The organism is Pseudomonas parakoreensis, assembly GCF_021602155.1.
Lineage (GTDB): Bacteria > Pseudomonadota > Gammaproteobacteria > Pseudomonadales > Pseudomonadaceae > Aquipseudomonas > Aquipseudomonas parakoreensis.
In genome coordinates, this window is the sequence record NZ_BQHY01000014.1 from 56,753 (window position 1) to 114,423 (window position 57,671).

Sequence of the window (57,671 nt, forward strand, 5' to 3'; positions counted from 1 at the left end):
CGCTGTCGCCGAGGGCGCGGGACAGATACACCGCCGTGTTCAAGGTATCGCCGCCGAAGCTTTGCTGCAGGCTGCCGTCGGCGCGGTGCTGGAGTTCGATCATGCATTCGCCGATCAGGGCGATGCGCGGGGTGTTCGGGCCCAGGGGGCTGAGGGTGGTCATCGGGTGGCGTCTCTGCTGATTCGGTGGTGTTTGATCTGGCCTCTTCGCTGGCAAGCCAGCTCCCACACAATCTTCACAACTCATGAGATTCCTGTGGGAGCTGGCTTGCCAGCGAATCGCCGCAACGCGGTCTCAAGCCTTAGAAACAAGTCTCCATGTTCTCGACCACCGCCAACTGCTCATCCACCAACAACCCCACCCGCCACTTGTCGAAGGTCAGACACGGGTGCGAGGTGCCGAAGGAAATGATATCGCCGACCCGCAACTCAACCCCCGGCGCCACACTCATGAACGCATGCTGGTCCATCACCGCCGTCACCTTGCACGCGCCGACATCGTCGCCGACCGCCGGCACAACGCCGGCCTTGTAACGCAGCAACGGCACCGGCAAACCGGCATCGAATGCCACGTCGCGCTTGCCGAGGGCGATCACCGCAAAACCCGGTTCCGGCAGCGATTGCACGTGGGCCCAGACTTCCAGCGCCGGACGCAGGCCTTCGTGCAGATCACTGCGACGATCCAGCACGCAGCATTGCGCATCCTTGTAGATGCCATGGTCATGGGCGACATAACTGCCCGGGCGCAGCACGCTGAGGAAGCGTCCGCTCGCATTCTGCGTCTCAAACGACTCGGCGATCAGGTCGTACCACGCCGAACCCGAGGCAGTGATGATCGGCTTGGCAATGGCAAACGCGCCGCTGTCCTGCAACTGCACCGCCAGCCGCACCAGCGACGCAGCAAATTCACGAATACCGCTGACCGCGTGATCACCGTGGATCACCCCTTCGTAACCTTCGATGCCGGTCAGGGCCAGCGCCGATTGCGCGTTGATAGCCTGGGCCAGTGCGATGACTTCCTGCTCGCTGCGGCAACCGCAACGGCCACCGACCACGCCGTACTCGATCATCACGTTCAACTTCACGCCGCGCGAAGCGAAGTAGGCGCCCAGATCGGCGACGTTGTCCGGGTGATCGACCATGCAGTAGAAATCGAAATCCGGGTCTGCCAGCAGATCGGCAATCAGCGCCATGTTCGGCGTGCCGACCAGTTGGTTGGCCATCAACACCCGCCGTACGCCGTGGGCATACGCCGCGCGGGTCTGCGTGGCGCTGGCGAGGGTGATGCCCCACGCGCCGGCGTCGAGCTGACGCTGGAACAGCGCCGGGGTCATGCTGGTTTTGCCGTGGGGCGCGAGTTCGGCGCCGCTGTCGCTGACGAACGTCTGCATCCAGCGAATGTTGTGCTCCAGCGCCTCGCGGTGCAGCACCAGCGCCGGCAGGCTGACGTCACGCACAAGGTGCGCGCCAATGGCAGCGGCGCCCTTTTCCACAGCGGTATTGATGGCAGTCGTCATGGTCAAACTCCTCGCATTCAGTCGCGGTCGCAGGCCGCCGCGGTTATTCGTTGATACGCCGGGCGAGGCTGTTGGCGCTCTCGATCAGCACCCGGCGATAGTCGTCGTAATTGTTTTTCGCATCGGCCCGTGGGGCGACGATGCACAGGGTGCAGATGGCCACGCCACTGGGGTCTTTGACCGGCGCAGCGAAGCAATGGGTGAAGGTGTCGGCCACGCTGTCGAAGGAGAAGAAACCGTCGATCCCGGCCTGCCGAATTTCCGCCAGAAAGCGCTCCAGCGGCAGTCGTTCGCCGTCGGGCAGGATGTAGTCGTCTTCGTCGATCAGGTCGATGATCTGCTGGTCGCTCAAATGCGCCAGCAGCAGGCGTCCGGATGCAGTCCACGGGATCGGCGCGTTTTCGCCGATGTCGGACGAAATGCGGAAATGCCGCTCGCCCTCCTTCATCAACGCCACCGTGTATTTGCGCCCGTTGAGCAGGCACATCTGCGCGGTTTCCCGGGTCTGGCTGACGATGTCCTGCAAGGCATGATCGGCCTCGCGACTGAGGTCGAAATGGCGCAGGTGCGCCTGCCCGAGGAAGTACAACTGACGACCGAGATAGACGTGCCCGTCCTTGCCCACCGGCTCCAGAATCCGTCGCTCCAGCAACGACGCCACCAGTTCGTAGACCGTGGATTTCGGGCTGCCGATACCGTTGGCGATGTCATTCGGACGCAGCGGCTGGCCGATCTCCTTGAGGAAATCGAGGATATCGAACGCCCGGTCCAGACCACGGGCCCGGCGTTTGATGGTGTCTTCGGTCATGTCAGTACTCACTCAAAATGCCTCTGTAGGAGCTGCCGCAGGCTGCGATCTTTTGATCTTGCCTTCGTGGCGCATCCAAAATTGCCAAAAGATCGCAGCCTTCGGCAGCTCCTACAAGAGCCGACGACAATCAGGCCTTTTTCTTGTACGCGATGCAATCGATCTCGACCTTGCAATCGACCATCATGCTCGCCTGCACACAGGCCCGCGCCGGGGCATGTTCAGGCTTGAAGTACTCGCCGAAAACCTTGTTGAAACTGCTGAAATCCCGGGGATCGTCCAGCCACACTCCGACCCGCACCACATCCTCCAGGCCATAACCGGCCTCTTCGAGAATCGCGATCAGGTTCTTCATGGTCTGGTGGGTCTGCTCGACGATGCCGCCAACGATGATCTCGCCATCCACTGCCGGCACCTGGCCGGACACGTGCAGCCAGCCGTCCGCTTCAACGGCGCGTGCGAAAGGACGTGGCTGACCGCCAGCGGCCGTGCTGCCGGTGCCGTATCGAGTAATGCTCATGGGTACTTCTCCTGATTACAAAGCAAAAATTAGAACCGCGTGCTCTTGAGAAACTCAGCCAGACGCGGCGATTGCGGGTGTTCGAACAGCTCCTTGGGAGGCCCCTGCTCTTCGATCCGCCCCTGATTCATGAAAACAATCTTGTCCGAGACCTCGAAGGCGAAACGCATTTCGTGGGTCACCAGCAGCATGGTCATGCCGTCTTCGGCCAGTCCCTTGATCACGTTCAACACTTCACCGACCAGCTCCGGATCGAGGGCCGAGGTGACTTCGTCGAACAGCATCAGGCTCGGGTTCATCGCAATCGCCCGGGCAATCGCCACGCGCTGTTGCTGACCGCCGGACAACTGCCCGGGAAAGTGATTGCGCCGCTCCAGCAGGCCGACTCGCTCCAGCCATTTCTCGGCCAGCGCGACGGCTTGGTCCTTGTGCATTTTTTTCACCTTGAGCAGACCGAGGGTGACGTTCTGCAAGGCTGTCAGATGCGGGAACAGATTGAATTGCTGGAAGGCCATGCCGGTCATGGCGCGATGGCGGGCAATGACTTTTTCCGCGTGGCGCACACGTTTACCGCCGACCTCGTCATAGCCGATGGACTCGCCGTCGAGCAGGATCTGCCCGCCCTGGAACTCTTCGAGCATGTTCACGCAGCGCAGCAAGGTGGTCTTGCCCGAACCGCTGGAGCCGATCAGCGTCACGACGTTGCCACGCTGCATGCTCAGATCGACGCCCTTGAGCACTTCGACTGCGCCGTACTGCTTGTGCAGGCCACGGATATCCAGCAGTGGCTGGCCATTTGAAACGTTGGAAACTTGAGCTTGAGTCATGGCAGGGCCACCCGCTTTTCAATGTGCCGGCCGAGTAATTCGATGCCGTAGTTGATGACGAAGAACAGAAAACCGGCGAACAGGTAGAACTCCAGAGTCATGAAGGTCCGGGCGATGATCTGTTGGGTGCTGAGCAGCAGTTCGGCGACGCCGATCACCGAGAGCAAGGTCGACGCCTTGACGATTTCGGTGGACGAGTTGACCCAGGTCGGCAGGATCTGCCGCAGCGCTTGTGGCAGCAACACATAACCGAGGGACTGATAGAACGTCAGGCCAATCGCCTTGCTCGCTTCCATCTGCCCACGCGGCAAGGCCTGCAAGGCACCGCGCACGATCTCGGCAACGTGCGAGCCGCAAAACAGCGTGAGGCCCAGCGCACCGGCCTGAAACGCGCTGATCTGCCAACCGAGCGCCGGCGCCATGTAGAAGCAGGCCAGCACCAACACAAACACCGGCGTACCGCGAATCAGGTCAACGTAAAAACGAAACGGCGCGCGCATCCAGAACTTGCCGTAAGTCAGCACCAGACCGGCGACGACGCCGAGCAGCGTGCCGAACAGAATCGCCAGCGCGGACACCTGCACACTGGTCAGAAACCCTTGCAACAAGGTCTCGCGAGCGACCCACAACTCATGCAACCAACTGGGAGATTCGTACATCGCAGCCTCCTATCGGCGGATTGCCAGACGCTGCTCCAGGTAACGCAGCAGCATGGCAATGAGGTAACAGGCCGCGACATACAACGCCGTGGTCACCAGCCAGGTTTCAATCACCCGGTAGCTTTCGACGTTGATCTTGCGCGCGTAGTAGGTCAGCTCCGGCACTGCAATCGCGGCGGCCAGCGAGGTGTCCTTGAACAGCGAAATGAAGTTGTTCGACAGCGCCGGCAACACGTTGCGCAGCATGACCGGCACGGTCACGTAGGCCTTGACCTGCCATTCACCGAGTCCGATCGCCAGCCCCGCTTCACGCTGGCCTTTGGGGATGCTCAGCAAGCCGCCACGGAACACCTCGGTCAGATAGGCACCGGCATACAGCGACAACGTGATGATGAACGACGGGATCTTGTCCAGACGGATCCCCAGGCTCGGCAAGGCGAAGTAGATCAACAGAATCAACACCAGGATCGGCGTATTCCGCACCACCGTGACGTACACCGAGGCCAGCACCCGCAAGGCGCGATGCTTCGAGAGCAAGGCAAACGCCATCAGCAGGCCGATCACGCAGCCGATGGCAATCGACACCAACGCCAGTTCAAGACCCAGACCGAGCCCCGCCAACAAGGTGTCGAAATCGCGCCACACGGCAGCAAAGTTCAACTGATAGTTCATGGTCAGCAGTACCTTGAGCGGGGCGATTTGTATCGCCCCACTCTCACGGGATCATTTGAATTCGACAGGGAAACCGATCGCCGGCGACGGCAGATCGACACCGAACCATTGCTTGAAGGATGCCGCGTATGTCGGGAACTCAACGCCGGTCATGGCTTCATGCAGCGTGGTGTTGACGAAGTTCAGCCAGTCCTGATCGCCGCGCTTGACCGCGCAGGCGTAGGTCTGCGGGCTCCACGCGTAGGTCGGGCTGCGGTAGCGGCCAGGGTTCTGCACCATCAGGTATTTGACCGACGACTGATCGGTAGCGGCGGCATCGGCGCGGCCGGAGTTCACCGCCTGATACATCAGATCAACGCTGTCGTACTGATCGACCTTGGCCTTGGGCAGCGCCTGGTGCACCAGTTCTTCGGCGTAGACGTTTTGCAGCACGGCCACCGTAACGCTGTCACCGGCAGCCTGCAGGTCTTCGATTTCCTTGTACTTGCTGTTGGCCGGCAGCAGCAGGCCGACGCCTTCGCGGTAGTACGGCAAAGTGAACGCCACTTGCTGCGCACGGCTGGCGGTGACGGTGATGAACTGGCAGCTCATGTCGACCTTGTCGGTCAGCAGGTTGGGAATCCGCGCATCGGACGACTGCACGACGAACTCGACCTTGTTCGGGTCATTGAACAAACCCTTGGCCACCATCCTGGCGATGTCGATATCAAAGCCCTGCAACTTGCCGTCCGCACCCTGAAAGTGCCACGGCGCATTGGTGCTGCCGGTGCCGACAATCAGCTTGCCCCGGGCCAGAACACTGTCGAGTTTGCTGTCGGCTGCCTGGGCCATGCCCATGACAGCGGACGAAGCCGCAAGAACAAAAACACACGCTTTGAACAACGAAGGACGGCGATGCATGGCAAGCACTCCAGGATGATGTTTATTCCGCTATACCGGAATACGGTTTGTTACTACGGAATAGACAGCAGAAAGTGTGCCACAGGATTCAAAGGGAATCTGCGCTGAGTTGAAATGTTTTTGGAATCAACAGGATGCGGGAAATGCGAGGAATGGTGTTACATGAAGGTACTGATGGGCTGCGCTACTTTAGGCTACAAATCGCGAGTAGTTGGTTCCCAGATGGGAGCATCGACGACTATTTCGGTGCAAATGTGTTTGGCGTTTGAACGCGCCCTCTCTCCTTATCTATTGGCTAGCGGCTTTGTCGTAAACCTCTCCCCGCTCTCTTCTCCCTACCGCAATCACGGTAACAACCAAAACCTCGTTCTTTACGCGATAGACCAGCCTGTACCCAGCACTGCGAAGCTTGATTTTGTAAGCGTTTCCCAACCCTCGAAGTCGATCGGCAGGAACGTGAGGGTTGACCAGACGTGTAGCGAGCTTTCTTTTGAACTGATCTGTAATGCTGAATCAAGCTTTTTCCATTCTCTCCACGCTTTCTCGGAAAACTCCAGCTCATAGGTCATCTATAGAGAGCTTAATGGTTGGGTCGTTTTCTCGCTCCTTGCATAGTGCGATCAGTTCCAGGTCCTCAAGACGATTCATCATCGCCTCATACTCCTTCGCGGGCACACAATAAAACGCCGGCGCATTTCGATTGAGGATTGCAACAGACTGGCCGCCACCGGCGGCCACGGTACCCATGGGATTTCTTTTCAATTCAGAAATACTCGCAACGATATTGGAAAGAACTACGTGAGTCATGATGGTGCTCCCTGGAGTGCTGTTAATGGTGCTAGCACTCCAAGACGGCTTCGACGGCTATCGCTTATTCCCACCGTCTCTTTTATTGGGTGAAAAAAGGTATCACGTCCCGACAATCCACATTTCTGGGCTTCGTGTCGGGCCGGTCCTTCATAAAAGTGGGAAAAATCTCGCGAATCCACAGGCCACCTGTAATTTCTGACAGTAGACCTGTTCTTCACCCTTCTTTAACGTCATCGAACCTTCGAGGTCGTTGAAAAGGAGTTCTCAATGAGCGCTGCCAATACCATTTCCAATCTGGCCCCGGTTTATCGCAAAGCCCTGAAAACCTGGCGCCCGGTGATCCTGTACTTCGCCAATGAACACTGTCCTGCCTGCGAATGGGCCGGGCCGGTGTTTCGAGAAATTGCCGAGCCATATCGGCTGCGAGCGAATATCTACATGCTCAATACCCGTGAGTCGCCGCGCCATCCGCTGGTCACCGGTACACCGACGGTGCTGTTCTACAAGAACGGCAAGTTGCTGAAGAAGCTCAAGGGCATCGGCACAGAGGAAACACTGGCGGCGGACTTTGCCCGGCATATTGGCAGGACTAGGGCACCGGTGGTGCAGCAGAAACCACGACATGACCTGCCGTGGTTGCGCCGCACATTGAGCAGGCTCTGCACAATCACGCGTGCGCATCGGCGGGTGATTTGAGGCAGTGCATTTGCCGTAATCGTTACGGCGTCTGACACATCGCTTTCGCGGGCAAGCCCGCTCCCACAGGGGTCAACGTTGTTCACACATTCCGTGTACGACGCGTGCACTGTGGGAGCGGGCTTGCCCGCGAAGGGGCCGGCACCGTCAGCGCAAGGCTGCTGCCTTACGCAGAATCGCGCACCAGCAACACCTGCGTCACCCGTCGTTCCTCAACGGCTTTGACGGTCATCTGCCAGCCTTCGTACTGCAGGCGATCGCCGATCATCGGCAGGCGATCCAGCAGACTCATCACCAGCCCGGCCAACGTCTGATAATCCTCGGTTGGCTGCGCACCAAATCCGGTACGTTCACGCACACGCGTCAGATTCAGAGCGCCGTTGACCATGAACCCGCCCTGCTCTTCGATCACGTCCGGGCCTTCGATTTCGCTGGCATCGGGCAGTTCGCCGGCAATCGATTCGAGGATGTCGGTCATGGTCAGCACGCCGACGAAGTCGCCAAACTCGTTGACCACAAAAGCAATGTGGGTCGACGCTGCACGCATCTGCTCCAGCGCATTGAGGATCGAATAGCTGTCGAGCAGGTTGATGGTCTTGCGTGCCAGATGTTCCAGGTTCGGCTCAATGCCGCTCAGGTACTCCTTGAGCAATTCCTTCTTGTGCACGAAGCCCAACGGTTCATCCACGGCACCGTTGCGGATCAGCGGCAGACGCGAATAGGACGAGTGCATCAGTTTTGTCCGGATCGTTTCGGCGTCGTCGGCCAGATCGATGGTGTCAACGTCGGCGCGCACGGTCATCAGGTTGCGAATCGGGCGTTCGGCCAGTTGCAGCACGCCACTGATCATCACCCGCTCGCGCCGGTCGAACAGTTCTGCACTCGGGGCTTCGCCGTCATCCAGCAGATCGGAGATTTTCTCGCCGACCTCCTCCACTTCCAGCTTGCGTCCGCCCAGCAAGCGCATCACCGCGTGTGCCGTGCGCTCACGTAGGGGGCGCAGGCCTTGCATCGAACGTTTGCGTCGGGCCCGGGCGATCTGGTTGAACACCTCGATCAGGATCGAGAAGCCGATGGCCGCGTACAGATAGCCTTTCGGGATGTGGAAGCCCAGGCCTTCGGCCGTCAGGGCGAAACCGATCATCATCAGGAAGCCCAGACACAGCATGATCACCGTCGGGTGCGCATTGACGAAGCGGGTCAGCGGCTTGCTGGCCACAATCATCAGGCCGATGGAAATGATCACCGCGATCATCATCACCGCCAACTCGTCGACCATGCCGACGGCGGTGATCACCGCGTCCAGCGAAAACACCGCATCGAGCACCACGATCTGCGCCACGATCGGCCAGAACAGCGCGTAAGCGGCGTTGGTCGAGCGCTGGCCGACGTGGCCTTCAAGCCGTTCGTGCAGCTCCATCGTCGCCTTGAACAGCAGGAACACACCACCAAACAGCATGATCAGGTCACGGCCGGAGAAGCTCTTGCCGAACACTTCGAACAACGGCTGCGTGAGGGTCACCAGCCAGGAAATGCTCGCCAACAGGCCCAGACGCATGATCAGCGCCAGCGACAGGCCGATGATCCGCGCACGATCGCGCTGATGTGGCGGCAGTTTGTCCGCCAGAATCGCGATGAACACCAGGTTGTCGATACCCAGCACCAGTTCCAGCACGATCAGAGTCAACAAGCCTAACCAGGCCGTGGGATCCGCTAACCATTCCATAAAATGTCTCGATCTCTCTTCAGTAAATTCAGGCTGCCGGGCACGGCAAAGTGCAACGCGAAGGCTCTGAGGCTGCGTTGTCAACGATAGTCGGGAGGCGGAAAACCGGATGCTGCGAGTGCGTCAAGACCGCGCCATGGCGCGAGGAGAAGGTACGACTGGGAGGCTCCAAGAGGGTGTTCATGCAAATCCTGAATGAAAAATGGCCTTGGAGCGTACAGGCTCAAGGCACATTTTCTACAGCGGCAAATCATTTCAAAATCTGTATCAACGACCACTGCCTCCCTGTAGGAGCTGCCGCAGGCTGCGATCTTTTGATCTTGACCTTAAAAAACAAAGTCAAAAGATCGCAGCCTTCGGCAGCTCCTACAGTTGGCTGTCATCGTCCGGCAAAGCGCAACCGCGACAACTGGCGCAAATCCCCCTCCACGTAGTAATCGTTGGTCCAGCTGTCATCCACCGCCAACGGACTCACCTGCTTCAGCTCGAGTTTTTTCGCGAAATAGCGGAAGCGGTAATGCTCATAAAACCGCAGCAATTCCAGACCGTAACGATCAGCCAGATCGGTGTCGCCGCGAATGATCAGGAAGTTCTCGTCATTGCCGTGACTGGCCGAAGTGCTGAGGTTGTGGCTGCCGCTGATAATCGTCGGCCTGTCGCTGGTGAAGTCGACGATCACCGCTTTGGTGTGCACCAACAGGTTGCCCTTCTGACCTTTCATGTTTTCTTTCAGCCAGCCTTCCAGCCCGGTGTTGAGCAAGGCGGTGGCGGCGAATTCGGCGCTGCGGTCGGCATGAAACCCGGTGATGCGGCTCGCGGTGTTTTGCAGGCCGTAACGCAGGATGTCGTCATGGGGCTTGCCAAGCAACGCATTGAGGATCGCGTCCGGCAAGGTGAATGCCGTGACAAACAGCACGTCCTTGCTGGCGGCCTCGATGATCTCGACAAACTCACGCAAATCGCCGCCACCGCTGCGTGGCGAGAACCCGGCGAACAGCGGCTGCGTCGGATCCATCGGGTTGTGCTCGGTGATCCAGTTGCGCGTCGCAGCAACGTCGGCGGGGTTGGCCCAGACCTCTTCGAACGTTTGCAAATAGCGCGTGGCAATGGTCACGTCATCAAGCGTATGCACCACATTGGCCTGGCGATACACGCCATTGGCGGTGAAATTGGTGCTGCCGCACAGCACCGCCTTCGGTTGACGCTGACCGACGCCATCGACCCGGCTGAGGACGATGAATTTGTCGTGGAAAATGTTGTGAGTGACCCGGCCACGCTTGTTCGCCGCTGGTAATTGGGCAAGGTTCGCTTCATTCAGGGTTGTATCGGGATCATCAGGCTGGGCGTGGTACAGCACGCGCACTTGCACCCCTCGCGCGAATGCCGCGTTCACGGCATCAATGATCGCCTGCAACTGATACTCGTAGATCGCAATGTCCAACGCCCACTGCGCGTCCACAGCCTGCTCGATGAAGCTCAGCAATCGCTCCAGCAGTCCGTTCTCCAGCCACAGGCGCGCCGCGTCGGGCCAGGCTTCGATGGGCAGGTTCTTGTTGGCGCTGATCTGTGCGTCGAGGTCGGGAAATTTGCGCTGAAACGCCTGACTGGCAGCCACGGCGCGATTGAAGATCACGCTCTGATTGGCCGGGTGGCCGTCGTCACTGGTGATGCTCAGCGCGAGCGATTCGCCCAGTAGCGGCGCGTCCGCCGTGCCGTAGGCCAGGTGTACGCGATAGTGCAGGGTCGTGCCCGGGTTGACGGCGTAATCGGCCCAGCGGAATTTCTGCAGCGGTGCCTTATCGCTGGGCGTGGCGTGATATTGCGGGAACGTGTGAACCTTGCCGGGAAACGTCAGGCTGTTGAACAGGAACAACCACGGTTTGTCGCCCTGCTGCTTTTCGATGGCAAACCCGAGCAAGCCTTTACGGCGGGGTTCGGCCAAGTCCATGGCGAGCAGCACGCCGTTGGTGCCGGCGTAGGCCTTGACGCGAAAATCGTCCTGAGGATTGGCGACCAGTACCCGCATGATTCACTCCTTGTGATTGGGCTGGGTGGAGCATAGAGCAGCGCTGCGGTTTTTGGTGATCCCGCATGGTCCGATGCGATACCTTCGCGAGCAGGCTCGCTCCCACAGAGCAAGCGGTGTTCACCAACCTTGCTCGCGAAGAGGCCCGCTCAGACTTCACACATCATCGATATGCCGATATTCCGCATTCAGCACCGCCGCCAATTCCCGCGCCCGCGCCAGACGGATCGGCCCCCGCTCGATGTCGATCAGCAACCCCGGACACTCCAGCGGCAGCAGCGGCGGCAAGGTTTTCAAACGTCCGTCCGTGACCAGCAACAAGCGCTGCTGCTCGGCCGGAAAGCGCTTTTGTCGCTGCATCAGCCATTGCTGCGCCTGCGTCAACGCCGCCACCAATGGCGTGCCGCCGCCCGCGCCCAGTGTCTCCAGCCAGGTGCGCAAGCCACTTGAAGCCTTCAATCCTTGCACCTGCCATTGCGGCGCGCTGCCACTGGCGGTCAGCAAGGCCAGTCGCGCCCTTTGTCGATACGCATCATCAAACAATTGCGCGAGCAAACCCTTGGCATCGCTCAGTGCCTGATGCCGACGCGTCGAAGCCGACGCATCGACGATCACCAGCCATAACTCATGGGGGGCACGAGTGCGCAGCTGAAACTGCAAGTCCTCACGGGTTTGCGGCCGACCGTTTAGCAGCGTCCCTGGCCAGTTCACCAGACCGCTGCGCGCAGCGTGGCGCTTGCCCTGGCGTCCGTAGTCGAGTCGTCCGGCGCGGGGACTGGCATTCGCCCCCGCGTCGGATCGGGGACGAATGCCGGTTACTTTTTTGGCCAGCTCGGCACTTCGCGGCGTGCGCCAGTCGCCAGCGCCGGAGCAGGCATGTCGCCCCACTGCCCCTGCCCATCGCTTGGTTCGGCCTGGGTGCTGGTCTGGTTCTGCGCAGGTGATTGAGGGCTGGGCGAAGTGGAACCACGACGGCGATGGCGCAGGGCGAATTCCGCCACCGCATCGATGTCTTGCTCGGCAATGGCTTCGGCACCGCGCCATGCCGCGTGGGCTCGGGCCGCACGCAGCCAGACCAGATCGGCCCGCAAGCCATCGACGCCGGCGGCAAAGCAGCGCTCGGTGATGCTCGCCAAAGCCTCGTCGTCCAGCGCAATGCGCGCCAAGGCGATGCGCGCCTGTTCGCAGCGTTCGCGCAGCGCTTGCTGCTCGGCTTCCCACTGCGCACAGAACGCCTGCGGGTCGCTGTCGAAATCCAGTCGGCGACGGATGATCTGCCCGCGTTCGGTCGGCGCGGTGTGGCCGCTGAGGGCGACGTTCAGGCCAAAACGATCCAGCAGCTGCGGGCGCAATTCGCCCTCTTCCGGGTTCATTGTGCCGATCAACACAAACCGTGCCGAATGCCGATGCGAGATGCCATCACGCTCGACCAGGTTGGTACCGCTGGCCGCCACATCCAGCAGCAGATCCACAAGATGATCGGGCAACAGATTCACTTCATCGACGTACAGCACACCGCCGTCGGCCTTGGCCAGCACGCCGGGAGAAAACTGCGCACGACCTTCACTCAGCGCGGCATCCAGATCGAGGGTGCCGACCAGACGTTCTTCGGTGGCGCCCAGTGGCAAGGTGACGAACTGACCGCTGGCCAGCAGATCGGCGAGGCCACGGGCCAGAGTCGATTTAGCCATTCCGCGTGGGCCTTCGATCAGCACGCCACCGATTTTCGGGTCGATGGCGGTGAGGTACAGCGCGAGTTTCAAGTCATCAGCGCCGACCACGGCGGAGAGCGGGAAATGCGGGATGTCGGTCATCTTCAATACTCGGTCATGGTCGGTGATCTTTCGAAAATCGCTGGGAGCCACGTTGATCCCTGGGGGAGCGAGCCTGCTCGCGCCCACAGGGGATTGCGGTGCATCAGGTGTCTTCTTCTATATCCAGCAGCAGGTTTTCCAGTGCTTCTTTATACACGCCGGGTTCCTGCCACATCCCGCGTTGCTGCGCTTCCAGCATGCGTTCGGTCATGTCGCGCAGGGCATGCGGATTGTGTTCACGAACAAAATCCCGGGTCGTCGGGTCGAGCAAATAGGCGTCGGCCAGCAACGCATATTGATGATCGTCGATCAGTTGCGTGGTGGCGTCGAAGGCGAACAGGTTATCGACTGTCGCCGCCAGTTCAAACGCGCCTTTATAGCCGTGACGTTTGACCCCGTCGATCCACTTCGGATTGGCCGCCCGCGAGCGGATCACCCGATTGAGTTCTTCTTTCAGGGTGCGGATTCTCGGCAGATCCGGCTGACTGTGATCGCCGTGATAACTCGCCGCTGCTTCCCCGCGCAGGGTTTCCACCGCCGCGAGCATGCCGCCCTGAAACTGGTAATAGTCGTTGGAATCGAGCAAGTCGTGCTCGCGATTGTCCTGATTCTGCAACACCGCCTGCACCTGGCTCAGGCGCTGGACGAACTGTTCGCGGGCGGCGGTGCCCTCATCCGCCCCGCCATAGGCGTAGGCGCCCCAGTTCAGGTAGACCTCGGCCAGATCCTCGCGACTCTGCCACAGGCGACCGTCGATGGCACCCTGCACGCCCGCGCCATAGGCACCGGGTTTGGCGCCGAAAATCCGCCAGCCGGCCTGACGTCGCGCCGCGTCGGCATCCAGCCCCGATTGCAACAGCGCCTCGCGCTCGGCACGCACCTTCGCCGCCAGCGGGTTGAGGTCATCCGGTTCGTCCAGCGCTGCCACCGCTTGCACGGCGGCGTCGAACAGACGAATCAGGTTGGCAAAAGCATCGCGGAAAAAGCCCGAGACCCGCAGCGTGACGTCGACCCGTGGCCGGTCAAGCAGGCTCAGCGGCAGAATCTCGAAATCATCGACGCGCTGACTGCCGGTGGCCCACACCGGGCGCACGCCCATCAGCGCCATGGCCTGGGCGATGTCATCACCGCCGGTGCGCATGGTCGCAGTGCCCCACACCGACAGGCCGAGCTGACGCAGGTGATCGCCGTGATCCTGCAAATGCCGCTCGAGAATCAACGTCGCGGACTGGAAGCCGATGCGCCACGCGGTGGTGGTCGGCAGGTTGCGCACGTCCACCGAGTAGAAGTTGCGCCCGGTGGGCAGCACGTCGAGACGGCCACGGCTGGGCGCGCCACTTGGGCCGGCGGGGACGAAGCGGCCGTTGAGGGCGTCGAGCAGACCGCGCATTTCGGCGGGGCCGCAGGCGTCGAGGCGTGGGGCGATGACTTCGCGCAGGTTTTCAATGATCGCCCTCACTTCAGCCCAACACGCCCCTTGTGGGAGCGAGCTTGCTCGCGAAAGCGTCGTGTCAATCGACATTGATGTACCTGACCCACCGCTTTCGCGAGCAAGCTCGCTCCCACAGGGGATTTGTAGTGCTTGGGCGATCAGTTGAGTAGCGAACAGTTCGAGGCGTTCGCGGGTATCGCCGGCGCTGCGCCAGATCTCGTCGCTGACGCTTTGCAGCTCCGCAGGGCACGGGCCGTTCCATGGATCGGCAAGGGCGCAATCCAGCGGATCAAAGCTCAATTCAAACGCCTTGGCCAACGCCCGCAGCAGACTCGACTGTGCGCCTTTGCCGTCGCCACGCGGAATGCGCAGCAAAGCCAGCAAGGTATCGATGCGCAAACGTCCGGTCGGCGATTCGCCAAAGATGTGCAGGCCATCGCGAATCTGCGATTCCTTCAGATCACACAGGTAGGTGTCCAGCCGCGGCAGCCAGATCGCGGCGTCGGCATCACTGTCCAGGCCCGCGTCGAGTTGCAGTTCGCGGTCGATCTGCGTCTCGCGCACCAGTTGCAGAATGTCGCGTTGCAGCTCTCGCGCACGACGCGGATCGAGCAGTTGCGCCTCGTAATATTCGTCGGCCAACAGTTCCAGATTGCGCAACGGGCCGTAGGTTTCGGCGCGGGTCAGCGGCGGCATCAGGTGGTCGATGATCACCGCTTGCGTGCGCCGTTTGGCCTGGGCGCCCTCGCCCGGGTCGTTGACGATAAACGGATAGATGTTCGGCAGCGGCCCGAGCAGCGCGTCCGGCCAGCAATTCTGCGAAAGCCCCACGCCCTTGCCCGGCAGCCATTCGAGGTTGCCGTGCTTGCCGACGTGAATCACCGCGTGCGCACCGTAGGTGTTGCGCAGCCAGAAATAGAACGCCAGATAGCCGTGCGGCGGCACCAGATCCGGGTCGTGATACACCGCACTCGGATCGACCTGATAACCGCGCGCCGGCTGAATGCCGACGAAGGTCAGGCCGAAGCGCAGACCGGCGATCATCATTCGCCCGTCGCGGCACATCGGGTCGTTTTGCGGCGTGCCCCAGCGTTCCAGCACTGCCGCGCGATTGGCCTCGGGCAACGCATTGAACATCGCCAGGTAGGCGTCCATCGCCAGACTTTGCTGACACGGACGCAGGTCGATGCTGTCGAGGTCGTTGCTGACCCCGCCGAGCAATTGCTGGATCATCGCGGTGCCGCTGTCCGGCAACTCCGCGGTCAACGGAAAGCCGTCGGTCTGCAACGCGCGCAGGATATTCAACGCCGCCGCTGGCGTGTCGAGGCCGACGCCATTGCCGATGCGACCGTCGCGGGTCGGGTAGTTGGCGAGAATCAGTGCGATGCGTTTTTCAGCGTTCGGCAGCCGCGCCAGATCGCTCCAGCGCCGGGCCAGTTCAGCGACGAAATCCATGCGCTCGGGTTGCGCCCGGTAGCAGACCACGTCGGACTGACTGCGCTCGCTGCGCCAGGCCAGATCCTTGAAGCTGACCGGCCGGCTGATGATGCGCCCGTCGAGTTCCGGCAAGGCAATGTGCATCGCCAGATCTCGTGGTCCCAGACCCTGCTCGCTGTCGCGCCAGCCCGGCTCGTTGTCCTGGGCGCAGATCGCCTGAATCACCGGAATATTGCGCCGGAACGGCCGCAGGTGCGGCGCTTCCGGGCTGGATTGCGCGAAGCCGGTGGTGTTGAGGATCACCGCAGCTTCGACCTCATCCAGCCAGTCCTCGACCACTGACAGACAGCCGGGTTCTTTCAGGCTGGCGACGGCGATCGGCAACGGATTGAGCCCCGCCGCCTGCAAGCGCTGGCAGAACACATCAATGAACGCGGTGTTCGCCGCTTGCAAATGCGAGCGATAAAACAACACCGCCGCGACCGGTTGACCGGGCAGCCAATCGGCTTGCCAGTCGCTCAGTGCGGCGGTGTTTTTCTGTGGGTGGTAAATCGCCGTGCGCGGCAACGCTTGCGGCTCGCCCCAGGCGTAGTCGCGCGCCAGCCAGCGGTTGGCCAGGCAATGGAAGAAGCCCAGCGCATTGCCCATGCCGCCCTGACGCAAAAACTGCCAGAGACGGTCGCGATCTTCGGCGGGTACGGTGCTCAGGTCACTGAGTTCCGGGTCGGGACGGTCATCCCCCGGTACCAGAATCACCTGCACGCCGCGCTCGGACAATTCCACCAGACGCTCGACGCCATAACGCCAGTAGGCGATGCCGCCATGCAGCGAAATCAGGATGACCTTGGCGTGCCGCAGCACCTCATCGACATACAGATCGACCGAGGCGTGATTCTGCACCTGCATCGGATTGGCCAGGCGCAGGCTCGGGTAATCCTCGGGCAGTTGCTGCGCCGCTTCGGCGAGCAGCGCCAGGCTGGAGTCGCCGCTGCACAGGATCACCAGCTCGGCGGGGGTTTGTCCAAGGTCGGCAATGTTGTCATCCGACACGAAACCGCCGGGCTGGGTCCTGAGCAGGTGCATGGCTTAAACGCTGAGCGCGGCGCGCAGTTGCGCTTCGAGTTGCGCAGCGTCGAGTTCCTGACCGATCAACACCAGACGAGTGACGCGCGCTTCGTCAGCGCCCCACTGGCGGTCGAAGTGCTTGTCGAAACGCGTGCCCACGCCTTGAATCAACAGGCGCATCGGCTTGTTCGGAATCGCCGCGAAGCCCTTCACACGCAGGATGCCGTGCTGCACAACCAGTTGCGTCAGCGCGTCGAGCAGCAGGCTTTCGTCGGCTCGCGGCAGTTCGATGGAGATCGAATCGAAGGCGTCGTGATCGTGGTCATCGTGGTCGTCATCACCGTCGTGGTGGTGATCGTGATGGCTGTGACGGCTGTCGATGTGTTCTTCGGATCCGGCACCGAGACCAATCAACACGTCCAGCGGCAGGCGACCGTTGCTGGCTTCGATGATTTTTACTGCTGGCGGCAGTTCTTCAGCGACTTCAGCGCGCACGCGAGCGAGGTCTTCCTGGCTGGTCTGGTCGGCCTTGTTGAGGATCACCAGATCGGCGCTGGCCAGTTGGTCGGCGAACAATTCATGCAGCGGCGATTCGTGATCCAGGTTCGGATCGAGTTTGCGCTGGGCATCGACCTGATCCGGGAACGCAGCAAAGGTCCCGGCGGCCACGGCCGGGCTGTCGACCACGGTGATCACCGCGTCAACGGTGCAGGCGCTGCGGATTTCCGGCCACTGGAAAGCCTGGACCAAGGGTTTTGGCAGGGCCAGACCGGACGTCTCGATCAGAATGTGATCGAGATCACCGCGACGGGCGACCAGTTCGCGCATCACCGGGAAGAACTCTTCCTGCACCGTGCAGCACAGGCAGCCGTTGGCCAGTTCGTAGACGCGGCCGGTGGCTTCTTCTTCGGTGCAGCCGATGGTGCATTGCTTGAGGATCTCACCGTCGATACCCAGCTCGCCGAACTCGTTGACGATCACCGCGATACGGCGGCCCTGAGCGTTGTCGAGCATATGGCGCAGCAAGGTGGTTTTGCCCGAGCCGAGGAAACCGGTGACGATGGTGACGGGGAGTTTGGCCAGTGTTTTCATCGGATGCCCTTTGGCAAGGTGGCGGGCATGCGGGACGAGATCCGCTGCGGGCGTGCGCGCGGAAGAATTCGCCACCGGATCACCCCGCCCGGTTGTAGTGAGAAATCTGTCACGAGGCAGGTCTCCTGGCTGACGGTGTTCAGGCCATGGGCCTGGCATTCGCTGCGCCTTCCCGCGGGCTCAGTGGATTGAGCTGGCAGTGGCGTGGCAACGAACTTCACCGTTCACAGTTGCGGGGGCAGCCGCGGCTTCGACCGCGTTCCCTTCTTAGCTTCGGCGTGGGCCGAAGAACCTCGAAGGTGCAAGGCTACGCATGGGTTGAGGATGGGTCAATGTTTGGATTGGGGGCATATCCGTTGCTGCGGGGGTTGCTGATTACGGTTTCGCCGTTGCGGCGGGTCACTTTTGCCAGACCTCGGGTTACGGGGTCTGGTTTTTTTTGGATTGGGGGCATATCCGTTTCTGCGGGTGTCGCCGCTGGCGGTTTCGCTCTTACAGCGAGTCACCTTTTCCAAACGCCGAAAAGGTAACCCAAAAGGCTTTGCCCCGGCGTACGGCACTTCGCTGAGGCTCAGTGTTCCCTCGCTACGGTGTCCATCCGGGGGCATCGCCTACGGTTTGCTTCGCTGCACCTCCTCTCGATGCATGCGGCTTCGCCGCATGGCGCTACGCGCCTACCCCCCGGATGGACACCTTCGCTCGGCCTGCCGAAGGGGCTGAAGGTCAAAAGCCACATCGAAAGCCAGAGCCAAAGCCAAAGCCAAAGCCAAAGCAGATCAAAAGACCGCAGCCTTCGGCAGCTCCTACAGGGGATTGGGTGTATTCAGATAGAAATTGGTCGGCTGTCAGGCCGCCATCGCCAGCAGGCTGGCTCCCACAACTTTATTCGTGCACACCCCCTGCGGCGAAGCCGCCCCACTCAACACGATGAGCGTTAGCTCGAGTACCGCTCTTGATCTGAGGGCCCGTCGGCAGGCTGAGTGGAGGGATTTATCCGGGGGTGGGAGCGCAGCGACCGTTTGGCGCAGCCAAACACAGCGAGAGGAGGTGCAGCGAAGCAAACCGTAGGCGCTGCCCCCCGGATGAATCCCGCAGCGAAGGAACCCGAGCCTAAGCGAGGGCCGAACGTCAGGGCATAGACCTTTTGGTTACTTTTGGGGCGTTTGCCAAAAGTAACCCGCCGTAAGGGCGGAACCCTAAGAGGCCATTACCGCAGCAACGGATATGCCCCCAATCCCAATTGACTCAAATCCTCCCCTCATGCTCTCCTACACAACTTGTTACGGGTGCCCTTCACAGGGTGAAACGGGAAACCGGTGAATCATGTGCTTTACTCAAAGCCATGTCAGTCCGGTGCTGCCCCCGCAACGGTAAGCGAGCGAAGCGTCGAATCCACTGTGCCATTGCGGCATGGGAAGGTGACGCTTGCAGGTCGGCCTGACGCCAACCCCTCGTGAGCCCGGAGACCGGCCCGCAACACACAGCGCGCATTTTGCGTCGCTGAACATAACAAACCCGCGGTGGGCGGGCGCTGTTCGAACCTCTGCGTGCCCGACTCGCAGGGGTTTTCATGCGCTCTATATCACCCGCTGACACTCCAGAGGGAAGCGCCATGTCGATCATCAGCAGCACCGCCAGCAACACCGACAACATCTCCAGCACCGCCACCTTGAGCCAACGCCTGACCGCCGCCATTTTCGCGTCGATCCTGGGCGCCAGCCTCGTTTACTTCGCCGGTTTCTCGCACATCGAAGCGGTGCACAACGCCGCTCACGATACCCGCCACAGCGCCGCGTTCCCGTGCCACTGAGACCAGCCGACATGATCAAGCGTATCGCGCAAACTGCAGGCTTCACCGGCCTGCTGGCCGCCCTGTTGCTGACGTTGCTGCAAAGCTTCTGGGTCTCGCCACTGATTCTGCAGGCTGAAACCTTCGAAAAATCCGAACCGGTGGCCGTTCACGAACACGCCGCCGGTACGGCCGCACACACTCACGACGCTGAAGCCTGGGAGCCGGAAGACGGCTGGCAGCGTGTGGTCTCGACCTCCGGCGGCAATCTGGTGGTGGCGGTCGGTTTCGCCCTGATGCTCGCCGGCCTGTACACCCTGCGTGCACCGACCAAAACTTCGCAGGGCCTGCTCTGGGGCCTGGCCGGTTACGCGACCTTCGTCCTCGCGCCGACCCTCGGCCTGCCGCCTGAACTGCCGGGCACCGCTGCCGCCGATCTGGCGTCGCGGCAAACGTGGTGGATCGGCACCGCCGCTTCCACTGCAGTCGGCCTGGCCCTCATCGTGTTCAGCCGTCACTGGCTGATGAAGCTGCTGGGCGTGGCGATCCTCGCCGTGCCGCATGTGATCGGCGCGCCGCAACCGGAAGTGCATTCGATGCTCGCCCCGGAAGCCTTGGAAGCCCAGTTCAAAATCGCTTCGCAGCTGACCAACGTGGCGTTCTGGCTGGCCTTGGGCCTGATCAGCGCCTGGTTGTTCCGCCGCAAAAGCGCTGGTCAATACCACGCATGACCGATGACCGCGCAGCGCCGACCCTGGTGGTCGGCCTGGGCTGCCAGCGCGGCTGCCCGGCCAGCACGCTGCGCGCGTTACTCGATCAGGCGTTGCAGGCGCATCGTATAGAACTCGAGGCGGTCAAGGCCCTGGCCAGCATCGACCTGAAACGCGATGAACCCGGTCTGCAGGAACTGGCCAGCCAACTGGCGCTGCCGCTGTTGTATTTCAGCAGCGAAGAATTGGCCATTTACCAACAGCGACTGAGCCATCACTCGCAGATTGCCTATGAGCGCACCGGTTGCTACGGTGTGGCGGAAAGTGCCGCCCTGGCCCTGGCCGAGCAGTTGATTCAGGCACCGGCAAAGCTGCTGATTTCCCGGCAGAAATACGCTCAGGCGACACTGGCATTGGCCGGCGCTGCGTAAATTCCCGATAATCCCCCTGTTTGATCATGAGCAATCTTCATCTGAAGCGTTGCCCTGCCCCGTTTTTCACAGGATGTCTTCATGACCGTCTACTTCATCGGCGCCGGCCCCGGCGACCCGGAATTGATCACCGTCAAAGGCCAGCGACTGATTCGCAGTTGCCCGGTAATCATTTACGCAGGCTCGCTGGTGCCGGCCGCCGTGCTCGCGGGACATCAGGCGGAAACGGTGGTCAACAGCGCCGAATTGCATCTGGAGCAGATCATTGAACTGATCACAACCGCCCACGGCAAGGGCCAGGACGTGGCGCGGGTGCACTCGGGTGATCCGAGCCTGTACGGTGCGATTGGCGAGCAGATTCGTTATCTGCGCGAGTTGAATATTCCGTTCGAAATCATCCCCGGCGTCACCGCCACCGCCGCCTGTGCAGCCTTGCTTGGCGCCGAGCTGACGCTGCCGGATGTGTCACAGAGCGTGATTCTGACCCGCTATGCGGACAAGACCGCGATGCCCGCCGGCGAGGAACTCGGCGATCTGGCACAACATGGCGCGACCATGGCGATTCACCTGGGGGTCAATCATCTGCAGAAAATCATCACTGAACTGCTGCCGCATTACGGCGCGGATTGCCCGATTGCAGTGATTCACCGGGCGACGTGGCCGGATCAGGACTGGGTGGTGGGGACGCTGGAGGACATTGCGGCGAAGGTTGCGGCCAAGGGGTTTCGGCGTACGGCGTTGATTCTGGTGGGTCGGGTGCTGGGCAGTGAGGTGTTCAGCGAGTCATCGCTGTATCGCGCGGGGCATGCACATCTCTACAGACCCTGAGTCAGATGAGTTTTGTGGCTGGATAAAAAACCTGTGGTGAGGGGATTTATCCCCGATGAACTGCGCAGCAGTTCCATTTCTTGGGCTGCTTCGCACCCCATCGGGGATAAATCCCCTCGCTACAAAAGGACATAAAAAAACGGCGCTCACGGGGCGCCGTTTTTCATGTTCGCAGTGAACACCTTACTCAGTAGTAGGCGTTTTCTTTCTGCGTGTGGTCGGTCACGTCGCGCACACCTTTGAGCTCTGGAATACGCTCAAGCAAGGTGCGCTCGATGCCTTCCTTCAGGGTCACGTCGGCCTGGCCGCAGCCCTGGCAGCCGCCGCCGAACTGCAGCACGGCAATGCCGTCCTCGACCACATCGATCAGGCTGACCTGACCGCCGTGGCTGGCCAGCCCCGGGTTGATTTCGGTTTGCAGGTAATAGTTGATGCGCTCGTTGACCGGGCTGTCGGCGTTGACCATCGGGACTTTGGCGTTTGGCGCCTTGATGGTCAGCTGGCCGCCCATGCGGTCGGTGGCGTAGTCGACGACGGCATCGTCGAGAAACGCTTCGCTGAACGAGTCGATATAGGCGGTGAAGCTTTTCAGCCCCAGCGCGGTATCTTCAGGTTTTTCTTCGCCCGGCTTGCAATAGGCAATGCAGGTTTCGGCGTACTGGGTGCCAGGCTGGGTGATGAAGACGCGGATGCCGATACCCGGGGTGTTCTGCTTGGAGAGCAGATCGGCCAGGTAATCGTGGGCGGCGTCGGTAATGGTAATAGCGGTCATGGAAACTCCTCGCAGGCTTGGGCGCAGTTTACGCCAATCATTGCGCCGGACAAAGTCCTAGTATTTTTGTCGGGAAAGATTTTCGACCGGTACGCGTAGCGGTTCGCCATCGATCCGTGCTTTAAGCCACCGATAGCTGCGTTTTTCTACCCATTCGTAGCTCAACCATGACCCCACAGCGATGGCCACCGCGCAGACGATGAACATCAGATACGGGTTGACCCCGTAACGCCGCGCGATAAAACCGCCAACCGACAGCACCAGCACATGCATCAGATACACCGAATAGGAACAGTCGCCGAGCCATTTCATCACACGGTTGTGCTCGACGTAGCGCTCCAGTGCCATGCACGCCATCACCAGCACCGCGCTCGGAATCCCCCAGCTCAACAACCTTGGCGCCGGCGTCAGGTGGTAGACCGCTGTCAACGCGGCCCCCATCGCCAACAGCGGCAGCCATAAACCTGCACCGATCCAGCCCCGGCGATAGAGCACGCCAATGCCGATCCCCAGCAAAAATTCGTAGACGATGTCCGAACGGTAAAACTCGTTGATCCAGCCAAACGCCTGACAGACCGAAAACAGCAACGCGCCAACCACCAGCAAGCGCACCTGCCAGCGGAACACCAGCGCACAGGCGAACAACACATAGAAAAGCATTTCGTAATTGAGCGTCCAGCCGACATTCAGCGTCGGATAGATCCCATAGCCACCGGGGTTTTGCGCAGGAATGAATAACAGCGACGCGAGGAAATGCGCCCAATCCACCGTCTGATCCGGCAACAGCGGTCGGGCGAACACCACCAGCAACGCCATCAGCAGCGTGTACAGCCAGTATGCCGGGACGATGCGCGACAGCCGATACAGCAGAAACCGCGCCGGAGGCAACGACTTGCTTTCGGTAGACAAGAAAATCACCAGCCCGCTGATGACGAAGAAGACATCGACACCGACTGCGCCTTTATCAATGAAGAACTGCCCGACCGGGCCGCGCGCCTTGAAGTCGAAGAAAATCTGCATGAAGTGGTGGCAGACCACGGTCCACGCGGCAAGCGCCCGCAGGGCCTGCACTGAAATCAACATGATCGGCTCCCGTGCACAATTCCTGAATCACCTCCGGCCCCCTGTAGGAGCTGCGGCACGCTGCGATCTTTTGATCTTTGTTGTTAAAGAATCAAAAGATCGCAGCCTCGTTGCACTCGGCAGCTCCTACAGGGGCTTTGCGGTGTTGCTTGGAGTTGGGACAGCAGGTCGATCTCAACGATCAAAGATTCTCGTAGCGGTTCATGTCCAGCACGCCCTCTTCCACCGGTTCGGTTTCGTGGATGTACTGGCTCAGGTCGTGAAAATAGAACCAGAATTGCGGATGACTGCGACGGATCCCCCAACGTTCGACGATTTTCTCGAAGCGATCGGCATCCTTGACGCTTTCCATGGCATCGACAAACTCCGGTACTTGCCCGGCCGGAATGTTGAACATGAAATTCGGGTAACTGCTGAGCACGCCTGGATAAATGGTCAAGGTGTCGAGTCCCGGCTGATAGCGCAGGGATTCGCCCAACAGAAACGCCACGTTGCTGTGCGCACGGTTGCGCAGCAGGCTGTAGACCTCGCGTTTGCCGCTGCGGGTTTCGATGCGCAGCAGGGTGGCTTCCGGCAATTGGTCGATGACCTTGAGACCGCCGGCCGGTCGTGACGTCAGGCGGCTCAGCGCCTGTTCGGCGTTCTGCAGCGCCGGATCAATGTTCGGCCGCGAGCAGTAGGCGCCGTCACAGCGGTTGATCGGATCCGGCCGCGCATTGAGGTCGCCGTAGCGTGCCAGCAGTTGCATGGCGAAGTCGTATTTCGGGTCCTTCGGATCGAGTTTCAGCCCGGTCGGTTTGTCGTCGTCAATGGCTTCGTAGTCGAGCCACATCTTGAACTGGCCGCTGCTCTGATACCAATCGTCGAGGTAGTCCTCACGGGAGTCGGCCGGCATCAGACGCAGGAAGTTCTGTTCGGCGCCGTTGCGGATCAGGTCGAAATACAGACGGGTCTGCGCCTGATGGGAGACGTTGCCGAACACATCGAAGTTGACCGCCAACTGGTAATACGTGCGCTCCAGCAGCGGATAGTCGAACAGCCACATCGTTTGCGGCACTTCGCCGATCAGGCCTTTGGTCACCGAAGCGCTGTCGAAGTGGCGGAAAATGCTCAGCAGCGCGTTGTCGTTGCCCGCCCACAGGGTCGACCAGCTCGGCGGCGGTTGGTCAGCGTAGCTGTCGCGGCGCAGGGCTTCGTATTCGTTGCGCTTGTTGCGGTAGTTATGCCAAAGGCTCAAAACACTGCCAACGTCGTCGTTCTGCCCCGGCATTGCCAGCAACGGCGTGGCCTGGCCGCGATAGTTGGGGTCGGTGATGTACAGATCGTGTTCCGGCGCCTGGAACAGCGCCCAGAAGTTATCGCGGATCACATCGGTTGCAATCTGCCCACGGCACACCGGCCCGCGAATGAAGGTGCGGACGAAGTATTCGGCATTGTCGAGCATGAACTGGTAGCGCGCCTGCGCCGGAATCGCTTCGAACGTGGCGAACGGGTTGGCCCGGCTCTGCGGCCCGTACCCCGGTAACGCGTTGACTTGCCAGTTGCCGCTGTAGAACAGGCTCTTGACCCGCGCCATCTTCGCCGGGCTCAGCGGATAAGTGATGTGGGTCTTGTGCACGATCACCCCTTGCACCGGCCACAGGCGGTAATACACCTGAGTGCCCGGGTCGTCATTCGGGCGTCGGGTGGCGATCAGGTCGATCGGCTGCCCGGTCGGCGTGCGCGACCGCACCCACTGGAAGTAGTGCCCCGGCTCGCCGTCCTTGAAATAGATATGCGCCAGGAACCAGTGTTCGAACAACCAGCGCCCGACCAGACTCTGCCGCGCACCCGGCGTGTTGAGCAGGTTTTCCCACTGCACAATTTGCAGCGCTTCTTTGGCGCTCGGGGCCAAACCTTGTTCGTCGATCGGCGCACCGGACGCCAGCCAGCGTTGCAGGGTCTGGTATTGCTGATCGGTGAGGCCGGTCACCGCCAGCGGCATGCCTTCTTTCGGATGGGCGCCGGCATAGCCTTCAAACTCGGCGGGCATCGCACACAGGTTTTCCCGTTGCAGGCCGAGGACGATCTCTTCCGGCAGCCTGGCATTCGGTGTCAGCGGGGTTTTGTGGCCCAGCTCCAGCATGCGCGCCATCAGCGCCGCCTGACTGCCCTGAGCGTCGAGTACCGAATAGAAACCCTTCTGCTGCCACGCACGTTTGCCGAAAGCGTCGTAGAACAGTCGCGTGGTCGGCGCAGCCTGAGTGCGCTCGCCGTCGTAGACCGGCATCTTGCTCGCGCCACGGCCAGCGCCTTCACCGCTGCCCAGGTTGAGCTGGCACGGCGAGTCGTAGCACGCATGGCAGGCCACGCATTTCTCGGTGAAGATCGGCTGGATGTCTCGGGTGTACGAAATAGCAGCAGAGATCGCGGGTTCCTGCGCCACGGCGCCCCAGCTTAAAAACAGCAAGAAAATGCTGATGACGCGGTACGACATGCCCTTGATCCCGATCCAGAAAAAAACGTCCGCGATTCTACAGTATGACGCCCGTACCAACATGAGCGATATTCATGCAAAAGCGGCACATGCTCCAAAAGCGCACAGGTTTGCTATGATCCCGGCCCTTCGTCATGGTCTTTTCGAGTAGTCCCAATGTCTGATCGCAGCGTCCGCCTTCAAGCTCTCAAGCAAGCCCTCAAAGAGCGCATCCTGATACTCGATGGCGGCATGGGCACGATGATCCAGAGCTACAAGCTCGAGGAGCAGGATTATCGCGGCAAACGCTTCGCCGACTGGCCGAGCGACGTCAAGGGCAACAACGACCTGTTGGTGATCACCCGTCCGGACGTGATCGGCGGCATCGAAAAGGCTTATCTGGATGCCGGCGCCGACATTCTGGAAACCAACACTTTCAACGCCACGCGCATTTCCATGGCTGACTACGGCATGGAAGAACTGGCGTACGAATTAAACGTAGAAGGCGCGCGTCTGGCGCGCAAGGTGGCCGACGCCAAGACCGCCGAGAACCCGGACAAGCCACGCTTCGTTGCTGGCGTACTCGGCCCGACCAGCCGTACCTGCTCGCTGTCGCCTGACGTGAACAACCCAGGCTACCGCAACGTCACCTTCGATGAATTGGTGGAAAACTACACCGAAGCCACCAAAGGCCTGATCGAGGGCGGCGTCGACCTGATCCTGATCGAAACCATCTTCGACACGCTCAACGCCAAAGCCGCGATCTTCGCCGTACAAGGCGTCTTCGAAGAACTGCACATTGAACTGCCGATCATGATTTCCGGGACCATCACCGATGCGTCCGGCCGCACCCTCTCGGGCCAGACCACCGAAGCGTTCTGGAACTCGGTGGCCCACGCCAAGCCAATCTCGGTCGGCCTCAACTGCGCCCTCGGCGCCAGCGAACTGCGTCCGTATCTGGAAGAGCTGTCGAACAAGGCCAGCACTCACGTGTCGGCGCACCCGAACGCCGGTTTGCCGAACGAATTCGGCGAGTACGACGAATTGCCGGTGGACACCGCCAAGGTCATCGAAGAATTCGCCCAAAGCGGTTTCCTCAACATCGTCGGCGGTTGCTGCGGCACCACTCCGGGCCACATCGAAGCCATCGCCAAAGCTGTCGCCGGTTACGCGCCGCGGCAGATTCCGGATATTCCCAAGGCCTGCCGCCTGTCGGGCCTGGAGCCGTTCACCATCGATCGCAGCTCGCTGTTCGTCAACGTTGGCGAGCGGACCAACATCACCGGCTCCGCGAAGTTCGCCCGCCTGATCCGTGAAGACAACTACACCGAAGCCCTGGAAGTCGCCCTGCAGCAGGTCGAGGCCGGCGCCCAGGTGATCGACATCAACATGGACGAAGGCATGCTCGATTCGAAGAAGGCCATGGTGACCTTCCTCAATCTGATCGCCGGCGAGCCGGACATCTCTCGCGTGCCGATCATGATCGACTCGTCGAAATGGGAAGTGATCGAAGCCGGCCTCAAGTGCATCCAGGGCAAGGGCATCGTCAACTCGATCAGCATGAAAGAAGGCGTCGAGCAGTTCATCCATCACGCCAAGCTGTGCAAACGCTACGGCGCGGCAGTGGTGGTCATGGCCTTCGACGAAGCCGGCCAGGCCGACACCGAGGCGCGCAAGAAAGAGATCTGCAAACGCTCCTACGACATTCTGGTCAACGAAGTCGGCTTCCCGCCGGAAGACATCATCTTCGACCCGAACATCTTCGCCGTGGCCACCGGCATCGAAGAACACAACAATTACGCTGTGGACTTCATCAATGCCTGTGCCTACATCCGCGACGAGCTGCCGTATGCGCTGAGCTCCGGTGGCGTGTCCAACGTGTCGTTCTCGTTCCGCGGCAACAACCCGGTGCGTGAGGCGATCCACTCGGTGTTTCTGCTGTATGCGATCCGCGCCGGCCTGACCATGGGTATCGTCAACGCCGGTCAGCTGGAGATCTACGACCAGATCCCGCAGGAACTGCGCGACGCCGTCGAAGACGTGATCCTCAACCGCACGCCGGAAGGCACCGACGCCCTTCTCGCCATCGCCGACAAGTACAAGGGCGACGGCAGCGTCAAGGAAGCCGAGACCGAAGAGTGGCGCAGCTGGGACGTCAACAAGCGTCTGGAGCATGCGCTGGTCAAGGGCATCACCACGCACATCGTCGAAGACACCGAAGAGTCGCGCCAGTCATTTGCCCGCCCGATCGAAGTCATCGAAGGCCCGCTGATGTCCGGCATGAACATCGTTGGCGACCTGTTCGGCGCCGGCAAAATGTTCCTGCCGCAGGTGGTCAAATCCGCCCGCGTGATGAAGCAAGCCGTGGCGCATCTGATCCCGTTCATCGAACTGGAAAAAGGCGACAAGCCGGAAGCCAAGGGCAAGATCCTGATGGCCACGGTAAAAGGCGACGTGCACGACATCGGCAAGAACATCGTGGGTGTGGTGCTGGGCTGTAACGGCTACGACATCGTCGACCTCGGCGTGATGGTCCCGGCGGAGAAAATCCTTCAGGTCGCCAAGGAAGAAAAGTGCGACATCATTGGCCTGTCCGGCCTGATCACGCCGTCGCTGGACGAGATGGTTCACGTTGCCCGGGAAATGCAGCGTCAGGATTTCCACCTGCCGCTGATGATCGGTGGCGCGACCACCTCCAAGGCGCACACCGCCGTGAAGATCGAGCCGAAGTACAGCAACGATGCGGTGGTCTACGTGACCGACGCCTCGCGTGCGGTCGGCGTCGCGACACAGTTGCTGTCCAAGGAACTCAAGGCCGGATTCGTCGAGAAGACCCGCGCCGATTACGTCGACGTGCGTGAGCGCACCGCCAACCGCAGCGCCCGTACCGAGCGCCTGAGCTACGCGGCGGCGATCGCCAAGAAGCCGCAGTTCGACTGGGCCAGCTACACGCCGGTCAAACCGACCTTCACCGGCACCCGCGTGCTGGACAACATCGACCTCAACGTGCTGGCCGATTACATCGACTGGACGCCGTTCTTCATCTCCTGGGACCTGGCCGGCAAGTTTCCGCGCATCCTCGAAGACGAAGTGGTCGGTGAAGCCGCCACCGCGCTGTACAAGGACGCCCGCGAGATGCTGACCAAGCTGATCGACGAGAAGCTGATCAGCGCCCGTGCGGTGTTCGGTTTCTGGCCGGCCAATCAGGTACACGACGACGATATCGAGCTGTACGGCGATGACGGCAAGCCCATGGCGCGCCTGCATCATCTGCGTCAGCAGATCATCAAGACCGACGGCAAGCCGAACTTCTCGCTGGCCGACTTCGTCGCGCCGAAAGACAGCGAAGTGACCGATTACGTCGGGGGGTTCATCACCACCGCCGGCATCGGCGCCGAAGAAGTGGCCAAGGCTTATCAGGACGCTGGCGACGACTACAACTCGATCATGGTCAAAGCCCTCGCCGACCGTCTGGCGGAAGCTTGCGCCGAATGGCTGCACCAGCAAGTGCGTAAAGAACACTGGGGTTATGCCAAGGACGAAGTGCTGGACAACGAAGCGCTGATCAAAGAGCAGTACTCCGGTATCCGTCCGGCACCGGGTTACCCGGCCTGCCCGGATCACACCGAGAAGGCCACGCTGTTCACCCTGCTCGATCCTGAGGCCAGCGAAATGCGCGCGGGCCGCAGCGGCGTGTTCCTCACCGAACACTATGCGATGTTCCCCGCAGCAGCCGTCAGCGGCTGGTACTTCGCGCACCCGCAGGCGCAATACTTCGCGGTGGGCAAGGTCGACAAGGATCAGGTGCAGAGCTACACCTCGCGCAAAGGTCAGGAACTGAGCGTGACCGAGCGCTGGCTGGCGCCGAACCTCGGTTACGACGAATAAGCGCGACGGTCACTCCACGGATCAGCCGGGGAGTGACCGTTCACCAGGTTTACGCGCCTGACGATTGCCCGGAGGAGCCGGGCATTGGTGCCTTGTCGGCAGACAAACCGATCCGTTCAATCGCCTGTCGCGTCAATTCGATGAGCCTGGCATTGCGCGCCGCCGCCTGATCGAACAGCCGGCTCAGATAAAGCGGGTCGTCAACACTCAAACCGTCGTCCTCGCCCTCCTCCATCAACTGCCCTTCATCCATTTGCCTGAACGCTTCGGGCTGCTGCTCCTTGAGGTAATCCAGCCAGTAATCGCGCTGGATCAGGTCCTCCAGAAACCGGTCGGAGTGCTCCGCGTCAACCACCTCGGCCCGCGCATCGAACAACTGCTGAGGCGTTACACCGGAGGCAAATTTCATGTTTTTCGGCTGCCCGGGCAATTCCAGTCCATCCTCCCAGCCACCGGTCAGACCGATCCGGTAGCCGAGGCGGACTTCGGCTTCGTCAAAACCACTGCGCGCAGCCGCCGCTTTCGCCAGTTCATCGACCTTGTCCAGCCGGAACAGTTGCCGCGACAACGACAACAAGGCCTCGCCGCGAATTCCCGGGCGACCGGCCGGCAAATCGAGCAAGGCGTTGTAGGTAAAGACCTTGCTCTCCAGGCCACTGAACGTGAGGATTCGCCCGTCCACGCACGTTCCATGAGTGGCCGAGCCGGCGAAAATCACCTCGCGCAGTTCACTGTCGGCGGCGGCAGCCTCCATGACCCTCCAGACCCGTCGGGTCAGGTCGGCATTGGCCACGCGAAACTCCTGGGTGTCCTGTAATCGGTCAAGCAAATGGAAGAATGCCCCACTGTCCGGTTCCGCAGCCAGTTGATCCCAGAGCCGGTCTCGGGCGGACGCCTGCTCCGGCGGCAGATTCGCCAGCCACGGCGCTTTCTGCTGCGCATGGGCCTGTTCGTCCGGAAGCGATTCGTCCGACTCGATGCTCTCCGTGGAGCTGAGCCCGCCGGCAACATCGTCAGCCATTTCCTCCAGATCGGAACTCGAGAAACCGAGCACCCGCTGGCGGTTACCCGCCGTCTGATAAGCCCTGAGCCTTTCGAGGGACTCCTGCGACAGGTTGTAGTTGTCAGTCAGGTCGGTGCCGTCCATCAGCTCATCGTGCTGACCGTCCAGCGCCTCTTCGGGGATGGCGGTGATGTCGTTACGACTGAGGTTCAGTGTCTGCAGGTGCCGTGCATCCAGCGCACCGGCCGGCCATTCGGCCAGATTGTTGTTGCGCAGATCCAGATTTTGCAAATGCTCGAAATAGCTGACGTCGAACGCATCAAGGTAGTTGTAGCTCAGGTCCAGAGCTTGCAGATGTTCCAGACCGGACAGCGCGGCATACAGGTCCTCGCTGCCGCTGAAGTGGTTGCTGGAAAGCTCGAGTCGCTCCAGCTGCGGCATTTGCCGGACGCCATCAGGCAGCGCTGTGAGTGCATTGCCATTAAGGGTCAGATGACGCAGGTGGGTGAACGACTTGAGAAACCCGTCGCTGCCTTCGGCCGTTACCCGAGTGCCTGTCAGGTCCAGGCTGCCGACATGCCCGAAATCCTCGGGCAGCGCTGGCAGATCGCCCAATTGCAGGCCGTTGAGATCCAGAACCGCATCGCCCCCGGCAACCGCTAACCTGGCACGCCAGCAGGTGAGGATGCGCCACGCCGCGAGGCTGCGCGACTGCGAGGAGATGACCCAGTCGGCTCCACGGGTTTCGCGGGTATACAGCCAGCCGTTGAGTCGGCGAACGAGGGTTTCAAACGTCTGACTCCAGCCCGTGATCCGCTCGGCGATCTGCACATCAGTGGCGCCATCGCTACGCAGCGCCTCGATCACTTGCATGGCTTGTTTATCGCTAAAGGCCGGCTGCATCCGCTGCAGATTCTGGCGCATGCGTGCCAGATCGGTACTGACAGGTGCCGGCGTCAACGGCAGCAACTGGCGGGCCACGGTCAAACCGTTCTCCGCTGGGGGAAACGTCGCCGGCACCGGCTCCCGGGCAAACGCATCCAGCGCGCCGGCCGGCAGACCCAGGTCGTGCTCGAGCCGCAGTTGCGCCGAACGCAGTTGCGCCGACGCCGCTGCGGTCAGGGGCGCACCGGTCAGGTTGGTGTTGAGCAGTGAGGTGCTCTCAAGCACGGCGGGCGGCAGCGTGCTGATACGGGTATCGCGCAAGTCCAGCCACGACAGTTGCGGCAAGCCTTCTGCGCCTGCCGGCCAGTGTTGCAGGTGCGTGCGCTGCAGGTCGAGCGCCTTCAAACGCTGCAGGCTGCCCACGTTCAACTCGTTCAGCGGATTGTTCCGCAGATTGAGCTGTTCAAGCGCAGGCAATTCACTCAATCCGCTCTGCAGGCTTGAACCATCGGTCAACAGATTGTCGGCGAGGTCCAGGTGCATCAGGCGCGAAAGGCGCTGCGACTCGATCGGCCATTCGTGCAAGGCATTGTTACTCAGATCAAGGGTGCGGACTTCGCTGAATGCGCTGATGAAACCGCGCATCTGCGCGCCGGCAACCCGCTGGCCATTGAGCAACAGCGTGCGTACATGCGCAAAGGCGTCTGCCGGTAACACCGGAAGTTCGCTGAGCCTCAACCCCGACAAATCCACGGTCGAGGCGCTGATCGTTGCGCCATAGCGCTTGAACAATCCGTTACGCCAACTGGCTTTGAGAACATGGGCCAGGTTTGATCGCGCGATCAGTTCGGACAGCGATTCTGCCGATACCACCAGACGCTGCTGCCACTGATTGAGTTCACGTTCCAGCGCCGCATATTGATCACTCAAGGCATTGATGGCGGTGAAACGCTGCTGCTCATCGGGCCATTGCTCGAAGAAACGATGGAATATCCCCTCGGTGGATTGATGCACGCCCTCGCCCAGGCGCCGCAACTCGCCGCGACAATAATCCCTGACCATCGTTTCTCGATCGATCAGGTGCTCCGGCAGGGTTTTGACGTATTCGTACACGCCCGCGAAGTTTTCCCGGGAGAATCTTGACCAGTCCAGCGACAGCCCCGACCAGAGTTTTTCGTGCCCCTGCAGCAGCTCGGCGGGCACGGTGCTGATGCTCGTGTCCCTGAGGTTCAGGCGCTCCAGAGCCGGTAGCTCCAACACACCCGCAGGCCAGTCGAACAATGAATAGGCGACGATGTCCAGGCTGCGCAAATTGCGCATGCCGCTGACGTCGAACGCCAGCGACTGATAACTCGAGGTGCTGACACTCAATGCTTCAAGTCGGGTCAACTGAGCCAGGCGTGCCGGCATGTCGGCGGCATAGGGCATCGCGCCATACAGCGTCAGGTCAGTCAGCTCCGGCATGTTCTGCAGCACCGCCGGCACGTTGGTAAACGTTTCTGCGGTGGCGTTGATGCGCAGCGCCTTGAGCCTGGGGAAATGGCTCAACAGTTCATCGCCGTTGGCATCGGTGATGCAACGCCCTCTGATGCGCAGGTCGCGCACATGCGAGAAATCTGCCGGCAGCTCCGGCAACGGCTCGTCGCACGTCAGATCGAGGCGTGCGGCACTTGCCTGACTGTCGGCCAGCGGCGCATGGCGCCAGCTCTGCTTGAGGCTGCGCACGACGCTGGATTTGCCGCCGATCATCGATTGCAGCGTCGGCTCCGGGGAAGGCACACCTTCCCATTGCGCCAGTGTCGATTCGAGCGCCTGCCATTCACGCAGGCGCCGTTGCAACATCTCGTAGATCTGCGCGTCAGTTCGCCCGGCGGCCAATTGCTTGAGGATGAACCCGCCCGCCTGTTGATCGGTGAGCGCCGGATACACGTCCTGCACGCGCGTCACCAGCAGCGGGTTCACGCCTTCGCCGCGACCGCTGGCGTAATAACCCAGGCCATGCTGGCGTACCCGCACCGGCGCCTTGAAGCGCTGCTTGTGGCCATGGCGCCTGCTCGCCAGCCGAGCCAGTTCGGTGCGATGGCGGGCCACATACTCGATCACTGCCCGGCGCAGTCCGGCACTACGCGAAACCTCGGCAAAACCCAGAGCCTGTCGCGTCTGATCGGGCAACGCATGGAGGATCGAGGCAAAAAAGTTGTCCCCGCGCCGTGGGACGCCGTTGAGCGCTTCCCCGTGCGCGCTGTACGCCTGATAGACCGGCCCGCGCTTGACCAGGTAGTGAGTCTGACCGGCGCTTTCGCCGCCAAGGCTGTCGATCAACGGCACGTCGACACTGCCTTCGCGTACTTCCAGACGCACTTCGTCCGACCAGCCCGGCAGCCGCTCCAGGGCGCGCAAGGCCAGCCATTGGCTGTCGCCGCCGGCCGAATTTTCCATGTGCAGACCGGCAATCGCATGGTTGAAACGCCGCAGCCGGGCATATTCACGGGAGATCTCCAGCAGCCGCAAGGGTACCCGCCCACCGTTCTGCAGACGCGTCAGTTCCTCGGCGTTCGCCTCGAGCAATACACGGATTGCCGCCGAACTGCCCAGCCCCGGCGTGGCGGCCTGTAGCCTGGCGATTCGCGGGTCGTTCAGCGCGGGTTCGTCATACAGCCTGTCGAACATTGCCGGCTGCCGGGTTCGCAGGTAATCGGCGATCTGTTTGCGCAACTCCAGCGGCCGGGATTCGATGACCCGCGCCGGCTCGGCACCCAGCAGCCAAACGGTTTGCGGCTCATCCAGCGTTGCCAGAATGCGCGCAGGCAGTTGGCCGTCGAGCACGTCGGCGCGGGTGATCCGGATCGGCGCACGCGTCGGGCCCTCGATTGCACCTGACGGCGCGCCGAACAGACGGCTGGGGCCGGACAACCGCGGTCCGTCGAAGACTTCCAGCATCTGCCCGCTCGGCCAGCGCGGCATTTGCGTAAGCATGGGCAGCGTCAGCAGGTACGAATCGTCAAGCCTGGCTCCTCGTTCGACTTGGTCGATCAAGCGCCCGACCTGCTGATTCGCCTCATATAAGCGCAGCGTGTCGGCCAGGGCCAGTGGCGCCGGCTGGTGATCGAGGTGCATCTGCCGCAGGGCATCATCGCTGACACCACTGAGGTCGGCGATTTCGAGCAATTGCTCATCCGAAAATGCGTCAGTCGAGTGACCGATGCGCCGCAGCAGGGTCAGTCGATCCCAGTGCAGCGGCCGCTCGAGGGTGTGGCGCCAGGCGCCCAGTCGATTGTGCTCGAGGAGCGGTTGATACGCCGCCGGATCCTGCGGGTGGAGGATGCGCCAGTTATTCAGGTTCTCGTCGTAGTGCGTCTGATAGAGCTTGCCCTGCTGGCGAATGAAGGTCTTGCCGTCGAACCGATACACGCCTTGCGCGTCGGGCCCGACAGTTGCTGGCAGGACAATATCGCTGGCGTAGGCATCGAGGTCGGGTTTCCACAGGCGAACCGAGCCATCGGGCCGCTCGACCGGCTGCAGGTGCTCGATCACGGGTTCGGCGGAGGCCGCGCGCAGGCGGCTTACGCCCTTGCCCACTGCGCCCATTACGCCAATCAGTGCCAGGTTCTGCGCCACATCGACCAGATGCGCCTTGGCAGCCTCGTGATCGCCTTCTGACCATTCGATGGCGCCTTCGAAGGACTCGTAGAGCAGTTGCCCCGCCATCACGGTCATCATGATTTCGCCCAGCACCGGGACAAACATCGACACCATGTTCAACCCCAGCATGCCGAATTCGAGCAGATGATTGAGTTTGGCTGCCCGGACCCGGGCGTCGACGTCCGCCGTGGGCACGGCATGGGCGCGCGCGTCGGCGATGAATTTGGCCCGGTGCTGTTCGTAAAGGTATTGCCACAAATCGGTGTTGGCGCCCCAGATCCCGGCAACGTCCTGGCGCGTGATGGCAAACGGGTCGAGATACGGGTCAGGGTGCGGCTCGCGCTTGCCGGGGACTTCGGGTGGCAACTCCTTGATCTGCACGATAGTGGACAGCGGCGGTATCAGTTGTGCGACCTTGACCCAGATCGAATGCAACGGGTCACTCGGGGCGTCCGCGGCCTTCTGGGTGAACTGACTGAAATAGTAAGGGTGGTCGGCATAGGCCACGAACTGACTGAAAAACCGCTGGTAAGCGGTCGGTCCTTGCCCGGTCGCCGTAGTGTCGGTCGCCGTGAACTTGCGTTTGAACACCTCACGCATCTGCGCGCTGGTGTAACGCTTGAGCGGGTGTTGCGGGTCATGGGGAATGTAGACGATGAATTCGTTGGTGTAGCGGTAGCGCTCGCTGATGCTGAACACGACGCAACCGGTCATCCGCCGCTTCATCAGGCTCAGATCGCGAAACCACACAGCCTTGCCGCCAAGTTGCGGGTGGATCTGACCGTCCACCACCGACAGAATCATCCGGTAGTCGGCAGGCTCGATGTCCTTTTTCAGCAGCGCCCATTGCGCGGCGGCACGCAACGCGGCTTTCTGACTGGCAATGAACTGCCCATGCAAGGTGTCGTTGTTCTCGAAAAACGCTTTGATCCGTGTCTGATAAAGCGAACCGACGTCGAGTGAACGGCACAGCGTCAGAAACTGACTGACCGAGATGCCGATTTCTGCGGCCTGAAACTCGCCGGGGGTCGCTGTCTCGACCACGAAACCGGATTTGGCGTGATAGGCCCGTGCTTCACATTCCCAGGCCTCGAAGTTGTGCAGTGCCGCTTGCAGCAATGGCAGTTTCAACACTTCGAAGGTGGACACTTCCACCTCCAGCACTCCGAGTTCGAAGGGCCGTCTGAGGCACAGCAAGGTCTTGCCGAGATCGACCGTGACGTTGAACTGATCCTTGAGTGCCTCGCCAAGCAACGTTTGGGCAAATGCCTCGACGCTTTCGAGGCCGGCCATGGTCTTGTCGAGTCGGGTCTGGGCGACAAAGGCAGCCGTGACCTGGTCTTTCAAGGCTTGTTGCTGTTTCTGCGGGAATTCGTGATAGCCGGGCGGTGGACGGGTACTGGCCGCTTTCATCGCGGCTTGCCGGGCTGGCGAGGCGGCAATCAGCCAATCGGGGATCATCTGCTCAAGCAACTTGCCGTGGACGCTGGCGCTGACGGGCGCACGGGGCAACGTCGGGGAATGATGGGACATCCTGTCTCTCCTGAATAATGGGAGCACAGGACACCATGTCCGCCGCAGTGACCTGCGGTACATAGTTTTCGCATGGCCTTGAACCTATGTCCGGACACGTCAGGGTCCCCCGTGCGACCACGGCACAACCCGCAGGATTGACTATGCTGTCGGGACAGCCTTTCGGACGGGGGATTTATGGACGATCCAGTCGACAACAAACCACCGAGCTTCTGGCAGATGCTGCACAGCGTGATGGCGGCGGCATTTGGCGTGCAAAGCGGGAAGAATCGGGCAAGGGACTTCACCCATGGCAAGCCCAGCCACTTCGTGATCCTGGGGATCGGCTTCACCGCCGTGTTCGCCCTGACCCTGTTTGCCATCGTCAAACTGGTGCTGCATTTCGCCGGGGTCTGAGGGCGGTCAGTGCATCAGGGTCTGCAGCTCGAACGGGTAACGATACGAGGCCGGACGCCCCTTGGCGGACAGCTTGCGAAAGCCCACCCCGTAACCCGGTGCCGAGCCCATGGCCAGAATTTGCCGGGCCTGATGCTTGTCGATCAGTTGCAGCAACGGCACCTGGCGATCACGACCGCCGTAACGGGCCAGGTCGACGCCGTGGTCATAATCATGCAACTCCACCAGCGCCCAGCCACCGAGGGTGAAATGACCGCCCACCAGTGCGCTCAGGCGTCCATCGATCACCGCCTGCAACGCCTCGGATGAGGTATTGACCGCGCTGAACAGCACGTCCTTGCCCGGCACCTTGCCCGCTTCGACAAACGCGCGCATGGCGCCGAACGCCATCTCGTCATTCGCCGACCATACCAGTGACACCTTCGGATAGCGGCTGACCAGTTGCCGCGCCTGTTCGTAGGCGCGCTGCCGTGTCCAGCCGCTGTACACCAGTTGTCGCAGGCGCACCTGAGGATGCTCGGCCAAGGCACGCTGCATGCCGCGCTCGCGCAATTGCGCCGATGGCGTGATCTTCAGACCGGAAAACGCCAGCACTTCGATCGGCTCGTCTCGCGCCACTGGCGGATGCAAGCGAATCAACTCTTTCATCATCAGGTAGCCGCCCTCCTCGTCATTGGGCACCAGGCTGCCAATGCGATCGGCCCGCTCGCCGACGAGCGCCTGCTGATCGGCGGTCAGCACCGCGTTGACCATGAACAGCTTGACCCCGCTGCCTTCCGCCAGCCGCAGGATCTGTGGTGCAACGTACTGCTCGTTGACAAACATCAGGTAGTCGGGCCGGTTCGGTCCCTGCAGGGCAATCCTGGCCTGGGCCACGGTGAGTTCGGGCTGGCGTCGGGAATAGAGGATCTGCAAATCGACGCCAAGGTCGTGAGCCGCCGCTTGCATGAATTGCGAATAGCTGACCCAGAACGCTTCCTGAGTCGTACCCGGGTTGAGGAACAGCACCGACTCGGCCCGGGCTGCGGATCCGAAAACCGCACCGAACAGCAGGAGGCTGAGGCAGAAAAACTTCAACATGAAAGACCCGGGCCCAAGGAAAAATGGCCGCGCATTATAGCCCCCGAATCAGCGGCTATTGACGCCTGATCCCGTTTTTTGTCCGACAATCGTCGGAAGCGGACCCGGATCGGTCGTTTACTGATGGCTGACCCAGAATACCGCTGTCCCTACGACCAGAATAATCAGGAACAGAATGGCCCATGCATCGACACTGCTATCGCTTTTCTTTGCCTTGGTCGGATTGCTCATTGCATCGCCTCTTGTCGGTTTTATCGGTGATTGCAGAAAGACTCGATCACAGTTAAGACGATGATTGTCCCCGCGACAAATGTGGGTTAATCAACAACTATTCTCGTTAGGCGATTTGGTTCTTTACATATACTCAAACATCACTTTTGCGCATAACTGCAAACGGGTATATTGCCCCGGCTCCGTTAGGGAGTGCGCGGCCGTGCGCGCGTAATTGCAGAGGCACCATCGGACTCCAGCAAGCGAAAACGCAGCGTTTTCCGAGTAGCCCAAAGCCTGAGAACAGGACTTATATGTACGTATACGACGAGTACGATCAGCGGATCATCGAGGACCGCGTCAAGCAGTTCCGTGATCAGACCCGACGCTATCTGGCAGGTGAGCTGAGCGAAGAAGAATTCCGCCCCCTGCGCCTGCAAAATGGCCTGTACATCCAGCGTTTTGCGCCGATGTTGCGCGTGGCGGTGCCTTACGGCCAACTGACTTCCCGTCAGGTGCGCATGATGGCGAAGATTGCCCGCGACTACGACAAGGGCTACGCCCACATCAGTACGCGGCAGAACGTGCAGTTCAACTGGCCGGCGGTGGAAGACATTCCGGACATCCTCGCGGAACTGGCCACCGTGCAAATGCACGCGATCCAGACCAGCGGCAACTGCCTGCGCAACGTCACCACCGACCAGTTCGCCGGTGTCGCCGCCGATGAGGTGATCGACCCACGCCCATGGTGCGAAATCGTCCGTCAGTGGACCACATTCCACCCGGAATTCGCCTACCTGCCACGCAAATTCAAGATTGCCGTCAACGGTTCGACCGCTGACCGTGCCGCCATCGAAGTTCACGACATCGGCCTGGAGCCGGTCCACAACGCCGCCGGCGAACTGGGTTTCCGTGTACTGGTCGGCGGTGGCCTGGGCCGCACCCCGGTGGTCGGCGCATTCATCAACGAGTTCCTGCCGTGGCAGGACCTGTTGAGCTACCTCGACGCCATCCTGCGTGTGTACAACCGCTATGGCCGTCGCGACAACAAATACAAGGCGCGGATCAAGATCCTCGTCAAGGCGCTGACCCCCGAAGTCTTCGCGCAAAAAGTCGATGCCGAGATGGAGCACCTGCGCGGCGGCCAGACCACACTGACCGAAGCCGAACTGCATCGCGTCGCCAAGCACTTCGTCGATCCGGACTACAAGGTTCTGGAGAACCAGACCGCGGCCCTGGCCGAACTCGACAAGGAGCATCCGGGTTTCGCCCGCTGGCGCTCGCGCAACACCCTGGCGCACAAGAAGCCGGGTTATGTCGCGGTGACCCTGTCGCTGAAACCGACCGGCGTTGCTCCGGGCGACATCACCGACAAGCAGCTCGACGCTGTCGCCGACCTGGCCGAGCGTTACAGCTTCGGCCAACTGCGCACGTCGCACGAGCAGAACATCATCCTGGCCGATGTCGAGCAGAGCCAACTGTTCACCCTGTGGGGCGAACTGCGTGAAAGCGGTTTCGCCACGCCAAACATTGGCCTGCTGACCGACATCATCTGCTGCCCGGGCGGTGATTTCTGCTCGCTGGCCAACGCCAAGTCGATCCCGATCGCCGAATCGATCCAGCGCCGTTTCGACGACCTGGACTACCTGTTCGACATCGGTGAGCTGGACCTGAACATCTCCGGCTGCATGAACGCCTGTGGTCACCACCACGTCGGTCACATCGGCATTCTCGGGGTGGACAAGAAAGGGGAAGAGTTCTACCAGGTGTCCCTCGGTGGCAGCGCCAGCCGTGACGCGAGCCTGGGCAAGATCCTCGGCCCGTCCTTTGCCCAGGACGACATGCCGGACGTGATCTCGAAGCTGATCGACGTGTACGTTGAACAACGTACCGAAGACGAGCGCTTCATCGACACCTACCAGCGTATTGGCATCGACCTCTTCAAGGAACGCGTCTATGCAGCGAATCATTAAGAACAACGAAGTCGTCGACGAAACCTGGCACTTGCTGCCGAAAGATTTCAACATCGACGACATCAGCAATTGCGACGATCTGATTGTTCCGTTGCAGCTTTGGCGTGAACACAGCCGCATGCTCAAGGCCCGCGACGGCGGACTGGGTGTGTGGCTGGACGCCGATGAAGAAGCCGAGGAGATCGGTAACGACGTGGCCGAGTTTCAGGTCATCGCGCTGAACTTCCCGGCCTTCACCGACGGCCGCAACTACTCCAACGCCCGCCTGCTGCGCGACCGTTACGGTTTCAAAGGCGAACTGCGGGCGATTGGCGATGTGCTGCGTGACCAGTTGTTCTACATGCACCGCTGCGGTTTCGATGCGTTCGCCTTGCGCGCCGACAAAGACCCGTACGAAGCACTGGAAAGCCTGAAGGACTTCTCGGTCACCTACCAGGCCGCCACCGACGAACCGCTGCCGCTGTTCCGTCGTCGCTGATCGAAAAACGCCTTGAGCCTGCAATCGGGCTCAAGGCGTTGTTCATTCCGGGCGTTAACGCCAAGCGTTGCGTGCAAGCGACGCCGCATCAAGCCTCCATCATTTCAGCCGTCGCGGCCTTTGCTGCGTCGAGTTCGGCGTGGCGTGCCAACGCCTGATCCGTCAGTTGCCCGATCAATTCCCGGCGCTGATTACCGAAGTTGTCGAGGATGGCATTCATCTGCGTCGAGGCCGCCTCGCGCGTCAGTTCGATCTGCCCTTCCAATTGAGCCATTTCCCGCGACGTCTGTTCGTTCACGGCGGAAAACCGATCACCGTGAGCCGACTCCAGGTACTCGACCCAGAACGTCTGCGCTACGCTCCAGTCGCGTAAGGCGCCGCTGCTTTCGGTCTTGAGCACCTGTTGAAAGGCCTGATCCAGGACGGTCGGCGATACCTCGATATTCAAGGGTTTGCTCAGCGTCTGCGGCTGCGCCGGCAGGTTCAGGCGTTGCGCCAGACCAACCCGATAGGCCAGGCTGACTTGCAGCGCCTGATCGTAGTCCATCGGCGCGGTGTGGAAACGTGCGCTGATGTCCGCCAGCGCAAGGCTTTCCACTTCGTGCAAACGGAACAGGCCCTTGAGCAGACTCACCAGTTGCGCTTCCAGCACCTGCACACCAGCGGAGGCCGCCGCGCTCGCCCGGAAACACAAGACCAGCACTTCCATTTCGCTGAACAACGCGCTGTAGCCGTCGACACTGACACTGACCCTGGCACTGCGCGCCGCATTGAACAATGACCGACGCAGGCGCTGATCGCCGGCAGCCGCGTCCACCACATCCCAGACACGCTGACGCAAATGCGGATACACGTGGGTAAATTCTGCGGTGTGCACCAGTTGCAACAGCACTTGAAAAAAGTCAGCGGAATCAGGTAACGCGCGCAGCGCCTCCCATACCTCGCGCCGGGACGACGCCACGCTGGCACTTTCCCCGGCCAGCCACTGCACACTCTGATCTTCCCGCGCCACGGTTTGCAGGGGGGATTTGCGCCCCTCCATCGCCGTCACACCGAAACGACCACTGAAGGTCTGCTGATAAGTCGCGATGTTTTTCAGCGTCTCGGAAGACAACGGATTACCGTGCAAGCGAATCATCTGCGGCAATTGAGTAGTATCGAACGCCTGCGCTGGCAGGGTTTCAATCCGATTGTCGCGCAGATCCAGCAACTGTAATCGGAGCAGCCCGGACAGGCGCTGTGGCCAGTGTGTCATCCGGCTACCGCGCACGGTCAACTGCTCAAGATGCGTCAGCCCACCGAGATCGGGCAACTGCGCCAGGTTCGGGTTGAAATCAAGGTGCAGCACCCGCAAGTCTTTCATCCGCCCCAATTGAGCAAGCGATGCTTCAGAGGACTGCAGGCGATTGTTGCTCAGGTCCAGATGCGTCAGCCAACGTATCCGCTCCAGCGACTCGGGCAACTGGCTGAGCTGATTGTCGCTCAGTGACAGGCTGCGCAACTGGCTGAAGTTGCGCAGAAATTCGTTCAGTCCGGCATGGGGCATCACACCGTCCATGATGACCCGCCCGACATGACTGAAATCGGCCACCACCGGCGGCAGCTCCCCCAAAGGCTCCGGCGCGAACCGCAAGGTGCCATATAAACTTTGGTCTGCAGCCACATTCCCCGGCTCCTTGCGCCAACTGCGAATGATCGCGCGCATGGCGCGCAGCTTGCTGTCTCGGGGAGTCGGCTGCCGTGTGCCATCGGCGCTCAAATGCCAGGTCTGACGGCTGACCCAGCGACTCAAGGTTTCTCGGAGCGCGAAAAACTCCAGCCGCAGCGCTTCGAGCTTCATCAGTACCTTGATTTCGTTGGTGCCCAGAGCGTTGAGCAGACGATGAATCTGCGCAGGGGTGTGCATCGGATACAGCTCCAGGGCCCGGCGCACCATGACATTGGTCACCTCGCCGGAGGTCGCACCGGACACGACAGCAGTACGCTCGGCCAGTCCCATGGGTGACAGCTCTCCGAGACGCGCGCCAACGCTCTGCGCGAAGATCGTCCGTCGCTCCTGCGCCACGCGGGTAATCTTTTCCTGCAATGCGGCAGCACCATTTTCCGCCTGTACGCCCAGCGCCGTCCTGCGCTGTGCCGAAAGCCCCATCCAGAGCGCGCGGAAATAGTGTTCGCGGGTGCGCCTGGTGAATGTGACAAGCGGTGCGTCGGTGCCCTGAATGACGTTGATTCGATCCTCGAACACGCTGACCACCGTGCGCTCGCTCGCTGTTGCCGGCCCGATCGCGGCTGCCGAATCATGGGTCGCGGTCCATTCGAGTATTTGCACGAACGCGGCGTCCGACCAGCCCGGGAGGTGTTTGAGTGCATCGAGCACCAGTCGATTGGTGTACTGCCCTCCCACCCCGTCGAGATACAGACCTTCGTAGGCGCGACAGACACGGATCATCTGCTGATAGCGCCGGGCCTCCTCCGCCAGCCGCAAGGGCACGCGCTTCGCGTCCAGCTCGCGCCATTCGCCACTGAACGCATTATTCACCAGCTCTTCGGCGGCACTGGCGGGCAGCTCGGGAAAGTGTTGCATCAGTACCGCGACCCGGGGATGGCCTGGGACCTGGCTACGCTGGTATACCCGCCGGAACAAATCGGGGCGCGCGGTTTGAGCCTGTTCGGCAACGATCCGTGCCAGTTCCTGTGCTTGTACTTCAGTGTTCGTCGACGCGTTGCCGAGCAGGCTTTCTCGCTGATTGCGCGACAGCTTCGACAGCAGCGAACGGTGCAACTGACCTTTGTGCAGCGCGTCCTCAGTCAGCCGGATAACGCTCTTGGCAGTTTGCGAACCGTAACGGTTGACCGGGTAATCCAATGCGTTGACCACGCTGATTGCGTTATCGGAGGGCCATTTCGCTGCGGCGGTGAGCACATGCAACTGCAGATCAGGGTCGGCCAGCGCTGCCGTACTCGGCGTCTGTAACTGTTCGATAAACGCTTTGACTGCAGCGTCCGCCATGAAACGTTGCACGGTATCGACCAGCAGTGCCGGGGTCTGCACCTGATCGATATGCACCTGCCGCAACACGCTGTCGTCAAGTCCACTGACCGCCAGAATACGCGTCGCCATGGCGTCCGGGATCGCTTCTCTGGTGTAGCCGAAACGACGGAACAACGTCAGCCGCCCCCACTCCTGCACCCGCTCCGAGTCATGACGCCAGGCGCCGCGGTCATTGGTTTCGAGCAACGGACGGTAGCTTTCTGCTGCGCCCGGTAGAGGCAGCACTTCCCACAGTTCGGTCTCGGGTTGCTGATGCACTGCGTACCGAACGGAGTCGAGGGTGACGTAAGCCTGTCCCTCGAGCCAACGTAACCCGCGCTCGTCGACGGGCAATCCTTTGGGCAACCGCCGATGTTGACGAAAAGCCTTGAGGTCCGGCTTCCACAGGCGCAGGCGTCCACCGCCCGGATTGACCACGATCAAACGTTCGATGAAGGCCGACGACCTGACAGTTTTATAGGCCGCCCCGACGACTTTCGTCCCGGCGGCAAAAGCGGCCATCAGAATGATGTTTTCGATGACATCGAACAGGTGATCCGTGGCCTGCTCCTGCTCGCCACGGGTCCAACTCGCAATGCCCTCATAGACGTGCGACAGAAGTTGCAGAGTACCCACCGTCAACAGCACTTCACCCACTCCGGGCAAAAACGAGGCCGCGACCAGCAATAGATCGATACCGATTTCCTTGAAGGTCTCCAGGCGTGCGAGGCGGGTTTTCTCGTCTTCATCATCCGTGGGAACCACCAGAAGCCGGGCGTCGGCCAAGGTCCGCGTAACCTGCTGACGGTGTATCCCGGTAAAGGGATCGCCCTCGATATCGACACCCGTCAACGTCACGTAAGTGCCGGTGCCCGTCAGTAGTGAACTGCCACCGGGATACAGGCGAATATTCAGTTCCTGTTGAAAGGCCGCCCGCTCGCCCAGCTTCAGGAAGCCCATGAAGAACGTCTTGAATGCAGGGTTTTTCAGGCGTCGGCTCAACTCGACCTCAAAGTCGCTGAACGAGGCATATTCTTTCAGTGGATGCAGCGGATCGCCCGGCAGGTAAACGACGCAGCGATAATCATCGTCGGCGTGCTCACTGACAGGCCCGATGAACAACGGACCATGCAGGGTCATGTTGAACATTTCCAGACTCTGATACCCGAGGGTGTTTTTCCCCAGTTTGATCGTGCTGTCGCCATCCTTCACGCACTTCAACATTTGGTGAACCGACGTGCTGATATGTTTTTTCATCAGCGCAATATGCCGTTCCACATCAAAACAACTTCGCACATGGGCAGCGCACTGGGTAAGCACATTGTTCGATTCGACGTTAAGTTCAAATACCGATTCAAGATGAGTCTGATATTGCTTGCCCAGATCCAGTGTCCGGCACAATTGCGCAAAGTCATGGGGTTGTATTGGCAATATCGAAGCCACGCCAGCGTTCAGTTTCTGTGGGATATAGATCAGTGAAGTGTCGCTGTAGTTTTTTGCCTCGGTTTCGCGGGATTCGAAGTTCTCGCACGCGGCGACCAGCAGATCGCGATTGATCGGCAGCACCAGTTTTTTGCGCAGTCCCAGCAGGCTCGACGTTGAACGCACGTGCTGAAACACCACGCCGGACACGTCCAGTGGCATGGACAGCTTGTCGGACATGGCCTTGGCCAGCAAGGGGGAGCAGAACTGCTCGGGTGACTGCAGTTTGTTCAGGAGCGCGCCTGCGGTACTGCGCGTGCGATGACTGTCAATGAGGCTGTCATAGAGTTCGCGGCGCAACGCCCCGGAAGCCGCCAATATCCAGGGCGGTGCATTCTTTTTGATCAAATAAAAAAAGAGGCCTTTCTGTTCTGAAGTTGGCGTGGCTGACGCAGTTGTATCGGTTAACGAGGACATTGATGATCTCACGCACTTAAAGGAGTCATCAGCTTAGCGAGCCGACCTCTTTATAAAAGCGCGAATAACAGATCAAACCAACGCTCGCACAATCAACATTTCAAACTTAAAAAATACATATATACCACCTCAATAAAAAGGCCCTTCATTGCAGAACAATGAAGGGCCTTTTATGCAAGTGGCTTACCAGAAGCGTTGCTGGGTCAGGCGACTCCAGCCGTTCACCAACACGCGTTCCACCGAACCACTGGCGGCCATGCCGATGCGTTCCGGCAGGCTTTTGCGCTCGGCGTAATGCAGGTGGTAGACCTCGGCTTTCTTCGCCTTGTCGGCCAGGTATTCGTCGCTGGTCTTGAGTTCATCGACCAATTGTTTGTCCAGCGCCGCGACGCCCAGCCAGACTTCTCCGGTAGCCACTTCATCGATGGCCAGTTGTGGCCGATAACGGGCCACGAAGTTCTTGAACAACTGGTGGGTGATGTCCAGGTCTTCCTGAAACTTCTCCCGGCCCTTCTCGGTGTTTTCGCCAAATACGGTGAGGGTGCGTTTGTACTCACCCGCGGTCAGCACTTCGAAATCGATGTCGTGCTTTTTCAGCAGACGATTGACGTTGGGCAGCTGCGCGACTACCCCGATCGAGCCGAGAATCGCGAACGGAGCGCTGATGATCTTCTCGCCGATGCACGCCATCATGTAGCCGCCGCTGGCGGCGACCTTGTCGATGCACACGGTCAACGGCACGCCGGCCTCACGGATCCGCGCCAGTTGCGATGAGGCCAGACCATAGCTGTGCACCATGCCACCACCACTTTCCAGGCGCAGCACCACTTCGTCCTTCGGCGTGGCGAGGGTCAGCAATGCGGTGATTTCGTGACGCAGGCTCTCGGTGGCCGAGGCCTTGATATCACCGTCGAAATCCAGCACGAACACCCGGGATTTGGCCTCGGGTTTGTTCTTTTGCTTCTTCTCGGACTTCTCCGATTTGGCCTGGCCCTTGCGTAGGGCCTTGAGCTGATCCTTGTCGAGCAGGGTCTGCTCCAGGCGCTCACGCAAGCCTTTATAGAAATCGTTGAGCTTGCTGACCTGCAACTGTCCGGACGACTTGCGCCGGCCCTTGCTGCGCAATGCAGCAAAACTGGCGAGCACCACCAGAATGGCGACCACCAGCGTTACGGTCTTGGCCAGAAAGCTGGCGTATTCGGTGAAAAACTCCACAGAGACTCCTTAAAACAATGCGCGGATGCACAAACACGCGCGGGATGGTTCCAGCATACCCATGCGCCGCCTCCTCGGCCAGCCGTGAAACCTCTGGCAACAGGCCTGTAACGGGCATTTCAAACAAGCGTATGTTTTTTCATTGACAGCACTCCATCATCCTCATAACCTCGCCACAACCTTCAACGTACCGGGATGACGCGGACGTGGGCAGCATCTATCTGATTCGACATGGCCAGGCCTCCTTTGGTGCAGACGACTATGACGTCCTGTCGCCCATCGGTGTGCGCCAGGCGGAAATCCTCGGCCAGCACCTGGCCGAGTTGGGAATCCGTTTCGATCGCTGCCTGGCGGGCGACCTGCGCCGCCAGCAACACACGGCCAGCAGCGCGCTGGAACAATTCAGCGCCAAGGGCCTGTCGGTACCGGCGCTGGAGACCGACTCTGCGTTCAACGAGTTCGACGCCGACGCAGTGATTCGTGCGCTGATCCCCGCCATGCTGGAGGACGAGCCGGAAGCCATCGACATCCTGCGCAACGCCGCGCAGAACCGCGCCGAGTTCCAGCGCATCTTCGCGCTGGTCATCGAGCGCTGGCTGGCCGGCACCCACGACACCCCCGGGCTGGAAAGCTGGCTGGGTTTCGTCGAACGGGTTCAGGGGGGTCTTCACCGCATCCTCGAACAGGCCGACGGCAATCAGAAAGTCGCCGTATTCACCTCCGGCGGCACCATTACCGCCCTGCTCCACCTGATTACCCAAATACCTGCCAGGCAGGCCTTTGAACTGAATTGGCAAATCGTCAACACCTCGCTCAACCAGCTGAAATTCCGCGGTCGCGAGGTGACTCTGGCTTCCTTCAACAGTCATGCGCATCTGCAACTGCTGAAGGCCCCGGAACTCATCACTTACCGTTGAGTCCGGATAACTGTGACCCTGCTGCAATCAACCCATAAGGATCGAACCATGACCTCCGTAGCTGATGCCGTAAAAGCGATGCAAGCCAAGTTCAACCCAGCCGCCGCTGCCGGTCTGGATCTGGTCTTCGGTTTCAACATCACCGACGAAGACAAGCACTACGCGCTGATCGTCAAAGACGGTACTTGCGACATTCAGGAAGGCGAAAACGCCGACGCCAACTGCACGCTGGTACTGGACAGTGCAACGCTGAAAGACATCGTCAGCGGTGAAACCGACGGCATGCAAGCGTTCATGGGCGGCAAGCTGCGCGTTGAAGGCGACATGATGCTGTCGATGAAGCTGTCCGAGCTGTTCCCGTCGTAAGATTCGTCGCATTACAAACAAATCCCGCCTTGATGGCGGGATTTGTCATTTCCGGGTCATTGGATGCCGGCGGCGTCCAGCTCTTTGAAGACCTGCCGATCGGCGATCTGGGTCTCACTCTCGGGGTACATCAACTGGACACTACCCCCTGGAATGATTTCACCGGTTTGCGCATCCCGGGCGAAAGTGATGACATACCGCTCACCCTGGTACTTCAGATAAATGTTGTAATAATCCTGCGGCTGATCCGGCGCTTCGAAAGCGCTGTAACGGTAGCGGATACGTGGAATCAGCATCGGCCATTCCTTGCCAAGCAAGTCACCATTGACCGGCGGATACGCCGCCTCGAGGGCCACAATGGCGCCAGCTACCAACTCATCGTTGTCGCTTGGCTTAAAAGGTAATGGTCTGTTACGCAGCATGGTTACAGCGCTTTTTTTTCCATCGACAACATCACTGCGGTACATATCGGTACGAAACCATTTTGTTGCATCAAAACGGTTTTCTTCCGGACTCCAGTCGCCGTAGTACATCATCACTTTCTCGCTCATTGCATCTTCCCTTGTGTGCAGATAGAGACCCATCGCACTAAAAACCAGCAAAAAGGCCGCTATGAGACCCACGCGCTTGTGAAAATTAACAGTCATGGTTGTGCCGGAAGCCCTTTTTTAAACTTCAGTTGCTGCTTTGGTGGCCCCAACGGCGTATTGCCTGAGCGCACCTTTCCGACAGCTCCATAATCGTCCAGCGGATAGCTCATGTTCTTTTCGTTTTTCGCGCGACTCTGGGCATGCATCAAAAGCTTTTTATCGTTTTCGTTAGCCAGCTCCGGTGGCTGAACCGGGGCTGTTTCGCCCGGCAGCTCCGCTGTGTCGTCCTTTTTTGACAATCTGTATTCAGCAAGACGCCGTTCGTAGCCAGCCTTCTTGATCATGAAAGCGGATTTGGCTCGATTATCCGACGCTACACGCGCCTTCGCCCCCTCCAGACCATCGCGCTCTGCATCACTGCCATATGTTTGGTCGTAAAGGCTGCGACGCGGGTAAGCATGAATGGTCGCCCCGGTTGCATCGGCAAGCTTCTGTGCAAGGCTGAGCTCGTAATGTTCCTGCCCCTCACTGACAAGCGCCGTCTCATCAACCCCCAACCCGGTTCGGCAAGCGTACGAAAAGATATTAGCGCCGAAGGCAAAGGCATCAGGCTGCAACTGGCTCGCTTGGGCAGGTCCAAAGCGATAGCTGGCATCCTTACCTTCGATTTCGTAACCGAACTCGATATTGAACACCACGCCGTGGGCAAAGATATCGAGCTGTTTGATCTCGCGCTTTTCCTCTACTCGCTTGTTTATGAAAGCAACCAGTTCAGCGGCGGAATCAATCTCAAGGTATTCGGCTCTGTATGTGTTGACGACCAGCTCTTTTAGCCTGGCGCGCATTTTGGGATCGTACTCCGCGACAAACAGCAGAAAAAAGGTTTTGTCCGCGGCCCCCTTTTTAAGATTCGAGTAGTCTCTCAACTGGCCAACACCTTGGTTGATGAAACTCATCTTGTTGCCGTAATTCCCGCGAAATTCCGTCCAGCGACTAATGTGGTAAGAGCCCACCACAGTTACATAATCGTATTTAAGTGTCCCCTTCACCTGCGTCGTGCCGTGCTGATCGCTTGTCTGAGCCTGTTTTTTCTTCGGTGGCGCCACGTCTGACCTTCCTTAGTAAGCAATGCCCAACGCATCCAGGTGAGCGGCGGCTTCCTTGCCCCATTGCACGACAACGGAAGTAGGATCGGCGGTGAACACTCGGGCGGCGTTGCCGTGGTTGTCGGTGTGGCCGACGAGTCGTTGGCCGTCGCCGGTTTCGATGCAATAGAGCATATCGGGAATGGCTTCGCCGGTGGTTTCGTCGACCAGCTGGAAGCGCTCGCTATGCTTGGGCACGGTAACGATCGGGGTGAACGGCGCGGCGCCGACTGCGGTGCCGACGAAAACGTCACCGGAGCCGGTGATGATCATGCCGCCATGAGCGGTGGCACTGCCAAGAAAGGCAATGGGTTTGCCATTGATCAGGATGTTGCCGATGCCTTCGGTGACCGAGTCGCCGCAAGCCGTAGTATCGCCGACACGTAGCACCGGCATCCCGTTGATGTTCACGTTGGGCTAACCGCTGGTGCTTGGGTTGGTACCTTGACCGGTTACCGGGCAGGCATTGAGATCGCTGAGTCGAGCGGCAGGTTTTGCCATCATCTACTTCCTTGTATTGGCCAGGGCGCGGAATGTACCGGAACTACACCACGGATAAAAGTCTGTCCGTATATGTCACAGGTAAAACCGACGTGACAAACGATGCCGCCAATAGCTCCTGCGTATAAGGATGCCGCGCCGCCGTAAACAGCTCATCCGTCCGACCACGCTCCACCACCTCCCCCTCCTTCATCACAATCAGGTCATGGGCCAACGCCCGCACCACCGCCAGGTCATGGCTGATGAACAGATAAGTCAGCCCATGCTCTTCCTGCAGTCGCCGCAATAAAGCAACGATCTGCTTCTGCACCGTGCGATCCAGCGCCGAGGTCGGTTCATCGAGCAAGATCAGATCCGGTTTGAGCACCAGCGCCCGAGCGATTGCAATCCGTTGGCGTTGTCCGCCGGAAAATTCGTGCGGATAGCGATGTCGGGTGGCCGGATCCAGGCCAACCTCGCGCAGCACATCAATCACCGCCTGCTCACGCTCGGCAGCATTCAGATCACTGTGTACCTGCAAGCCCTCGGCAATGATCTGCTCCACACACAAGCGCGGGCTGAGGCTGCCAAACGGATCCTGAAAAACCACTTGTAGGCGCCTGCGCAGGGGTCGCAACTGCTTGCCGCTCAACTGTTGCAGCGCCTCACCGGCAAAGTGAATGCTGCCCTCGGCGTCGATCAGACGCAGAATCGCCTGGCCCAATGTCGACTTGCCCGAGCCCGACTCGCCGACAATCCCCAGCGTTTTGCCGCGCTGCAGATTCAGATCGATGCCCTTCACCGCGTCCAGCCAGGTGTTGCGCCGCAGCCAACCGCCGCTCAGACGAAAACGCACCTTCAGATCGCGCACCTGCAACAAGTCCTCTGTCGCGCCGAGACACAAGGCATGCCCGCCCGGCTCGGCATTCAGCAATTCAATGCTGTAAGGATGCTGCGGCGCACTGAACAACTGCTCGCACGGCGCCTGTTCGACGATCCGTCCACCGCGCATCACCGCCACCCGCTGCGCGAGGGTTCGCACCAGATTGAGGTCGTGGCTGATGATCAGCAGCGCCATGCCCAGGCGCTGCTGCAATTTCTTGAGCAGCAACAGAATCCTGCGCTGTACCGTCACGTCCAGTGCAGTGGTGGGTTCGTCTGCGATCAACAATTGCGGCTCACAGGCCAGCGCCATGGCGATCATCACCCGTTGGCGCTGGCCGCCGGAGAGTTGATGCGGATAGGCCTTGAGCCGTTCGCGCGGGTTCTGAATGCCGACCAGTTCGAGCAGTTCAAGCATCCGTTCACGGGCCTGCGCGCCCGCCAGGCCTTTGTGCAGCGCCAGGCTCTCACCGAGTTGCCGCTCGATCGTGTGCAGTGGATTCAGCGAACTCATCGGCTCCTGAAAAATCATCGCAATACGGTTGCCGCGTAACTGGCGCAGATAACGCTCATGCACGCCGAGCAGCTCTTCGCCGGCATAACGAATGCTGCCGTCGATCCGCGTGATGTTCGGGTCGAGCAATTGCAGGATGCTGTGAGCGGTCACCGATTTGCCCGAGCCGGACTCGCCGACCAGCGCCAGGCATTCGCCCGGACGAATATCGAGGTCGATGCCATGCACCACAGGCTGGCCGTTGAATGTCACACGCAGGTTGCGTATTTCGATCAGATTTTCGCTCATCTCAAGTCCTTGGATCATAAGCATCTCGGCAAGCCTCACCGATGAACACCAACAGAGAAAGAATCAGCGCCAAGGCAAAAAACGCCGTCAGCCCTAACCACGGCGCTTGCAGATTGCTCTTGCCCTGACCGATCAATTCGCCCAGCGAAGCGCTGCCGGCGGGCATGCCGAAACCGAGAAAATCCAGTGCCGACAGCGTGGCAATCGCTCCGGTGAGAATGAACGGCAGGTACGTCAGGGTCGCGCTCATCGCATTGGGCAGGATGTGCCGACAGATCACCTGCACATCGCCAACGCCCAACGCCCGCGCGGCTTTCACGTATTCCAGACCGCGGCTGCGCAGAAACTCGGCGCGCACCACATCCACCAGACTCAGCCAGGAAAACAGCGCCATGATCCCCAGCAACCACCAGAAATTCGGCTCGACGAACCCGGACAGAATGATCAGCAAATACAACACCGGCAGTCCCGACCACACTTCCAGCAACCGCTGCCCGAGCAGATCGACCCAGCCACCGTAATAGCCTTGCAAGGCACCGGCCGCAATGCCGATCAGCGCACTGGCAGCGGTCAGCGCCAGGGCAAACAGCAACGACACCCGCGTGCCAAAGATCACCCGCGCGAGCACATCCCGCGCCTGATCATCGGTGCCCAGCCAGTTCTCGGCGCTCGGCGGGCTCGGTGCCGGATCGGTCAGGTCGTAATTCACGGTATCGAAACCGAACGGGATCGGCGCAAACCACATCCGTCCGCCCTGCTCTTCGATCAGTTGCCGCACCTGCGCGCTGCGATAGTCCGGCTGGAACGGCAGTTCGCCGGCGAAATCCTGCTCGGTGTAGCGTTTGAACGCCGGGAAATACCATTGGCCCTGGTACTCGACCAGCAGCGGTTTGTCGTTGGCGATGAGCTCGCCGCCCAGGCTCAGACCGAACAACAGCAAAAACAGCCACAACGACCACCAGCCACGCCGATGCGCCTTGAACCGCGCCCAGCGCCGCTGTCCGATGGGAGATAGAGTCAGCATCAGACAGTCCTCGCGGTGAAGTCGATGCGCGGGTCGACCAGCGTGTAGCACAGGTCGCCGAGCAGTTTTATCAGCAGGCCGAACAGGGTGAAGATGAACAGCGAACCGAACACCACCGGGTAGTCACGCGACACCGCCGCCTCGTAACTCAGACGGCCGAGGCCATCGAGGGAGAAGATCACTTCGATCAGCAACGAGCCGCCGAAAAACACCGTCACCAGTGCCTGCGGTAATCCGGCGACCACCAGCAGCATCGCATTGCGGAACACGTGGCCGTACAACACCTGACGCTGGCTCAAGCCCTTGGCCCGCGCCGTCAGCACGTACAGCCGCGAGATCTCGTTGAGAAAGCTGTTCTTGGTGAGGATCGTCAGGGTGGCGAATCCGCCGATCACCAACGCGGTGACCGGCAGCACCAGATGCCAGAAGTAATCGGCAACCTTGCCCCACGGCGACAGCTCGGCGAAGTTGTCCGAGACCAGTCCGCGCACCGGAAACCAGTCCAGTGCGCTGCCGCCGGCAAACACGATGATCAACAGCAGCGCAAACAGAAAGCCCGGCATTGCGTAGCCGACGATGATCGCCACGCTGCTCCAGACATCGAACGCCGAACCGTTGTGCACGGCCTTGCGGATGCCCAGAGGAATCGACACCAGATAAGTGATCAACGTCGCCCACAAGCCCAGCGACAAGGTCACCGGGAGCTTTTGCCAGATCAGCTCGGTGACGCTGGCACCGCGGAAAAAGCTCTGACCGAAATCCAGGTGCGCGTAGCTTTTGAGCATCAGCCACAGGCGTTCACCGGCCGGTTTGTCGAAGCCGTACTGACGCTCGATGTCGGCCACCAGTTTCGGGTCCAGGCCACGGGTCGCGCGGGATTCGCCGCCAATGGTTTCGACATGACCGCCGCCCACCGCTGCGCCGACTCCGATGCCCTGCAAGCGCGCGATGGCTTGTTCCACCGGGCCACCCGGCGCGGCCTGCACGATCACGAAATTGACCAGCAGAATGGCGAGCAAGGTCGGCACGACCAGCAGCAGACGCCGCAGGCTATAACCCCACATGCGCATACTCCTTTTGCTGTTGCTGCATCTGCGTGGCGGTCAGCGCGGTCGGGCTGATTTCCCACCAGGTATCGAGCCCGGCGTCATACAGCGGCGCTGTCGCCGGGCGGCCAAAACGGTTCCACCACACCGTGGAAATTCCCGGCGGGTAGTAATTGGGAATCCAGTAGTAACCCCACTGCAACACCCGATCCAGAGCGTGGGCATGGCGCAGCAGGCTTTCGCGGTTGTCGGCCTGCACCAGCCCTTCGAGCAAGGCATCGACCGCCGGATCACGCAGCACCATGTAGTTATTCGAGCCGGGATCGTCGGCGCCGTCGGAGCCGAAGTAATTGAACATCTCGCGCCCCGGCGCCTGACTCACCGGGTAACCCACGACGATCATGTCGTAGTCGCGATTGCGCACGCGGTTGGTGTATTGCGCGGTGTCGACCTGGCGAATATCGAAGCCGACACCGATCTGCGCCAAGTTGCGCTTGAACGGCAGCAGCAGCCTTTCAAAACCCTTCTGACCGTTGAGAAAGGTGAACTGCAGCGGCTCGCCTTTGGCATTCACCAACTGATCGCCACGGGGTTTCCAGCCGGCGGCTTCGAGCAGTTTCAGGGCCTGTAACTGCTCGGCGCGAATGTTGCCGCTGCCGTCGGTTTTCGGCGCTTCGAAGACTTGCGTGAACACCTCGTCGGGGATCTTGCCGCGCCACGGTTCGAGTATTTTCAGTTCCTCGGCGTCCGGCAACTCGGTGGCCGCCAATGCGCTGTGCGAGAAGTAACTGCGCTGGCGCAAGTACATGCTGCGCATCATCTGCCGGTTGCTCCATTCGAAATCCCAGAGCATGGCGATCGCCTGCCGCACCCGGCGATCCTGAAACAGCGGTTTTTGCAGGTTGAACACGAACCCCTGCGAACCTTGCGCGGCACCTGGTGCCAGATGTTCGCGGAGCAGTTTGCCCTGCTCCAGCGCTGCCCCGGCATAGCCGATGGTGTAACTGGTCGCGGAAAACTCGCGGTTGTAGTCGAAGCCGCCAGCCTTGAGCACTTGCCGTGAAACATCGGTGTCGGCGAAGAACTCCACACTCAAGTGATTGAAGTTATAAAGGCCGCGCGTGATCGGCAGGTCCTTGGCCCACCAGTCGGCAACGCGTTGAAATTTCACGCTGCGCCCGGCATCCACCGCGCTGATGCGGTACGGGCCGCTGCCCGGCGGGATCTCGAAACCGGCGCCCTCGGCGAAGTTGCGCGTGCGCCACCAATGTTCGGGCAACACCGGCAGTGTCGCCAGATCCAGTGGCAACGTGCGGCTGTCGTTGTTCTTGAAGTTGAAGCGCACTTGCGTCGGCGACTCCACCACGACGTCGGCGACGTCACGAAACTGTTGGCGGTATTTGAGGCTGCCCTGAGTGATGAACAGCTCGAAGGTGTAACGCACGTCTTCGGCAGTGATTGGCGTGCCGTCGTCGAACCGGGCCTTGGGATTGAGGTAGAAGCGCAACCAGCGGCGATCCGCATCCAGTTCAATCTGCTGCGCCACCAGGCCGTAGACGCTGTAGGGTTCGTCCTTGCTGCGATAGGCCAGCGGCGCGTAGAGCCAGCCGTCGATCTCGGCAACGCCAGTGCCTTTGTCGATGTACGGAATCAGGTGATCGAACGGGCCGCTTTCCAGCGAGGAGCGGCGCAGTGTCCCGCCCTTGGGAGCGTCGGGATTGGCGTAGGCCAGGTGCTGGAAGTCCGGGGCGTATTTGGGGGCTTCGCCGTAGACCGTCAACGCAGGTTGTGGAGCGGCCCAATTGAATGGGCTTAACAGCGCAAAAGCGCTGAACAGAATGAGCCTGGGGAACATTGGCAGATCCTTTTTTTGCACGGCGCTGTTTATGGCGTCATCGCTGGCAAGCCAGCTCCCACACGTTTTGCGGTGCTCACAAATCCCTGTGGGAGCTGGCTTGCCAGCGATGACGCCCGAACAATCACCAAACATCCTGCCTACCTGTGATGTGCAACAGGCCGGCGTTTTTTATAGGGCAGGCTTAGATCAATAAGTGACTAAAACCTGCCCCTTCCATGAAATCCGCTCCCGCAGGCTGCAATCTTTTGACTTTTGAAGATCAACAGATCGCAGCCTTCGGCAGCTCCTATACAGAGCGGGTCAGAACTTGTAATTGACCCGCGTGTACAGCGTCCGCCCGAACGGGTCGCCGTACTTCGGGTCGTAGCCGCTCTGGAAGGTGTAGGTCTGGTTGCTGAACGGTGGCTCGCGGTCGAACAGGTTCTTCGCACCGAGGGTCACGCTCAGGGTTTTGCGCCAGGTGTAGGTGCCGGCCAGATCCCAGACGTTGTACGAGCCGACGTAATCGTGAGTCTCACGGTCGGAGTCGTGGTAACCGCTGGTGTAGCGGTTGGTCAGCGCCACCCCGTAGGGGCCGTAGTTCCAGCTGCCGGTCAGGCTGTGGCGCCAACGAGCCACAGCGCCGGCCGAGGAAAAGTCGCCGCCACGAAAGTCACCGAGCTTGTCGATGTAGTCGCCCTTGAGTTGCTGCTGATACTCGTAGCGGCTGACATAGGTGCCTTGCAGGCCGATACCGAAGTTGCCGTACGGGGTGCTCGGCAGGCGGTAATCGAAGCTGACATCGACACCATTGGTCTTGATCTTGCCGAGGTTGGCCAGCCCCGTGACGATGTGATCAATGGAGCCGTCAGGCTTGCGCACCAGGCGATCCGGGTACAGTTCCGGGTTCTCGAATACCGCTGACTCGGGGAATTCGGCGATCTGGTTAGCGATGTTGATCCACCAGAAGTCCAGCCCGGTGCTCAGGCGCTCAAACGGCTGATAGACGAAACCGAGGGTGACGTTGCGCGCGGTTTCCGGGCTCAGGTCCGTGTTGCCACCGGTGCGGCTGTAAAACTGCTGGGCGCAGTCGCGGTTGGCGATCCCGCCGTTGCTCGGATTACCGCCAGCGCACAGCCGTGGGTCGTTGTAGTTGGCGACGGTGAACGTGGTGAAGTTCGGGTTGTACAACTCGTACAGCGACGGCGCGCGGAAACCCTCGCTGTAGGCGCCACGCACAACCAGCTCCTTGAACGGCTGGAAGCGGAACGAGTATTTCG

Annotated in this window: 41 protein-coding genes, 1 pseudogene and 2 riboswitches (2 of these 44 running past the window's edge); of the genes and pseudogenes, 11 read left to right on the forward strand and 31 right to left on the reverse strand. The window is 60.5% G+C overall.

Annotated elements, in window-relative coordinates:
• The 10 genes and pseudogenes from L6D63_RS21205 to L6D63_RS21250 all read right to left on the reverse strand — a co-directional run.
• On the reverse strand, positions 1-163 hold the 5' portion of the coding sequence (locus L6D63_RS21205) for a sugar kinase (RefSeq protein WP_047294795.1). 770 nt of this gene lie to the left of the window's left edge; 163 of the gene's 933 nt are visible here — the first part of the coding sequence; the start codon lies at positions 161-163; its stop codon lies beyond the left edge, outside the window.
• Between the two features lie 139 nt (positions 164-302).
• Complete coding sequence (locus L6D63_RS21210; protein WP_131671741.1) at positions 303-1,517, reverse strand: amino acid deaminase; 1,215 nt, start codon at positions 1,515-1,517, stop codon at positions 303-305.
• A 43-nt stretch (positions 1,518-1,560) separates the two neighbouring features.
• Positions 1,561-2,325 carry an IclR family transcriptional regulator gene (locus tag L6D63_RS21215; protein ID WP_047294799.1) on the reverse strand — a complete coding sequence of 255 codons (765 nt, stop codon included), beginning with the start codon at positions 2,323-2,325 and terminating at the stop codon, positions 1,561-1,563.
• Between the two features lie 130 nt (positions 2,326-2,455).
• Positions 2,456-2,845, reverse strand: a complete 390-nt coding sequence (locus L6D63_RS21220) for a RidA family protein (protein WP_131671740.1) — start codon at positions 2,843-2,845, stop codon at positions 2,456-2,458.
• A 29-nt stretch (positions 2,846-2,874) separates the two neighbouring features.
• On the reverse strand, positions 2,875-3,672 hold the full coding sequence (locus L6D63_RS21225) for an amino acid ABC transporter ATP-binding protein (RefSeq protein ID WP_131671739.1): 798 nt from the start codon (positions 3,670-3,672) through the stop codon (positions 2,875-2,877).
• A complete protein-coding gene (locus tag L6D63_RS21230; protein ID WP_041064595.1) occupies positions 3,669-4,331 on the reverse strand; it encodes an amino acid ABC transporter permease in 663 nt (220 codons plus the stop codon). Before L6D63_RS21230 ends, L6D63_RS21225 begins: the two co-directional genes overlap by 4 nt.
• A gap of 9 nt (positions 4,332-4,340) precedes the next feature.
• Positions 4,341-5,003 carry an amino acid ABC transporter permease gene (locus L6D63_RS21235; protein WP_003225455.1) on the reverse strand — a complete coding sequence of 221 codons (663 nt, stop codon included), beginning with the start codon at positions 5,001-5,003 and terminating at the stop codon, positions 4,341-4,343.
• 51 nt (positions 5,004-5,054) lie between these two features.
• Positions 5,055-5,903, reverse strand: a complete 849-nt coding sequence (locus L6D63_RS21240; RefSeq protein ID WP_047294802.1) for a transporter substrate-binding domain-containing protein — start codon at positions 5,901-5,903, stop codon at positions 5,055-5,057.
• A gap of 288 nt (positions 5,904-6,191) precedes the next feature.
• Positions 6,192-6,472, reverse strand: a pseudogene (locus tag L6D63_RS21245) (type II toxin-antitoxin system RelE family toxin).
• Positions 6,462-6,710, reverse strand: a complete 249-nt coding sequence (locus L6D63_RS21250; protein ID WP_047294804.1) for a type II toxin-antitoxin system Phd/YefM family antitoxin — start codon at positions 6,708-6,710, stop codon at positions 6,462-6,464. Before L6D63_RS21250 ends, L6D63_RS21245 begins: the two are co-directional and overlap by 11 nt.
• A gap of 270 nt (positions 6,711-6,980) precedes the next feature.
• Between L6D63_RS21250 and L6D63_RS21255 the strand changes: the two genes are divergently transcribed.
• Positions 6,981-7,409, forward strand: coding sequence for a thioredoxin domain-containing protein (locus L6D63_RS21255; protein WP_121185783.1), 429 nt, complete (start codon positions 6,981-6,983; stop codon positions 7,407-7,409).
• Between the two features lie 166 nt (positions 7,410-7,575).
• Here L6D63_RS21255 and L6D63_RS21260 read toward each other — a convergent pair whose 3' ends face one another.
• The 6 genes from L6D63_RS21260 to cobW form a co-directional block, all read right to left on the reverse strand.
• Positions 7,576-9,135, reverse strand: a complete 1,560-nt coding sequence (locus tag L6D63_RS21260) for a TerC family protein (protein ID WP_131671737.1) — start codon at positions 9,133-9,135, stop codon at positions 7,576-7,578.
• 379 nt (positions 9,136-9,514) lie between these two features.
• On the reverse strand, positions 9,515-11,161 hold the full coding sequence (locus L6D63_RS21265; RefSeq protein WP_131671736.1) for a phospholipase D-like domain-containing protein: 1,647 nt from the start codon (positions 11,159-11,161) through the stop codon (positions 9,515-9,517).
• 156 nt (positions 11,162-11,317) lie between these two features.
• Positions 11,318-12,049, reverse strand: a complete 732-nt coding sequence (locus tag L6D63_RS21270) for a vWA domain-containing protein (RefSeq protein WP_236170384.1) — start codon at positions 12,047-12,049, stop codon at positions 11,318-11,320.
• Positions 11,977-12,975, reverse strand: a complete 999-nt coding sequence (locus tag L6D63_RS21275; protein WP_131671735.1) for a magnesium chelatase ATPase subunit I — start codon at positions 12,973-12,975, stop codon at positions 11,977-11,979. The genes L6D63_RS21270 and L6D63_RS21275 overlap by 73 nt, the downstream gene beginning before the upstream one ends.
• Positions 12,976-13,078: 103 nt before the next feature.
• Positions 13,079-16,927: a cobaltochelatase subunit CobN gene (gene cobN, locus L6D63_RS21280; protein WP_131671734.1), complete on the reverse strand. Its 3,849-nt coding sequence runs from the start codon at positions 16,925-16,927 to the stop codon at positions 13,079-13,081.
• A gap of 3 nt (positions 16,928-16,930) precedes the next feature.
• Positions 16,931-18,001 carry a cobalamin biosynthesis protein CobW gene (gene cobW, locus L6D63_RS21285; RefSeq protein WP_131671733.1) on the reverse strand — a complete coding sequence of 357 codons (1,071 nt, stop codon included), beginning with the start codon at positions 17,999-18,001 and terminating at the stop codon, positions 16,931-16,933.
• 98 nt (positions 18,002-18,099) lie between these two features.
• A riboswitch (cobalamin riboswitch) is annotated at positions 18,100-18,312 on the reverse strand.
• A gap of 956 nt (positions 18,313-19,268) precedes the next feature.
• Positions 19,269-19,490, forward strand: a riboswitch (cobalamin riboswitch).
• Positions 19,491-19,613: 123 nt separating this feature from the next.
• Between cobW and L6D63_RS21290 the strand changes: the two genes are divergently transcribed.
• The 4 genes from L6D63_RS21290 (at position 19,614) to cobM (ending at position 21,759) form a co-directional block, all read left to right on the forward strand.
• Positions 19,614-19,811, forward strand: coding sequence for a CbtB domain-containing protein (locus L6D63_RS21290; RefSeq protein WP_131671731.1), 198 nt, complete (start codon positions 19,614-19,616; stop codon positions 19,809-19,811).
• 11 nt (positions 19,812-19,822) lie between these two features.
• A complete protein-coding gene (locus L6D63_RS21295) occupies positions 19,823-20,521 on the forward strand; it encodes a CbtA family protein (RefSeq protein WP_131671730.1) in 699 nt (232 codons plus the stop codon).
• Entirely contained in the window at positions 20,518-20,931 is a 414-nt protein-coding gene (locus tag L6D63_RS21300; protein WP_047291465.1) for a cobalamin biosynthesis protein, read from the forward strand. Before L6D63_RS21295 ends, L6D63_RS21300 begins: the two co-directional genes overlap by 4 nt.
• A gap of 81 nt (positions 20,932-21,012) precedes the next feature.
• Complete coding sequence (cobM, locus tag L6D63_RS21305; RefSeq protein WP_047291463.1) at positions 21,013-21,759, forward strand: precorrin-4 C(11)-methyltransferase; 747 nt, start codon at positions 21,013-21,015, stop codon at positions 21,757-21,759.
• A gap of 187 nt (positions 21,760-21,946) precedes the next feature.
• On the opposite strand, the gene nfuA is transcribed toward cobM, so the two are convergent.
• The 3 genes from nfuA to L6D63_RS21320 all read right to left on the reverse strand — a co-directional run bounded on the left by nfuA (position 21,947) and on the right by L6D63_RS21320 (position 26,090).
• Positions 21,947-22,531, reverse strand: coding sequence for a Fe-S biogenesis protein NfuA (gene nfuA, locus L6D63_RS21310; protein ID WP_003225494.1), 585 nt, complete (start codon positions 22,529-22,531; stop codon positions 21,947-21,949).
• A gap of 57 nt (positions 22,532-22,588) precedes the next feature.
• Positions 22,589-23,614, reverse strand: coding sequence for an acyltransferase family protein (locus tag L6D63_RS21315; RefSeq protein WP_131671729.1), 1,026 nt, complete (start codon positions 23,612-23,614; stop codon positions 22,589-22,591).
• A 181-nt stretch (positions 23,615-23,795) separates the two neighbouring features.
• The gene (locus L6D63_RS21320) at positions 23,796-26,090 is read right to left on the reverse strand and encodes a fatty acid cis/trans isomerase (protein WP_131671728.1); all 2,295 of its coding nucleotides are present in this window, start codon (positions 26,088-26,090) and stop codon (positions 23,796-23,798) included.
• 156 nt (positions 26,091-26,246) lie between these two features.
• Here L6D63_RS21320 and metH point away from each other — a divergent pair, with 156 nt between their 5' ends.
• Complete coding sequence (metH, locus tag L6D63_RS21325; RefSeq protein WP_131671727.1) at positions 26,247-29,957, forward strand: methionine synthase; 3,711 nt, start codon at positions 26,247-26,249, stop codon at positions 29,955-29,957.
• Between the two features lie 49 nt (positions 29,958-30,006).
• On the opposite strand, the gene L6D63_RS21330 is transcribed toward metH, so the two are convergent.
• Positions 30,007-37,020, reverse strand: a complete 7,014-nt coding sequence (locus tag L6D63_RS21330; protein ID WP_131671726.1) for an NEL-type E3 ubiquitin ligase domain-containing protein — start codon at positions 37,018-37,020, stop codon at positions 30,007-30,009.
• A gap of 177 nt (positions 37,021-37,197) precedes the next feature.
• Here L6D63_RS21330 and L6D63_RS21335 point away from each other — a divergent pair, with 177 nt between their 5' ends.
• The gene (locus L6D63_RS21335) at positions 37,198-37,416 is read left to right on the forward strand and encodes a DUF2970 domain-containing protein (protein ID WP_025112547.1); all 219 of its coding nucleotides are present in this window, start codon (positions 37,198-37,200) and stop codon (positions 37,414-37,416) included.
• Between the two features lie 6 nt (positions 37,417-37,422).
• Here the strand turns inward: L6D63_RS21335 and L6D63_RS21340 are convergent, their stop codons facing one another.
• Positions 37,423-38,496 carry an ABC transporter substrate-binding protein gene (locus L6D63_RS21340; protein WP_047291449.1) on the reverse strand — a complete coding sequence of 358 codons (1,074 nt, stop codon included), beginning with the start codon at positions 38,494-38,496 and terminating at the stop codon, positions 37,423-37,425.
• A 524-nt stretch (positions 38,497-39,020) separates the two neighbouring features.
• Between L6D63_RS21340 and L6D63_RS21345 the strand changes: the two genes are divergently transcribed.
• Both L6D63_RS21345 and L6D63_RS21350 read left to right on the forward strand, forming a co-directional pair.
• On the forward strand, positions 39,021-40,679 hold the full coding sequence (locus L6D63_RS21345) for a nitrite/sulfite reductase (protein WP_047291448.1): 1,659 nt from the start codon (positions 39,021-39,023) through the stop codon (positions 40,677-40,679).
• Positions 40,663-41,157 carry a DUF934 domain-containing protein gene (locus L6D63_RS21350; RefSeq protein WP_047291445.1) on the forward strand — a complete coding sequence of 165 codons (495 nt, stop codon included), beginning with the start codon at positions 40,663-40,665 and terminating at the stop codon, positions 41,155-41,157. Before L6D63_RS21345 ends, L6D63_RS21350 begins: the two co-directional genes overlap by 17 nt.
• An 88-nt stretch (positions 41,158-41,245) precedes the next feature.
• On the opposite strand, the gene L6D63_RS21355 is transcribed toward L6D63_RS21350, so the two are convergent.
• Positions 41,246-46,087, reverse strand: a complete 4,842-nt coding sequence (locus L6D63_RS21355; protein ID WP_131671725.1) for an NEL-type E3 ubiquitin ligase domain-containing protein — start codon at positions 46,085-46,087, stop codon at positions 41,246-41,248.
• Between the two features lie 183 nt (positions 46,088-46,270).
• Positions 46,271-47,302, reverse strand: coding sequence for a protease SohB (sohB, locus tag L6D63_RS21360; protein WP_041072698.1), 1,032 nt, complete (start codon positions 47,300-47,302; stop codon positions 46,271-46,273).
• A gap of 206 nt (positions 47,303-47,508) precedes the next feature.
• Between sohB and L6D63_RS21365 the strand changes: the two genes are divergently transcribed.
• Complete coding sequence (locus L6D63_RS21365; protein WP_131671724.1) at positions 47,509-48,219, forward strand: histidine phosphatase family protein; 711 nt, start codon at positions 47,509-47,511, stop codon at positions 48,217-48,219.
• A gap of 48 nt (positions 48,220-48,267) precedes the next feature.
• Complete coding sequence (locus tag L6D63_RS21370) at positions 48,268-48,585, forward strand: SCP2 sterol-binding domain-containing protein (protein WP_007967870.1); 318 nt, start codon at positions 48,268-48,270, stop codon at positions 48,583-48,585.
• 56 nt (positions 48,586-48,641) lie between these two features.
• On the opposite strand, the gene L6D63_RS21375 is transcribed toward L6D63_RS21370, so the two are convergent.
• The 8 genes from L6D63_RS21375 to L6D63_RS21410 form a co-directional block, all read right to left on the reverse strand.
• Positions 48,642-49,232 (reverse strand): hypothetical protein, encoded by a 591-nt coding sequence (locus tag L6D63_RS21375; protein WP_131671723.1) that lies wholly within the window; start codon positions 49,230-49,232, stop codon positions 48,642-48,644.
• Positions 49,229-50,281, reverse strand: a complete 1,053-nt coding sequence (locus tag L6D63_RS21380; protein WP_121185814.1) for a hypothetical protein — start codon at positions 50,279-50,281, stop codon at positions 49,229-49,231. The genes L6D63_RS21375 and L6D63_RS21380 overlap by 4 nt, the downstream gene beginning before the upstream one ends.
• A 12-nt stretch (positions 50,282-50,293) precedes the next feature.
• Positions 50,294-50,731, reverse strand: coding sequence for a PAAR domain-containing protein (locus L6D63_RS21385; RefSeq protein WP_236170386.1), 438 nt, complete (start codon positions 50,729-50,731; stop codon positions 50,294-50,296).
• A 133-nt stretch (positions 50,732-50,864) separates the two neighbouring features.
• A complete protein-coding gene (locus L6D63_RS21390) occupies positions 50,865-52,484 on the reverse strand; it encodes an ABC transporter ATP-binding protein (RefSeq protein WP_131671722.1) in 1,620 nt (539 codons plus the stop codon).
• A 1-nt stretch (position 52,485) separates the two neighbouring features.
• Positions 52,486-53,508, reverse strand: a complete 1,023-nt coding sequence (locus L6D63_RS21395) for an ABC transporter permease (RefSeq protein ID WP_047291430.1) — start codon at positions 53,506-53,508, stop codon at positions 52,486-52,488.
• The gene (locus tag L6D63_RS21400) at positions 53,508-54,572 is read right to left on the reverse strand and encodes a microcin C ABC transporter permease YejB (protein ID WP_131671721.1); all 1,065 of its coding nucleotides are present in this window, start codon (positions 54,570-54,572) and stop codon (positions 53,508-53,510) included. Before L6D63_RS21400 ends, L6D63_RS21395 begins: the two co-directional genes overlap by 1 nt.
• A complete protein-coding gene (locus L6D63_RS21405) occupies positions 54,559-56,409 on the reverse strand; it encodes an extracellular solute-binding protein (protein ID WP_047291425.1) in 1,851 nt (616 codons plus the stop codon). The genes L6D63_RS21400 and L6D63_RS21405 overlap by 14 nt, the downstream gene beginning before the upstream one ends.
• A 303-nt stretch (positions 56,410-56,712) precedes the next feature.
• Positions 56,713-57,671, reverse strand: partial view of a TonB-dependent receptor gene (locus L6D63_RS21410; protein ID WP_236170387.1) — the final stretch only. Its footprint extends 1,684 nt past the window's final position; only the last 959 of its 2,643 coding nucleotides appear in the window; the start codon falls outside the window, past its right edge — the gene reads right to left on this strand; its stop codon occupies positions 56,713-56,715.

Excerpts from the sequence above, each read along its gene's own strand:
- L6D63_RS21405 (WP_047291425.1), bottom strand. The coding sequence starts at position 56,409 with ATGTTCCCCAGGCTCATTCTGTTCAGCGCTTTTGCGCTGTTAAGCCCA.
- cobN (WP_131671734.1), bottom strand. The coding sequence starts at position 16,927 with ATGCACCTGCTCAGGACCCAGCCCGGCGGTTTCGTGTCGGATGACAAC.
- L6D63_RS21215 (WP_047294799.1), bottom strand. The coding sequence starts at position 2,325 with ATGACCGAAGACACCATCAAACGCCGGGCCCGTGGTCTGGACCGGGCG.
- L6D63_RS21340 (WP_047291449.1), bottom strand. The coding sequence starts at position 38,496 with ATGTTGAAGTTTTTCTGCCTCAGCCTCCTGCTGTTCGGTGCGGTTTTC.
- L6D63_RS21250 (WP_047294804.1), bottom strand. The coding sequence starts at position 6,710 with ATGACTCACGTAGTTCTTTCCAATATCGTTGCGAGTATTTCTGAATTG.
- L6D63_RS21355 (WP_131671725.1), bottom strand. The coding sequence starts at position 46,087 with ATGTCCTCGTTAACCGATACAACTGCGTCAGCCACGCCAACTTCAGAA.
- L6D63_RS21320 (WP_131671728.1), bottom strand. The coding sequence starts at position 26,090 with ATGTCGTACCGCGTCATCAGCATTTTCTTGCTGTTTTTAAGCTGGGGC.
- cobW (WP_131671733.1), bottom strand. The coding sequence starts at position 18,001 with ATGAAAACACTGGCCAAACTCCCCGTCACCATCGTCACCGGTTTCCTC.
- L6D63_RS21395 (WP_047291430.1), bottom strand. The coding sequence starts at position 53,508 with ATGCTGACTCTATCTCCCATCGGACAGCGGCGCTGGGCGCGGTTCAAG.
- L6D63_RS21235 (WP_003225455.1), bottom strand. The coding sequence starts at position 5,003 with ATGAACTATCAGTTGAACTTTGCTGCCGTGTGGCGCGATTTCGACACC.
- L6D63_RS21295 (WP_131671730.1), top strand. The coding sequence starts at position 19,823 with ATGATCAAGCGTATCGCGCAAACTGCAGGCTTCACCGGCCTGCTGGCC.
- cobM (WP_047291463.1), top strand. The coding sequence starts at position 21,013 with ATGACCGTCTACTTCATCGGCGCCGGCCCCGGCGACCCGGAATTGATC.
- L6D63_RS21240 (WP_047294802.1), bottom strand. The coding sequence starts at position 5,903 with ATGCATCGCCGTCCTTCGTTGTTCAAAGCGTGTGTTTTTGTTCTTGCG.
- L6D63_RS21255 (WP_121185783.1), top strand. The coding sequence starts at position 6,981 with ATGAGCGCTGCCAATACCATTTCCAATCTGGCCCCGGTTTATCGCAAA.
- L6D63_RS21290 (WP_131671731.1), top strand. The coding sequence starts at position 19,614 with ATGTCGATCATCAGCAGCACCGCCAGCAACACCGACAACATCTCCAGC.
- nfuA (WP_003225494.1), bottom strand. The coding sequence starts at position 22,531 with ATGACCGCTATTACCATTACCGACGCCGCCCACGATTACCTGGCCGAT.
- L6D63_RS21260 (WP_131671737.1), bottom strand. The coding sequence starts at position 9,135 with ATGGAATGGTTAGCGGATCCCACGGCCTGGTTAGGCTTGTTGACTCTG.
- L6D63_RS21350 (WP_047291445.1), top strand. The coding sequence starts at position 40,663 with ATGCAGCGAATCATTAAGAACAACGAAGTCGTCGACGAAACCTGGCAC.
- L6D63_RS21300 (WP_047291465.1), top strand. The coding sequence starts at position 20,518 with ATGACCGATGACCGCGCAGCGCCGACCCTGGTGGTCGGCCTGGGCTGC.
- L6D63_RS21230 (WP_041064595.1), bottom strand. The coding sequence starts at position 4,331 with ATGTACGAATCTCCCAGTTGGTTGCATGAGTTGTGGGTCGCTCGCGAG.
- L6D63_RS21345 (WP_047291448.1), top strand. The coding sequence starts at position 39,021 with ATGTACGTATACGACGAGTACGATCAGCGGATCATCGAGGACCGCGTC.
- L6D63_RS21370 (WP_007967870.1), top strand. The coding sequence starts at position 48,268 with ATGACCTCCGTAGCTGATGCCGTAAAAGCGATGCAAGCCAAGTTCAAC.
- L6D63_RS21265 (WP_131671736.1), bottom strand. The coding sequence starts at position 11,161 with ATGCGGGTACTGGTCGCCAATCCTCAGGACGATTTTCGCGTCAAGGCC.
- L6D63_RS21375 (WP_131671723.1), bottom strand. The coding sequence starts at position 49,232 with ATGACTGTTAATTTTCACAAGCGCGTGGGTCTCATAGCGGCCTTTTTG.
- metH (WP_131671727.1), top strand. The coding sequence starts at position 26,247 with ATGTCTGATCGCAGCGTCCGCCTTCAAGCTCTCAAGCAAGCCCTCAAA.
- L6D63_RS21275 (WP_131671735.1), bottom strand. The coding sequence starts at position 12,975 with ATGACCGACATCCCGCATTTCCCGCTCTCCGCCGTGGTCGGCGCTGAT.
- L6D63_RS21210 (WP_131671741.1), bottom strand. The coding sequence starts at position 1,517 with ATGACGACTGCCATCAATACCGCTGTGGAAAAGGGCGCCGCTGCCATT.
- L6D63_RS21315 (WP_131671729.1), bottom strand. The coding sequence starts at position 23,614 with ATGTTGATTTCAGTGCAGGCCCTGCGGGCGCTTGCCGCGTGGACCGTG.
- L6D63_RS21225 (WP_131671739.1), bottom strand. The coding sequence starts at position 3,672 with ATGACTCAAGCTCAAGTTTCCAACGTTTCAAATGGCCAGCCACTGCTG.
- L6D63_RS21330 (WP_131671726.1), bottom strand. The coding sequence starts at position 37,020 with ATGTCCCATCATTCCCCGACGTTGCCCCGTGCGCCCGTCAGCGCCAGC.
- L6D63_RS21220 (WP_131671740.1), bottom strand. The coding sequence starts at position 2,845 with ATGAGCATTACTCGATACGGCACCGGCAGCACGGCCGCTGGCGGTCAG.
- L6D63_RS21400 (WP_131671721.1), bottom strand. The coding sequence starts at position 54,572 with ATGTGGGGTTATAGCCTGCGGCGTCTGCTGCTGGTCGTGCCGACCTTG.
- L6D63_RS21390 (WP_131671722.1), bottom strand. The coding sequence starts at position 52,484 with ATGAGCGAAAATCTGATCGAAATACGCAACCTGCGTGTGACATTCAAC.
- L6D63_RS21335 (WP_025112547.1), top strand. The coding sequence starts at position 37,198 with ATGGACGATCCAGTCGACAACAAACCACCGAGCTTCTGGCAGATGCTG.